Source organism: Aquabacterium sp., assembly GCF_016195855.1.
In the GTDB taxonomy this organism is placed as follows: domain Bacteria; phylum Pseudomonadota; class Gammaproteobacteria; order Burkholderiales; family Burkholderiaceae_C; genus Aquabacterium.
In genome coordinates this window covers 115018-171712 of record NZ_JACPYU010000025.1, presented here as the reverse complement: position 1 = coordinate 171712, position 56695 = coordinate 115018, and the positions used below count along the sequence as shown (strand labels likewise).

Below are 56695 nucleotides of genomic sequence, written 5' to 3'. Positions count from 1 at the left end.
GGCAAGCACACGATCCTGTTTGTGGATGAAATCCACCGCTTCAACAAGTCGCAGCAGGATGCGCTTTTGCCTTATGCCGAATCCGGCCTGGTGACCTTCATCGGCGCGACCACGGAGAACCCTTCGTTCGAGGTCAACTCGGCCTTGTTGTCTCGCGCGCAGGTCTACGTGCTCAAGTCGCTGACCGAGGATGAGCTCAAGCAGCTGCTGGCCCGTGCCCAGTCAAAAGCCTTGTCGCACCTGCAATTCGATGAACTCGCCGTGGACACGCTGGTGGGTTATGCCGACGGCGATGCGCGGCGCTTTTTGAATTTGCTGGAGCAGTGCAACACGGCGGCCGGTGCGGCGGGCATCACGCACATCGATGCCGAGTTCATCCAGAACGCCCTGACGCTCAATGCCCGTCGTTTTGACAAAGGGGGCGACAACTTCTACGACCAGATCTCGGCCCTGCACAAGTCCGTGCGCGGGTCGAGCCCTGACGGCGCGCTGTACTGGCTGTGCCGCATGCTGGACGGCGGTGCGGACCCGCGTTATCTGTCCCGGCGCATCGTGCGCATGGCCTGGGAAGACATTGGCCTGGCCGACCCGCGTGCCATGCAGATCGCCAACGATGCCGCAGCCACGTTCGAGCGCCTGGGCTCACCTGAAGGTGAGCTGGCCCTGGCGCAGGCTGTGATCTACCTGGCCGTGGCCGCCAAGAGCAATGCGGGCTACATGGCCTACAACCAGGCCAAGGCCTTTGTGAAGCAGGACAAGTCACGTGAGGTGCCGGTGCATCTGCGCAATGCGCCGACCAAGCTCATGAAGGAGTTGGGCTACGGCCATGAGTACCGCTATGCCCATGACGAGCCGCATGCGTATGCAGCTGGCGAAACCTATCTGCCTGATGGCATCAAGGCGCCGCAGTGGTACCAGCCTGTGCCGCGCGGCCTGGAGGCCAAGATTGCCGAGAAGATGGCCTTTTTGCGCAAGCTCGACGACGAGGCGAGCTGATGATGGTGCTCAGGGCAGCGTGATCGTGATGTTGGCCACCTGTGGGGCCAGCTGAACGATGTGGTGGTGCTCACCCAGCGCACGCTTGGTCTGCTCGGTCAGTTGCCAGCGCAGGCCCAGGAAACCCAGCAGCGCCATCAGCCCGAACACCGAACCCATGATCCACAGTGGGACTTCGTTCTTGAGCTGGTTCTGGATGCGATCCGGGGCCGACCAGTGCGGCGCAAAGCCCGCGCCATGGCCCTTCATGCGGGCGATCTCGTCGCCCAGGCGGGCGCTGAGGTAACCCAGCTTCTCGGAGCCCTCCAGCAGGTACTTGCCTTGAAAGCCCAGCAGCAGGCACATGTGGAAGACTTCCAGTGCCTGCACACGGGGCGCACCTTGGCGGCGCAGGTCTTCCAGCTTCTCAAAGAACTGTTCGCCAGCCAGTTGCTCGCCAAAGAACTGCAGTTGCAGCGGCAGGCGTTGCCAGGACTCGCGGGCCTTGAAGCCCGACATCAGCACCGCTTCGTCGATGGTGGCGCAGAAGGCGTACTTGCAGGCATAGACGTCTTCAGCTGGCGCTTGCAGCCGTGCCGCACCGCGCTCGAACGCCGTCAGGAACTGCTTGATGCGGTCACGAAAGACCTCGGCATCCATGGGCGCATGTTTGCCCTTGAGCAGAAAGAGCAGGTAGAAACCGTCGTACATCAGGTCCAGCAAGGATGAGGCTTCCTTGTTGGCTGTGATGGGGCGCGGCCCGCCAGCAGGGCGTGCCATGCTGCCTTGATCTGCAAACAGGCGGGGGGCGTTGGATGAGGTGCTCATGGTTGTGCTTGATCAGGCGTTCACGGCGATCAGCTCCAGGCGCAGGTCCTGGATGCCGGAGGGCACATAGATGGTCAAGGCCTGGGCCTGCATCATGCGTTCGTACAGCATGCCGCGTGCTTCCAGCGTGAAGTAATAGCTGCCAGGGCGAACCGGAACAGCCGCAGGCACCTGTGGCGCATGCATGAGCTTGATGCCCGGCATGGCCGACAGCACCAGCTTGTCGACATCATCAGGGGCGCCCACCTTGAAGCGCGCCGGCACCACGTCCACCAGTTCGGCGGGCGGCATGGCCGCCGAGACGCCCAGATAGAACTGCGTGTTCTGCGCGATCTGCTCGGAGTCCAGCCGGCCTTGATGGAAGGACGGCATGGTCTCTTGCAGGTTGATCGCAAAGTAGCGCGTGGAGATCACGGTTTCCAGCAGGTCACGCACGATCTGGTCCAGGCGCGTGAAAGCCGGGCCGGGGTTGAGGTGGTCGTAGGTGGGCAGGTCGGCCAGCGTGAAGGTCTTGGAGAAGGTCATCAAGGCGCCAGTCAGCTCCAGCAGGCGCTCGAACAGGCGCTCGGGGTGCAGGGCAGGATGACGCGCCAGATGCGACAGGCTGGCAAAGGCGGCACTGGCCGTGTGCAGCAGCCAGAACGAGGCCACATCGCCCGAGCGGAACTCGATGACGTTCTTGCTGGGCTCACGGTGCATGCCGTAGAGCGCATCGACCTTGGCCTGCAACACGTCGAGCAAGCGGCGCAAGTGCAGGAACATGGCAGGCGAAGCCTGGATGTTCAGGCAGGGTGGCATGAAGCGGCCATCCAGTTCGTAGCCACCGGTCGAGGTCTTCTTCAAGCGCAGCAAGGGCAGGCTCACCAGGTGGGCGCGAGGTTCGAAGTCGGCCAGCAGGCGTGCGGACTTGCGCAGCACGACCACCTCGGCAGCGACGGCATCGGTGTAGGCATCGGCCGCCTGAATGGGGGTGCGGTAATAGCGCGAGGCGGTATCGGCCTCTTCGCGCGTGGACGCCATGTTGGTGCCATTGGCGCGCAGGGGGGCCACGGCCAGATGGAAGACCATGTCCGTGCCGGCCTGGCCCGTGCTGTCGGCCAGCGCGCTCAGTGACACGGGTGGCGGCAGTTCATCTTCCATGGGCGCGTTGAACAATTCGCCATCAGGGAAGACGACCTGCAACTCCAGGATGCGCAGCAGGCCGGTCTGCAGGGCATCCGGGTCGACCTTGATGTGGCGCACGCCCCAGGCGTAGGGATGCAGCAGGCGGGCCATCTGGGCCAGGCGCCACTCGTGGTATGCGTCTTGTTGCTGGAAATGCTGGGGCCTGAGGAACAGGCCTTCTCCCCAGAGGATCTTGGGTGACTGGATCACGTGCTGGTCTTTCTTTGAATCATCAGGGGCAGGGCGCGGCCACAGAGCGCACGGCGCTGGCTGGCAGGCCGATGGCCTCGCCCACCTGCACGCTCATGGCGCAGGCATGGGCGCCAATGTGCAGGCCGGTCTTGTCTGCCTGGGCTGTGCTGAAGGCATAGCGCCACCGGCCCGGCAAGGGGTTGCGATAGAGGGCAACGATGCCGACATAACGGGCTTCGCGCGCAACCTTGTCTGTGGCTTCGTAATGCTGGCCGGGCACCAGTTGCACTTCTCGGGCCGCCATCAGGTCGTCACCGAGCACCGTCTTCTCTTTGGCGGCATCGCCAAAGGTGTCATAGGGCGCTTGCAGGAAGGCGTCCGGGCTCTTGAGCTTGTAGATGCGCAGCACCAGCGCCAGCGCGTGGCCTTGCTCATCGACATTGAGGGACTCGCTGGCATAGACACGCCAGTTGACCTTCAGATCAGGCAGGGCGCTGTCCGGCACATTGGGCACTTCTGGCACCTCCGGCTTTTTGAGGCCCACGGCGCTCAAGGCGGAGTCCGCCATGTCACCCAGAAAGCCCATCACACCGCCACTCTCCGTTGCGGGGGCTGCGGGCAGGGTTGGGACGGCGGGTGCCGAAGGCGCAGAGGCGCAGCCCGCTATCGTCAGCGATGCCGCGATCAGCACGCTAGCGAGCAGCGCGCTCCTGTCCCCTGTTTGTTTTGTCTTCATACATCCTGAGCGGGGCGCCCTACGCCCATCGCAGGCGCGTAGTTTAAGGACGTGAAACTGCATTGTTCGAAGGCGCTCCCCCACTGGAGGGGGCTGCATTTGCAACCAAGTGAAAGAGTCTGTAAACACCCCCCCTATGGGGGCAGGCACTCAAATCGAATTCGGCTTTAATCCGGCCTGTCGCGACTCAGCCAACAGTTGTTTCAGCGGCTTAAAAAGATCAAACAGGGAGTGTTAGATTGAGTCTTGTATACGTACGCCGCGGCATGTGCTGCGCGGTGATTGTCTCGATGTTGTCTGGCTTGATGGCGTGCGCTTCAGCGCCCAAGAAGGATGACGTGGCTGCCAGGCTGGCAGTGCAGGAGCAGGTCAACGAGAACCTGGCGGCTGCAGACAAGGCACAGAAGCTAGGCAAGACCGATCAAGCCATTGAGCAACTGGATCTGGCCATCAAGGCCGACCCGTCTGTCAAGGCGCCCTGGCTCAAGAAGGCACAGATTCACTTTGATGCACGCCAGTATGGCCAGGCCATCACCGAGGCTCAGGAAGTCCTGCAGCGCGATGTCAATGACCTGACGGCCAAGAGCATCCTGGCTGTCAGCGGGCTGCGTGTGAGCGCCTTGGCGCTGGAGCAATTGCGCAAGGCCAATGAGGTCAACGGCTCGACACGCAGTGAAGCCGAGAGCGTGGCCAAGCTGATCCGAGAGGCGCTGGGTGAGCCCATTCTGGTGCCACCGCTGCCCGTTGCGGCCGCATCCGAGCCGGTGAAGGCCAAGCCCGTATCGACCAGGTCGGTACCCCGCGTTGCGACGGTGGCCCCAGGCGTCGCCCGCCCCAATTCTGGAACAGCCCCCGCATCAGTGGCGGCGCCCCCGGTCAAATCCACAACGGCGAGTGCAGGCGGTGCCGGCGCGTCGTCCGGTGGTCGAAACAATCCCTTTGGTGCTTTGCAGTAAACAGTTCAAGGAAGGAGCCTGGTCATGGCAAAGAAAGACAGCGTTCAGAAACGTCTGGAGCGCGTGCGTCCCCCTCGCGTTCAGCTCACGTATGACGTCGAGATCGGCGACGCCATCGAGCAAAAGGAACTGCCCTTTGTCATGGGTGTGATGGGTGACTTCACGGGTCAACCTGACCCTGACAAGCCTGCGCCTCGCCTGAAGGACCGCAAGTTCGTCAATGTCGACTTGGACAACTTCGACGAGGTCCTGGCCGGCATGGCCCCGCGCGCCAGCTACCGCGTCAAGAACAAGCTCAGCCCTGAGGGCGGCGAGTTCGCCGTGAACCTCGAGTTCAAGAAGATGGACGATTTCCGCCCTGAGTCCGTGGTGGAGCAGGTCGAGCCGCTGCGCAAGCTGCTGGAAGCGCGCTCCAAACTGTCCGACCTGCGTAACAAGCTGGCCGGCAACGAGAAGCTGGAAGACCTGCTGGGCGAAGTGCTGAGCAATACCGAACACCTCAAGACCTTGGGCGCACAAGCCCAGCAAGACCAGGAGTGAGACCATGAGTGCACAACTCCAAGCTCAAACCGGCGCACTGGCTGAAAGTGTCAGCCTGCTGGACGACATCGTTGCCAAGAGCAAGGTTGCCAAGACCGATACCGAACACGCTCGGGCCAAGGACATCATTGGCGAACTCGTCAAGGAAGTGCTGGGCGGCACCGTGGTGGTGTCTGAGAACCTGTCGGCCAACATCGATGCGCGTATTGCCGAGATCGATCAGTTGATCTCCGACCAGCTCAGCGAAGTAATGCACGCTGGTGAGTTCCAGAAGCTTGAGTCTTCGTGGACTGGGTTGCACTATCTGTGCAAGCACACATCGACAGGTGAGCAGTTGAAGATCAAGGTCTTCAATGCGACGAAGAAGGAAATCGTCAAGGACTTCAAAACAGCCATTGATTTTGATCAATCGGTGTTGTTCAAGAAGGTCTACGAAGAGGAGTTTGGTACGTTCGGTGGTGCGCCTTTTGCATCACTGATTGGGGATTTCGAAATCGGACGCTCTGCTGAAGACATGTACTTCGTCGAGCAGATGTCCCATGTGGCTGCAGCGTCTCATGCGCCATTCATCTCTGCAGCCTCTGCAGATTTGTTCGGTCTGGAGAGCCTGACGGATCTGGGTAAGCCGCGTGACCTTGCAAAAGTGTTTGACACCGTTGAGTATGCGAAATGGAAATCATTCCGCGAATCCGATGACTCGCGCTATGTCGGCTTGACCGTACCGCATTTCTTGGGGCGTTTACCTTTTAATCCAAAGGATGGCGCCACCACGGAGGGTTTCAACTTTGTCGAGAACGTCAATGGCACCGAGCATGGTCGCTATCTGTGGGTCAACGCGGCCTACGCGCTAGCGGCACGGCTGACGGCAGCTTTTGAAAGCTATGGCTGGTGTGCAGCGATCCGTGGTGTGGAGGGCGGCGGTCTAGTTGAGGATCTGCCTACACACACGTTCAAGACTGACGATGGTGAGGTCGCGCTCAAATGTCCAACGGAGATTTCCGTCACCGATCGCCGTGAAAAAGAGTTGAGCGATCTGGGATTTATTCCGCTGGTGCACTGCAAGAACACCGACTACGCTGCGTTTTTTGGTGCGCAGTCGACGCAAAAGCCTAAGAAGTATGACTCCGACGCTGCCAACGCCAACGCGGCGCTGTCGGGACAGTTGCAATATATGTTTGCAGTGTGTCGGATTGCGCATTACATGAAGGCCATGCTGCGCGACAAAATCGGTAGCTTTGCGACAGCCAGCACCGTTGAGGAACATCTGAATCGCTGGATTTCCCAGTATGTGACTTCAGACGATTCCGCATCCCAAGAAGCGAAGGCTCAGTTCCCGCTTCGCGAGGCATCCGTACAGGTTGCGGAAGTGCCCGGAAGGCCCGGTGTTTATCGCGCGGTTTCATTTATACGGCCGCACTTCCAGCTTGACGAGCTGTCTGTGTCGCTTCGGCTCGTGGCCGAGCTGCCGCAAGGTGGCAAGGGTTAAGCGACAAACTTTAACTAATCAGAGGAAATTGCAATGGCAAAGGACATATACGTCGACTTCCACAGTAAGGGTGGCGACATCAAGGGCGACTCGCGGGATACCAAGCACAAGGACACCGTCGAGGTGTACTCTTGGAGCCATGTGGTTCGCCAGCCCAAGTCTGCGACATCTTCCACCTCAGGTGGCCACACTGCGGAGCGTTGCGAACATGGTGAAATGGTGTTCACCAAGGATATCGATGGCTCTACGCCCAAGCTGCTGCAGGCTTGTTCTGCCGGCACGATCGTCAACGACGTGAGCATCTACTTCTATCGTGCCCACGGGGGCAAGAATTCAGTGGGTGGTCAGAACAGCACGCAGACTCGTCATCAATACATGAAGATTGATTTGAAGAACGTCATCGTGGCCTCTGTTGCTCCGAGCGTGTCTGACGAGGGCATCCCGGCCGAAACGTTTACCTTGAAGTACTCTGCTGTGAAGTGGACCTACGACGAACTCAATATCGCAGGCGACAAGTCTGGAAAGGTCAACATCACCGGAGCGTGGGATCTGGCGAAGAACGTTCCTAATTTTAGCTAACTCTCATTTAGAGATTGATGAGGCGGCGTGTGACCGCCTCATTTTGTTTGAGCAATCGCATGGACCGCTTTGAACCGAGCTTGCTGGACCGGCTCATTGACGGTGGGGCGACCGAGGGTAGCGCTGCCAAGCGCTGGTATTCGCTTGAGGACATCAAGTCCACTGTGGCGCGAGATGTCGAAGTATTGCTGAACACAAGATGTTCGACCATGAAGCGCATTGCGCAAGGCTACCCAGAGTGCAGTCGCTCCGTTTACGCTTTTGGTATGCCGGACTTTTCGAGCATGGCCTTGGCCAGCGACAAGGACCGCGATCTGATCAGCGCGTCCATCGAATCAGCGATCAGATGTTTCGAGCCGCGTCTTCGAGACCCGGTGGTCACTTTGGCCACCAATGCGACTCATCAGCATCGACTTGAGTTTTCAATTAGCGCCGTGCTGGTGCTTCGGCCATTCCAGGAGTTGGTGTCGTTTGATGCAGCTCTGCACCCATTGACCCATCGATATGTGGTCCAGCGTAGTAATCTGTCTGGGCTGCGCGCGAGATAGTTGGTATGGACTCCTTGTTACCCCACTACGAACGAGAGCTCGCATTTCTTCGTGGTCAGTCTAGGCAATTTGCCAGTCGCTATCCAAAGCTGGCCGGACGTTTGGCCTTGTCGAGCGATGTGGTGGAGGATCCGCACGTCGAGCGCATGATCGAGTCATTCGCGCTTCTGGCAGCCCGGGTTCACAAGCGCCTTGATGACGACTTTCCCCTTTTCACGGAGTCGCTGCTTGAAGTGCTTTATCCGCACTATCTTCGGCCGTTTCCGTCTTGTTCGATTGCGCAGTTTGATCTAGGGGCCGCTGCCGGGCAGATGACGCAGCCTGCCGTCTTGAGCAGAGGCTCGGTTCTCCATTCTCGTGCGATCAAAGGGGTGGCGTGCAAGTTCAGGACGACGCAGGACATCACTTTGTTGCCCGTTCGGCTGGCGGCGCTTACTTACCGCAACGCGGTTCTTGCTCCAGAGGGGACCCGAGTTTCTGCTGGCGTGACCTCATCCATTTCTCTAACGTTGGAGTTGGTTTCTCCCCAAGCATCTTGGGCTGTCTTACACAGTCGCCCCTTGCGAGTGTTTCTGGATGGCGAGCCTTCTCAAGTCAGCGTGCTGCGCGAGGTGCTGTGCCACAAGGTCATAGGTGTCATGGTGCAGACCGCGCCGCATCAGCCTTGGCAATCAGCGGAGTCCCTTGGGATAGGCGCCGGCGTATTGCCCAAATTGGCGGGATTTGCCGATGAAGAGGCCTTGATTGATTTTGATGCTCGCTCGCATCCTGCATACAGACTGCTGACGGAGTATTTCGCTTATCCAGAGAAGTTCAACTTCATTGATTTGACCGTGCCCGTGCCATTTGAAGCCCGTCAGCCTGAACAGAATGATGGGGGCAACGGTAGCAGGCGTACCTTGACCGTGCATCTGCTGTTATCAGGTGTTCGGGCTGACTCCGATGAGTCCCGTTTGCTCGAGACCATACACGAGGGTAGTCTGGTTCTCGGTTGCACGCCTGTGATTAATCTGTTCAAGCAACCTGCGGATCCAATCCGTGTCTCACATGCATCGTCGTCGTATCCGGTGCTCGTTGATTCGCGTCGAGCCTTTGGTTACGAGGTCTACTCCATTGATCGGGTATTCCGCGTCAGGCAGACGCCTCAAGGCGAGACGGTCCAAGAGTTCCGCCCCTTTTTCTCCTTGCAGCACGATGACCTATTGAGGGATTCAGATCACCCGGATCTGGACAGCTTGCCATCTACCCTGGTACGCCGTCGAGCAGATGTCGACGACTCGATGGCCAAGCGCGTTGGCGGGCGGTACTGGTCCGCCCGCTGGGACGAGGATGTCGCCGAAACCAGCCCTGGATATGAGATGGAATTGTCGGTGGTTGATGTCGATTTTGACCCGGCTATGCCCCAGACAGATACCCTGTCTTTGACCGTGACCGCGACCAATCGCGATCTGCCGTCGTTGTTGCCATTCGGTGCAACTGGCGGAGACTTGTTCATGGAGGGGGGCAGCGTTGCAAGGGAAATTCGCTTGCTTCGCAAGGCGACACCTGCTCACCGCTTTGAACGTGGGCGAGGTGCGCTTTGGCGGTTGATCTCGCATTTATCGCTCAATCACTTGTCGCTGTCGGGTGGGGGCATTGATGCGCTCAAGGAAATGCTGCGGCTTTATGACTTGCCGCGTAGCGCCTCCAACCGCCGTCAGATCGATGGGTTGGTGGGTATCGCGTTCAAACCCACCACGGCCTGGTTGCCCGGTGAACCCTACGCGACTTTTGTTCGGGGAACTGAGGTACGCGTTACCGTCGATGAGGACAGCTTTGTCGGTACAGGTTTGGGCCTGTTCGCTGCTGTGCTTGATCAATTCTTTGGTATGTATGTGCACGCGAACAGCTTCACCAAGTTGACGCTGATTTCGGCACGTACGCAGGAAGAGGTGCTGTCATGTCCGCCACGCAACGGCGAAATGCCACTGGTGTGATTGAACAGTTGCTGCGTGAACCGCAGCAGTTCAACTTTTTCCAGGCCGTCCGCTTGTTGGACAGATGGATGGCGCCGTCTGCACCGGATGGACAAGGGCTATCGAAAATCAATTTTCGCAACTCTTTGTCGCTCTCTTTTCCTGCAAGTGAAATCGAGTCACTTAAAGTTCACAAGAAGCGATTCACTGAGCGCTGTGACGACGCAGGCAAGGAGCGTCAGATCGACGGGGGGACGGGAACGCGACTGGATCAGTTGCTGAACGAGGTTGCGCAGCAAAGCATACCTGCCCATCCTTCCGAGATAGACAGGATTGATATCACGCCTGCGTTCATGGGCCTGCTCGGCGTGAACGGTACATTGCCCCTCTCATATACCGAGGAGTTCGCTCACCGAGAACTCTATCAGAAGGACTATGCGGCACGGGCTTTCGTGGACGTGTTCAGTCACCGCGCGGTTTCCTTGTTTTATCAGGCCTGGCGCAAGCACCGTTTGTCCATTCAGTATGAATCTGACACACAAAATCGCTTCCTGCCTTTGGCGCTGTCTCTGGCTGGCCTGGGCCAGAAAGGCCTGCGGGACCGCTTGGGTGGCGAGCGCGGTGCTGTGGCCGACGAGGCCCTGGCGTATTACGCCGGCACCTTGCAGCAGCGTACTTTGTCTGCACGCCAGTTGCAGCAGATCCTTCAGGACTACCTGGCCGTGCCGGTGCGCATCGAGCAGTTTGTCGGGCGTTGGTACCAGGTGCCGGAGTCGGGGCGTGCCTATCTGGGTGTGTTGGGGCGCCAGGGGGGCATGTCGGGGCCGCTCAACGGTGTGCTGGGGCGCTCGGCCATGCTGGGTGAGCGCGTCTGGCAGCGGGATCTGCGCATGCGCGTGGTGCTCGGGCCTTTGCCTCATGCACGGTTTCGGCGCTTTCTGCCGGGGGGCGCGGGCGCCTCGGCGCTCAAAGAGTTGTTGACCATGCTCAGCGGCGTCAGCCTGGAGTACGAGATCAACCTGCAATTGCAGCGCGACGACGTGCAGGGCTGCGCGCTTGATTCAAGCCGCGCACCGACGGCCTTCAGGCTGGGTTGGGACACCTTCCTGCAGACCCAGTCGGCCAACGAAGACCGCGCGGATGTGCGCTATGACATCCACGCCGCGGCCTGATTGATCACCGGGCCCTTTCTCTTTCTCATTCCAACAATATTCAAGAAGCTGTCATCACCATGAGCCAGAACCTCAAGACCCTGATCTCCAAGCTCAACGACACCACGCGCCACGCCGCCGAGCGCGCTGCCAGCCTGTGCATGGCGCGCGGTCACTATGAGGTGGACCTGGAGCATCTGATGCTGGCCTTGCTGGAGCAGCCCCAGAGTGACCTGAGCGTGCTGTGTCAGCGCGCCGGGGTGTCGAGCACCGCGTTGCAGCGGGATCTGGAAGCCGAGCTGAGCCGCTTCAAGACGGGCAACAGCCGCACGCCGGTGTTTTCCAGCCACCTGCCGGTGCTGCTGGAGCATGCCTGGCTGATTGCGTCGCTGGAGTCGCACACGGCACGCATCCGTGGTGCCCACTTGCTGCTGGCCATGTTGACAGAGCCGAGCCTGAGCCAGCTGGCTCTGCGCTCGTCCAAGCTGTTTACGCGTTTCAACCTCGATGAGCTCAAGCACAAGATGGCCGAGGTGACGCGTGGGTCGCAGGAGGCCGCGCAAGCCTTGCGTGATGCTGATGCCCCGGTCGATGGCGAGGCCGGTCAGGCCGACGAGGCCGCCGCGAGCGAAGCCTTGAGCGGCAAGACGCCCGCGCTGGACCAGTTCACCACCAACCTCACCCAACGCGCCAGGGACGGCAAGGTGGACCCGGTGATCGGCCGTGACACCGAGATCCGCCAGGCCATCGACATCCTGATGCGCCGCCGCCAGAACAACCCGATCCTGACGGGCGAAGCCGGTGTGGGCAAGACAGCGGTGGTGGAAGGGCTGGCACTGCGTGTGGCCCTGGGCGATGTGCCCACGCCGCTGCAAGGTGTGGCCATCCACGTGCTGGACATGGGCCTGCTGCAGGCGGGCGCCTCGGTCAAGGGCGAGTTCGAGAACCGCCTCAAGAACGTGATTGACGAGGTCAAGAAGAGCCCGCACCCCATCATCCTGTTCATTGACGAGGCCCACACCATGATTGGTGCGGGTGGCCAGGCTGGCCAGAATGACGCGGCCAACCTGCTCAAGCCGGCGTTGGCGCGTGGTGAGCTGCGCACGATCGCGGCCACGACCTGGGGCGAGTACAAAAAGTACTTCGAGAAGGACGCGGCCCTGGCTCGCCGTTTCCAGGTCATCAAGGTGGAGGAGCCCTCCGAAGAGCTGGCCTGCGCGATGCTGCGCGGCATGGCGCCCTTGATGGAAAAGCACTTTGGCGTGCGCCTGTTTGACGAGGCCATTGCCGAGGCCGTGCGTTTGTCTGCGCGCTATATCAGCGGGCGCCAGTTGCCCGACAAGGCCATCAGCGTGCTGGACACGGCTTGCGCCAAGGTGGCGCTGGGCCAAAGCGCCACGCCGGCCCGCATCGAGGATGCCCGCAAGCGCCTGGAGCGGCTGGATGCCGAGGCGGCTGCGCTGCAGCGCGAAGCCGCCGCGGGTGCGCGCCACGGTGATCGCCTGGACGCCTTGAAGGCCGAGCGTGATGGCATTGTCACCAGCCTCAAGGCCGATGAAGAACGCTGGACCTTCGAGCAGCAACTGGTCAATGACATCCGTGAACTGCGCACGAAGCTGGAGCAGCAGGCGGGCGGCCTGTCCAGCGCAGAGGTGGGTGTGCCGGGAGACGGTGAGGCTCTTGAGCCGGCCAAGGCCAGCGCGGGTAGCAAGGCCAAGGGCAAGAAGGCCGCGGTCAGCCATGCCAGCCCCGATCACGAACTGCTGGCCATGAAACAGGCCGAACTGGCCGCCTTGCAAGGCGAGGCCCCGCTGGTGCCCATGCAGGTGGACGGCCACGTGGTGGCCGAGATCGTGGCGGCCTGGACGGGCATCCCGCTGGGCAAGATGGTCAAGGACGAGATCAAGACGGTGCGCAATCTGCAGGCCACCTTGCAGGAGCGCGTGATCGGCCAGGACCATGCCCTGGCCGCGATTGCCCAGCGCGTGCGCACGGCGCGCGCCGGCCTGGAGGACCCCAACAAGCCCAAGGGCGTGTTCCTGTTCGTGGGCCCATCGGGTGTCGGCAAGACCGAGACCGCGCTGGCGCTGGCCGACATCCTCTATGGCGGTGAGCGCAACCTGATCACCATCAACATGAGCGAGTACCAGGAGGCGCACAGCGTCAGCGGCCTCAAGGGCTCGCCCCCTGGTTATGTGGGCTACGGCGAAGGCGGTGTGCTGACCGAGGCCGTGCGCCGCAAGCCCTACAGCGTGGTGTTGCTCGATGAGGTCGAGAAGGCCCACCCCGATGTGCTGGAGATGTTCTTCCAGGTCTTCGACAAGGGCCTGATGGACGATGCCGAAGGCCGCGAAATCGACTTCCGCAACACGGTGATCATCCTGACCTCCAACGCGGGCTCGCAGGGCATCATGCAGGCCTGCTTCAAGCACGATGAAGCCGCGGGTGGCACGGTGATGAAGTCGCAAGACGAATTGCCTCAGGCCGATGAGTTGGCCGAGCTGCTGCGCCCGACCTTGTACAAGACCTTCAAGCCCGCCTTCATCGGGCGGACCAAGGTGGTGCCTTACTACCCGCTGAGCGACGATGTGCTGGTCAGTGTGATCAAGCTCAAGCTGGACCGTATTGCTGCGCGTGTGCAGGCGAACCACCAGGCGGTGCTGGACTACGACGACGCCCTGATCGAAACCGTGCTGGCCCGTTGCACAGAGGTGGACACCGGCGCGCGTGCCGTGGACCACATCCTCAACGGCAGCCTGCTGCCCGAGGTGGCCGACAGCGTGCTGGCCCGCATGGCCGAAGGTCAGGCCATCAGCAAGATCAAGGTCAGTGCCGGCAAGAACGGCGAGTTCAAGTTCAAGGTGAGCTGATGAACCAGGCAAACGAGCAGGATCTGTCACCGGACGCAGCGCATGCACTGATCATGGCTCGCGATCAGCGCCCCTATCCAGGCGACTTCCAATTGCGTGTGGCGGTGCTGGCGCGGCCATCTCCAGGCGATGTGGTTCGCTTGTTGGACAAAGCCGCGCACGTCGGGACCACGGGTTGCATGGGGCAGTCTGGCGCACGGCTTGCCCTGCAGCAGATGGCCCGCCAGAGCTGGTCGTTGGATGCGCCCGGTGGCGCCAAGGGGGGATGCTTTGAAATCCGTTTGCCGCTGGCGTCCGGGCTGAGAACGGTGACGGTGCGACGCTTGCCTGAGCCTGTGATCGTCGCGGTGCGTTGAGCTCTTCGGCCCCGCCGTGGGCACCCTGTCAATCCGACAGGATCAAGAGGGCTTCGTCGCGCCAGTACTGGGCCGCGGCGTAAAAGCCTTCCCAGACGCAGCCGTTGCAGCCGCGTCCACAGCAACTGGTGGGTTCGGGGGGCGGTTGTCGCAAGGTCACCCCTTGGTTGCTGGCGCGGGCTTGCAATGTGTCGAACATGGCGCGCACGGCGTTGAGGTCGGTCAAGGGGAAGTCCATCTGGGGCAGGGCGGGGCGTGCGAGGCTCGTGGCGTCTTGCAAACCCTAGATTTTAGCCAGGCCGGCCGTGGCATAGTGCCCGGGTGAACCAAGCCACCCCTGACTCTCTTGTTGACGCGCCCGCCTCCGGCCCCATGCTGGCTGTGTATGGCAGAACGGTGACGTGGAAGCACCTCATCGTTACCTCGGTGCTGCTGCTGATCCTGATGGGCATCGGCGCGGTGTTCGTGACCTGGTGGATCTGGCAGAACATGGCGGCCCAGGTGGTGCTCAAGGAGCAGCAGGCCGACATCGTCTTGCCCAAGGAGCTGGCGGTCAAGGCGTCGGTCAATCAGCAGGTGCGCATCCAGGTGGACCAGGTCTTGCCGGTGCGTGTGCCCATTCACCAGGACCTGTCCATCCCGCTCAAGGAGGCCATTCCCATCAATGTCAGCATCGACACGATGGTGCCGATCAGCATCGATGTGCCGATCAAGCATGTGGTCAAGGTGGACCAGATCGTGGAGCTGGACACCCAGGTCAAGACCCGCATCCTGGGCATCCCGCTGACCGTGCCCATCCAGGGGCGAATCCCCGTCAAGGTCGATGTGCCGGTGGACCTGGTCATCCCGGTACGCAAGAACCTGCCTGTGGCCATCGTGGCGCCGGCCACGGTGCGCCTCACCGAGCCTTTGCGCACCACCATTGACACCGTGATCGAGGCCAAGATCCCGGTACACGAGTCCTTGTCCTTGCCGTTGACCTCACCGGTCAGTGCCAACCTGACCTTCCCGCAGCAGCGGGTGCGTGCCGGCCTGGAGTTGCTGGACCTGACCGTGCCCTTTGAATCGGTGACCCTGGCGCCGCGCGCCCGGGCGGTCGCCGCGCATTGAGTACCAGCAGCATCCCATGGTGGCCGCTTCCGCAGATCCCTCCACATTGATCACCGCCCGGGGCTGGAATCGGCCCGTCAGGCCGGTGGCCCTGCTCGTGGTGGGCAGCACCGTCCTGCTTGTCTGGCTGATGCTGACGGCGCTGGCCGTCTGGTATTTCTATGCGTTCTGGGAAGCGCGGATGACCATGTACAACCAGTCGGTGCGGCTGCGCTTGCCGGCTGGCATGGTGTCGGTGGCCGAGGTGACGTCGCCCTTGCGCACGCGGCTGGACATGAGGCCCCTGGTGCGCATGCCCATCAAACAGGTCATTCCCGCGCAGATATCCGATCACCTGCAGGCGCACGTGCAGATGCAGACCATGCTACCAGTGGACACCAGCGTCGCGGTGGACCAGGTGGTGCCGGTCAAGACGACGCTGAGCATGAAGGTGTCCTTGTGGTCGTGGTTGCCGAGCATCCCGGTGACCTTGCCGATCACCCTGGACATGCCTTTGCACATGACGGTGCCGATCAAGGCCGACCTGCCAGTCAACCTCGACCTGGAGGTCAGCGGTGAGCTGCCCCCCGTGATCAACATCCCGATTGACGCGACCTTCGCGCTGAGGCCGCGCATCAAGGGTGCCATCGAGGCGCGGATGGTCAGCCAGACGGCGTTCAGCCTGGTGGCGCCTGTGGAACCCTTCCCCATGACCATCGAACGCACGGACCTGCGGGTGCCTTTCCAGCTGACCTTCCTCAAGCAGCGCAACCGCTGAGGCCAGGCTCAAGGCTTGCCGCTGCCTGAACCTGTGCTTGTGCCTGCGCTTGCGCCGCCACAGCATTGGGCCGGGGTCAAGGTAGGCCAGCCGTAGGGCGGGGCCACCTGGGTGTTGATGCGCACGGCGATGACCTGCGGGCGGCGGTGCTTGTCCGCATCCTCCAGCGCATGCTGGAGCGCATCGCGGAAGGCTTGTGTGCCTTGCTCGGGCGTCACCGTCACGGCGTGCGCGCCCAGGCCTTGCGCAAACAGCGCCAGGTCCGGGCGGCCGAGCTGGTAGTAGTCATCCCATTGAGCGGCCGGGGGCAGCAGTTGCGCCATGCCCTGGCTGACCATGGCCAGGTCGTTGTCGTCCAGCACGATCCAGATGGCGCCCACGCGGTGCTGGGCCGCTGTGGAGATCTCGGCACCGTGCATCATGAAAGCGCCATCACCGACCACGGCCAGGCAAGGTAGATCCGGGGCGGCCATCTTGCCACCCACCACCGCGCCCACCGCGAAGCCCATGGGGCCCATGGACAAGGCGCTGTGATAACGAACGGGCGGGTTGATGACCAGGTTGTTGAGTGACCAGCCCACGCAGTTGCCCGCGTCGATGAAGATGTGGCCCTTGTGCACCAGCTCGTCGATGACCCGCATCATGGCGGCCGGATGAACGGGCGCGGCCTCGCTGTCACGGCCGGCAGGGTCGGACCAGGGCGTGCGGCTCAGTTTGATCTGCTGGATCAGTGCCTTGCGCGCATCGACCTTGGCCTGATCAGGCTGCAGGTGGTGGGCCTTCTCGCACATCACATCGAGTGTGGTGCCGATCTCGGCCACGATGCCGCGGGTGATGGGGAAGTCCCGGCCGATCACGGCGGCGCTGAGGTCGACCTGGATGAAGTGCTCGGTGGGCTCCAGCGCAGGGCTGTAGAGCGCAGACGCCGTGACCGAGGTGGACAGCTCGCCCAGGCTGGAGCCCAGCACCAGCAGGGTGTCGAACTGGTCGGCCTTGTTGGCGGGGTGCATGTAGAGGCTGGGCCAGGCACTGCCGCAGATGCCGTAGTTGCGCAGCGAGAGCGCATGGCCTTCAGGGAAGATGCCCTTGGCGTCGGGCGTGGTCATCACGGCGATGCCGAAGCGGTCGACGAATGCGGTGAAGGCTTTCAGGCGCTCAGGGCAGGCCAGGGCGTCGCGGCTGCCGTTGCCCAGGAAGATCAGCGGGCGCTTGGCGTGCACGAGGTCATGCAGGGTGTCACCCACGGCTTGGGAATCGGTGCAGGCGGTGCCAGGGCGGTAGGTCGAGGGCCGGACCGAGGCGGGGTAGCTGGGCACGCATTCGCCGGCGATGTCGTTGGGCAGGCTGATGTGCACGGCCTGCTTGGGCAGCGACAGGGCATTGCGCAGCGCCTGCTGAAACAGGGTCTGGAAGTTGGCAGGGCTGGAGATGATGGCGCTGGAGGCCAGCGCGTTCTGGAAGATGTTGTGCACGTCCAGCTTGGCGTCCGTGCCTTCTTGCAGGTAGCCCTTGCCGTAATAGGCTTCGGGCACTTCGCCGGTGATGACGAGCACAGGCGAGTTGCTGGCCTGCGCGTTCATGGCGCCGGTCAGGGCATTGGTGGCACCGGGGCCCGATGTGGTCAGCACCACGCCCAGGCCGCCTTTGACGCGGGCATACCCGTCTGCAATATAGGCCGCACCAGTTTCGTGCCTACAAATCACATATTCGATTTGATGTGATTTCTTCTTTAGTTCATTCATCAACCAGACGGCCGCGCCGCCCGGAATACCAAATACCTTGTCGACCCCTTCTGCGCGCAGATAGTCCAGGAGCAATTGGGCGACGGTGCCGCAGGGGGCGGGCACAGGAGAGGGCACAGCGGCGGAGACGGGAGATGACATGGTCAATGGCTTCCTGAGTGAAGGTTTGGATGGCCGCTGGGATAGGGCCAATCAAATAGGGCCGATCAAATAACGTCGATCAAATAGGCCAGACATGGTCTGTACATCGTCAGATTGAGTCAGACCATGAGTGTCAAAAATGTGCCCTCCACAACCACAGGGTTAAATCGTGAAAACAGATACTTTGAGCCCCGTTCTTGATATCGCCATCGTTGGCGCAGGCGTGTCAGGTCTCTACAGCGGATGGCGGTGGTTGACCAGCCCACAAGGCAAGGGTGCGCGCGTCGAGGCGTTTGAACTCAGCCACCGCGTGGGTGGGCGCCTGATGTCGGCGCAGCCTCCGGGCATGCCCGAGGGCCGGGTTGAGCTGGGCGGCATGCGTTTCACGACGGGGCAGACCCAGGTCGCCGCGCTGGTGTCTTACCTGCAACTGGCCACCGAGCCCTTTGTGGTGGCGCAGGACCAGAACATGGCCTACCTGCGCGGGCGCCATCTGCGCACCAAGGACCTGTCCGACCCGGCCAAGGTGCCTTATGACATCCCGAAATCGGACTACGAGGGCTTCAAGAAGGGCTTCACGGCCCTGGCAGCCGAGCGCTACCTGCAAGAGGTGTTGCACAAAAAGCATGTGGACCTCAAGACGGTGGATTGGGACCAGGTGGCCCAGACCGGTCGTTATGAAGGCCACCGCGTGATCGACCTGACCATGCGCTACATCTACAGCCGCTCGGTCAGCCACGAGTCCTTCCAGTTTGCCGAAGACACCAGCGGCTACGACAGCATCTTCTTCACCTGGAATGCCGCCGATGGTTTCCCCTGGAACCTGGGCGACTATGGCGCGAGCATCGAATACAAGCGCCTGAAGGACGGCTACGAGATGCTGCCCAAGACCTTGCACCAGCGCTTCGAGTCGGTGGGGGGCAAGGTGCACTTCGAGCACCGCCTGGTGCGCTTCGACACGGTCAAGCTGGACGATGGCAGTGAAGGCGTCGAGCTGCACATCGAGCATGCAGGCCATCACAAGGTGGTGCGTGCGCGCAAGCTGATCCTGGCCATGCCGCGCCGCTCGCTGGAGCTGATCGAGCAAACGGGTTCGGTGTTGGGGCGCGAGCAGCACGAGGTGCACAAGCTGATCGAGTCGGTGGCGCCGATCCCGCTGTTCAAGCTGGCGCTGTGTTACCGCACGCGCTGGTGGGAGGCACTGGGCATCACGCAGGGGCAATCGGTGACCGACCTGCCGATCCGCCAGTGCTACTACTGGCCTGTGGGCGATGACACCAAGGCTGGCGCCATCCTGATCTACAACGATGGGCTGGACCTGGAGTACTGGGCGGGCTTGCGCAATGACCCCCATCACTTCCCCAATGAGGATGGCACGGACAGCAACAACCCGTCTGTGGAGTGGAAAGAGAACCCCGCACCCAGGCTGATGGTGCAAGAGGCGCATCGCCAGTTGCTGGAGATGCACGGCCTGGAAGACACGCCCGAGCGCCGGCCCTATGCCGCGGCTTACCGTGATTGGGGCGATGACCCGTTTGGTGGTGGCGCCAATTTCTGGCCGCAGTATGTGGACAGCCAGGATGTGGGCAAGCGCATCGTGCAGCCTAAAAAGGGCAAGCCGGTGTTCATCTGTGGCGAGGCCTATTCCCACGCCCAGGGCTGGGTGGAAGGCGCCCTTGCCACGGCCGAGGACATGCTGCAGAACCACCTGGGCCTGCAGCCGCCACCTTATTCAGCCACGCTCAAGCAGTAAGGCCGTCGCGTGCATTTCCATGCCGATGCCCAGCAGGACAAGGTGCCTGGTGTGGATCTCGGCATGGCACTTGGCCAGGTTGACGGGGACGGATGAAGACACCATGTCGCCGAACTCCTCCAGCGTGCTGATGTAGTGCCTGGGCTGGATGGCCTCGTTCCAGGCGTCCTGGACCATCTTGGAGGTCTGGTGGGTGATCAAGGTGATGTCCTGGCCGGTCAGGCCATGGCGTGACAGCAGACGATGAACCAGCGGGCCCGGGGCTTTGAGGCCAAATGCCTTGAACGCTTCCTGGCCCGTCTTGTCGTCCAGCTTCATCAAGGGCTTGGTGAAGGTGTCCGGCGTGACGGGGCGGGGCGCCATGCGGAAGGCGCCGTACCAGTGGCTTTGCGTGTCGTTGTCCCAGTCGATCAGGCGGAAGTGTTGGGTGTCGTGCGTGCGCCCTACCAGGGCCGCGCCTGCACCGTCAGATGCGGCCAGGGACACGGGCTCGTGGTAGTCCACGAAGTGGGTCCAGTTGTTGCCACAGGCCACCAGCACATGCCTGGCGGTGCCGCAGCGCACCAGGTCGGTGGCCAGGCGCAAGCCATCCTGGAAGGTGGAGTAGTCGCTGTTGATGGGCAGGATGCGGCATGAGGCCGGCAGGCCCAGCTTGTGGTGCACCACGGCCAGGTCATTGGGCGCCACATAGCTGCTGACCGAGCCAGCGCCGATGATCATGTCCACGTGCTCGGGCTTGAGGCGGGCCTGGTGCAGCGCGTGCTCGCATGCCGTGGTCATGATGTCGATGACGCCGTCGGCCGTGGGCAGCACGCGCCGGTACTTCAGGCCATTGAACAGGTCGGAGCCAGAGGGCGAGTGCTGCTTGAGCCAGTCGAAGATGGGCGCGTCGTTACCCCGGATGATGTCTGGCACGGCATAGCCTTGCCCCAGGATGGCGACGTGTTGATCTGAGCCCATGGGCCACCTCCAGTAAAATGAATTGCTCTGGAGGTGTTTGTCGGCCGTTTGGCTGCAGACTGAAGCGCCCGCCTGGCCTGGCCTTACTGCGGCGTGGCCACGCGGCGCCAGGCGGCCCGCCCGATCATGCGCAGCTTGTTGCCCAGGTCCATGCGCATCAGGTTGGTGCGCAGGATGCCTTTGGTGAAGCGGGTCTGCTTGCTGTAGTCGATCATGACGTCGACGATCACGGGCTGGCCCTGGGCGGACAAGGTCTGGGCCTGGCCGATGACGGCGGCGATGTCGCTGTCGCCGGCCATGCGCAGGTAGTGGGCCCCGACCGCATCGGCGATGCCCTTGAAGCGCACCTCGGGCAGCACGGTGCAGGCCTTGCGGTTGAAGGGCAGCTTCTGGGCTTGGGAGATCTGCGACAGCTCGCCATCGTTGAACACATAGCAGACCACGCCCAGCTTGTGCTCGGTGGCGGTGAGCAGCTCCAGCCCGGTCATCAGGAAGGCGCCATCACCGACGATGCCCACGACCTGCTGGTCCGGGTGGGTTAGCTTGATGCCCACGGCGGCGGGCACGCAGTAACCCATGCAGTTGAAGTCGGTGGGGGTGATGAGGTGGCGGCTGCCGCGGGTCTCGAACAGCTCGGCCACGAGGAAGGTGTGGTTGCCATCGTCGGTGACCAGGTAGGCATCGTCGGGCAGCTTGCTGCGCAGGGCCTGGAAAAAGCGTTGGGGGTTGACGCGGCCCTGGCTGTCATGGCGTTGCCATTCGGCGATGTAGGCCTGCTTGTCGCGGGCGATCTGCTGGCGCACGGCTTGACCGCGGGCCTGAGTTTGTGCGGCATCACCGGGCAGGGACTTGAGCTCGTCGATCAGGCCGCGGACCACGGCAGCGGCATCACCCTCGATGCACAGCCTGGCTTCGTAGTTGGCGTTGAACACGGCCGGGTTGATGTCGACATGGATCAGGTCCCAGGTGGGCTTGATGCCGTAGCTGCCGGTGGCGATCTCGCCAAAGCGCGTGCCGATGGCCAGCAGCACATCGCAGTCTGCAAAGGCGTTTTCGGCGGCTGGCACGGCCGCGGGGCCCATGCTCATGCCGGCATGCAGGGGGTGTTGGGCCGGGAAGGCGCTCAGGCCTTGCAAGGTGGTGCTGACGGGGGCTTGCAGCAGCTCGGCCAGCTCCTGGGTCAAGGCGCTGCCATGCACGCCGCCCCAGCCCAGGAACAGGCCGGGCTTGCGGGCTTGCTTCAACAGTTGCGCGGCTTGCTTCACGGTGGCGCGCGTGCCTTCGTCGAGCATGGGCTGCGGTGGGGCCGGGCGCACGAAGGTGGGCAACTCGTCCACCTCGCCGGGGAAGAGCTGTACGTTGACCGGGATCTCGATGAACACAGGGCCTGGCTCGCCCGCGTTGGCCAGCCGCCAGGCCTCGTAGAAGGTGGGCACGATCTGTTTGTGCTCGGTGATGCGCCAGGCGCCCTTGGTGAAGGGCTTGACCAGTTCCAGTTGGTCCAGCTCATGGAGCTGGTAGCTGTAGCCCGTGTCGGTGCGGGTGCCGCCCGAGATCACCAGCAGGGGGATGCCGTCCAGAAAGGCTTCGCCGATGCCGGCCATGGCCAGGGCGGTGCCGGCTGCGGGCACGATCAGCAAGGCGCCGTTGAAGTCGTTGGTGCGGCTGACCGCATCGGCCATGAAAGCGCCGCAACCCTCGTGGTTGACGCGGATGGGTGTGACCACCGAAGAGCTGGCGAGCTGGTCGTAGATCTCGGTGTTGTGTACACCGGGGATACCGAAGGTGTGGCGGATGCCCAGCTGCTCCAGGGCGTGGCGGACGAGTTCGGCGCCGGTTTTTTTCATGCTTGTCTCCATTGTGGTCAGGGCGTTCAGGCTTGGCCCAGGATGTGGCGTGTGGCGGCGTGGGCCGTGAGGATGCAGCCCGAGAGGAAGGTGCCTTCCAGCGACTTGCGGCCGTTGGAGCCCCCGCCACCAAAGCCGGCCGCTTCGCCCACCGCGTAGAGGCCGGCGATGGCGTGGCCTTGCGTGTCCAGCACGCGGCTTTGCAGATCGGTCTGGATGCCGCCGGTGGACTTGCGGGTCAGCAGCTGGCAGCGGATGGCGATCAGCGGGCCGGCCGATGGGTCGAGGATGGCCTGGTAGTCGCAGGTGCGGAAGCGATCACCTGGCCAGCGGCGCATGTGGTCGATGCGGCGCAGCTGGTCGTCGTTGTGCAGGCGGGGGCCGCGGCGGATCTGGTCGTCATAGGGGCGGATTTGCTGCAGCAGGGTGTCGGCGCTGATGCGGCCATCGCCCGTCACCTGGTTCATGCGGCGGGCCAGGTCGGTGAGGTTGCTGGCTTGCACGAAGTCCGGGCATTGCGCGAGCAGCTCGTCAACGAGTTCCGGGTTGCCCCGCCACATCTGCAGCAGCAAGGCCAGCGGGCGCCGGTCGCGGATGTGCTGGTTGTGTTCGGCGCCTGATGCGGCCAGTTCCTTTTCGGCAATGCGTCGGTTGAGCACTTGCCAGGTCCAGGGCCATTGTGAGCGCGCGATCTGGGCCACCATCTCGTGCGTGTCAAAGCCGGTCACAAAGGGCACGGGGCCGATGCGGCGCCCGTCCGGGTCCAGCCACAGGGCCGATTTGGCGGGGATCAGGCTCAGGCCATGGCCGGGGAAGTGCGGGCGCGGGTGGCGCACACCGGCGGCGTAGTTCCACATCTGGTCCAGGTGGGTGACGGCGCCGCCTAGGCCTGAGATGGCGTCGTGCATACGCCCGTCGGCATGCGGGTGCGAGCCGTTGAGCAGGGTGCTTGGGGCGCTGCCCCATGACGCAGGCCAATGTTGGCGCACACGCTCCAGATCACCTGTGATGCCGCCGGTGGCCACGACCACGGCGTTGGCATGCAACTCGAAGGGGCGCTCATCGGCCAGGCTCACGCCATGGCAACCTGTGACGCCGGTCGGGCCGCTGAGCAGGCCGTCCACACGGTGTTGCGCCCTGATCGTGAGCCGGTCATGGTGGGGGTGTTGCCGCAAGGCCTGTAGCAAGGTGAGCACCATGTGGCGTGAGGTGCCCCAGATCACGTGGTAGCGGGGCAGGGTATTGCCGCGCGTCATCCAGCCGCGTTCGACCCATTGCACCGCCGGGATGAAGCGGATGCCAAAGCCCTTGAGCCATTCATAGACCTCGGGCACGCAGCGCTGCACATAGTGCTCGGCCCAGCGGCGGGGCCAGTGGTCCTGCGGGCCGAACTCGGCGAAGGCCAGCCAGTCGGCCAGCGCGATCTCGGCGCTGTCCTGGATGCGGTTGAGGCGTTGCAGGGGTGTGTCGACCAGGGCCATCCCGCCAAAGGCATGCAGGCCCAGCCCGCCCAGGTGCGCGGCGTCATCACGGTCGATCAGGATCACGCGGTGGCCCTTGTCCAGCAGGTCGAGCGTGGTGGTCAGGCCGGCCAGTCCGGCGCCGATGACCAGGGTGTGCGCAGTGGTGGAAGAAGAAGTCACGAACGGGGCCAGGGTGTCTCAATGTGGCTTGAGTCTGATCCTGGCGTGAGGGCTTGTCTGTCTGCGAGCCGACACCTGAACCTAACCCGATTTGACGTAGCGCAAGTGAGCGAGATCGGCTTGACGCGAGGCGCTTTTGCGTCTGCGTGGAAACCCGGTGCGTCTGGAAACGTCCCCCCGTGGATGCGGTGGGTGCAGGCCGTGTATTTCGGTCATTTCCTTGAGCAAACCCACCGTGATGGCTCGTAAGCCCTGTGTCCGAAAGGGCGCGCAGGTCGGCAAAATTCGTTCAGGGCATAACCCGCTTTGGTTGCGGGAACGTGATTCGGTCGCGGGATGCTCGACAGGAGTTGCGGTTTGACAAGCGTTGACGTCCTTTCATCTGGTGGCACGGCGCAAAGCACGCCTGACCAGGCTGAACTGGTTGATCGCACGATCGCCAAAGGCTTTGCCTTGCTGATGTTTCCCAAGGAGCTGGAGGCACGCTTTCTGCGCGAAGGCGCGTCCAAGCGCTTCTTGCTGATGGTCATCGCGGGGCTGGCGTCCATCGTGCTGTTTGCAGGGGTCATCATTGCCGACTTCCTGCTGATGCGCAGTGTCGTGCCCTTGGCCTTGTTCATCCGCGGCGTGGTGTACGGGCCGGCCATCATCGTGGGCCTGCTTGTGGTGCGCAGGCTGAACAAGCCTGAACTCAATGAGTGGCTGGTTGCGGCGGCTGGCGTGTGGGCCACGCTGTTGCAGTCGGTGATCATCCTGCAGGGCACGGGGCCCTGGGCCGTGGCCCGCGTGGTCGAGCTCAACATCATCGTGGTCTACACCTGTGCCCTGGCCCGCTTCTGGCCTGCCGTGGCGCTGGCCGCGCTGGTGGCCATGATGCACACCTTCATCGTGATGACCATGCCTGACGGGACCGGGATACTGGCCTCCACGACCACCTTGCTGATGGTGACCAGCATCGCCTTTGTGCTGTATGGCAACTACAAGCTGGAGCACGATGAGCGCATGGCCTTTTTGCTGGATGCGCGCGAGCAGGCGCTGCATGCCGAGCTCACGGCCGCACACGAGCGGCTGACGCACATGGCCACCACCGATGCGCTGACCAATCTGGCCAACCGCCGCTATTTCGAGGGCTTCCTGAGCGAATGCTGGCAAAGGGCCCAGGCGCAGCGGCGTGTGCTCTCGGTGATGGTGCTGGATGTGGATTACTTCAAGCTCTACAACGACCTCTATGGCCACCAGGCCGGCGACCGTTGCCTGGTGGGGGTGGCGCAGGCCTTGACCAGCAGCATCCGCCGCCCGGGGGACCTGGTGGCCCGCTGGGGCGGTGAAGAGTTCGTGATCGTGATGATGGACACCGATGCGGAAGCGGCGGCCGCTGCGGGTGAGCGCATCCGCGAAGCGGTGGCGCAACTGGATCTGGTGCACGAGGGCTCGCGTTGCGCGCCGCGCGTGACGGTCAGTGGGGGCTGTGCCACCGCGCGGCCTGATGCCCACAGCCAGTGGGCGCAACTGGTGCAGATGGCCGACGATGCCCTGTATCGGGCCAAGGCGGGCGGGCGCAACCGCATTGTGGTGACCAGTGATGGCGCGATGCCCAACATGAAAGCCGAGGCCGTCTGATGAGCACGCAACCCTTGCCGCTGGTGTTCGATCTGCGTGCGCTGCTGACCTGGCGGCCTCCTACCTTGCGCTTCGACCCCATCTACGAGGCCCATTTCCAGCACGTGGGCGGGCCGGCGCGGCTGGCGCATTTCGCCAACAGCGGTGCGCTGGCCTTGTTCGTCTACAACCTGTTCCTGCTGGCCGATCGCGTCATGATCCCTGACGTGCTGGAGATGGCCTTTCAGTTGCGCCTGTGTGTGTTCACGCCCTTTGCCTTGTTGCTGCTGCTGCTGGGCTGGCGCTTCAAGCCCTTCTTGCTGCTCTTGCCGGTGAGCCTGGTGGAGGGCACCTTGGCCTTGACCGGGATGGCCGCCGCGCTGAGCCTGGGCTGGCTGTTGAGCCAGTCAACAAGCGACTTTGCCGGCATGTACACGGCGGGCCTGGTGCCCATCATCATCTACGGCAACCTGGTGCAGCGCTTTCGTTTTCGCTTTGCCCTGGCGTTTTCCTTGAGCGTCGTCGGGGTGGCCTTGATCTGCGTGTGGCTGCGTTTCGGCCATGGGCATCCTTATGAGGTGTTCGACATCCCCTTGGCCCTGCTGGTCAGCTTGATTGCCGCCTATACGCTGATCGTGAACTACCGCTTCGAGTTGGAGGAGCGCCGCCGGTTCCAATGGTCGGTGCGCGCGCAGACGCTGCACAAGAAGCTGGCCGATTCACAGTCGCAACTGGAGGCCTTGTCTCGCCTCGACCCCTTGACGGGTGTGCCCAATCGGCGCCATTTCGACGAGTACATCCGCCAGAGCTGGGACGCGGCCTCCAGCCAGGCTGGCAGCGTGGCCTTGTTGCTGATCGATGTGGACCACTTCAAGGCCTTCAATGACCGTTATGGCCACCCCGCCGGAGACCAGTGCCTCAAGCATGTGGCGCAGGTGCTGCAACAGCAGGTGCCGGCAGCGGCGGGCTGTGTGGCCCGTTGGGGCGGGGAAGAGTTCATCGTGGTCTTGCCTGATGCCGATGTGGCGCGGGCCATGAAGGTGGCACAAGGCCTGTGCGAGGCCGTGTCCGGCCTGGGCTTGCGGCATGAGGCGTCGACGACGGCGCCCAGTGTCACCATCAGCGTGGGCGTGGCAGTGACCCGTCCGGCGGCCACGCACGATTCGGTTGACAGCCTGGTGGCAGCCGCCGACGCGGCGCTCTACCGCGCCAAGGAAGGCGGGCGCAACCGGGCCACGGCGGCGCTCAGTCCAGTGTCTGGCTGACGAGCTGGTTGCGGCCGGCCTGCTTGGCCTGGTAGAGCAGGGTGTCGGCCTGGCTGTAGAGCTCGGCCGGGCTGCGTGTGGCGCTCAGGCCCTTCAAGATCACCAGCCCCATGCTGATGCTGACCACACCCACAGGGCTGCCCTCGTGGGTGATCGCCAGCGCATGGATGGCCTCGCGCATCTGCTCGATGAAGCGGCGCACCTTCTCTGGTGGCTCGTTGATGTCCAGCAAGATCGCGAACTCCTCGCCGCCCACGCGGTAGACGTGGTCGCTCGCGCGCTGCAGTTGCTGGCGCAGGATCTGTGCGATTTTTTGCAGCACCTCGTCGCCAGCCGGGTGGCCGTAGCGGTCGTTGTAGAGCTTGAAGTGGTCCACGTCCAGCAGGCACAAGGCCAGGGGCGTGTGATGGCGGCTGTGAAGGGCCACGGCCGCGGCCAGGTCCTTGTTGAACTGGCGGCGGTTGTGGGCCCCGGTGAGCTCGTCGGTGACCGACAGGCTGGCCAGGCGCAGGTTGGCGGCTTCCAGTTCCTGTGTGCGGCTGGACACGAGGGATTCGAGCCGGGTGGTCAAGGCGGTCTGGGCGACGAGGGCCTGGTGCTCGGCGTGCAGCTTCTCGGTCTTGAGCATGTTCATCTGATCGGCCAAGCCGAAGGCCAGGATCAGCGCCTCGGCCGCCGAGCCGATCTGCACCATGTTGTCCGTCAACGCGTTGGCGGGAACGAGACCGAGCACACGCAGGTAATAGATCAGGGCCGCCATGGCCAGCAGGGCAAAGGCGCTTGCGAAATAGCGTGCCGGCCGCGAGCCCTGGTACACCAGCACATGGCCGGCGACGATCAGGCTGATGATCATCCCCAGGGCGATGAGGGTGTTGAGTGCGAAGGTCAGGGCATACAGACCCATGAAGACAGGCAGGATGCCGATGCCGTTGGCGGCGGTGCAGGTGGCCACGATCCGGTGCAGGCGGGGCGACACGCCGTGGCGGGTGTCCATGTAGCGCATCAGGAACAGCCCCAGGGTCAGGTAGACCATGCTGACGATGAAGGGCAAGACCTGGTTGTTGAAGTCGGGCGCGTTGGGCCACCAGTACTGGAAGGCATAGCCTCTGAAGACCAGGCCCCAGGCCAGGAAGCTGCCGATGTAGGCCACGTAAAAGCCGAAGGTGCTCTGGCGCGTCGAGATGAAGAGAAAGACGTTGTAGAGCATCATCGTGCCCAGCACGCCGTAGTACAGGCCAAAGAACAGCGTCTCTGTTTGCGTGTGTTCGGCAAAAGCCTCGGTGGTCCACAAGGTCGGCGTGATGATCTCGTGCAGCCCGTCATGGGCGGCCAGGCGCATCAGCACGGTCAGGGTTTCGCCTGGCGGCAGGATCAGGCGGGTGGCGATGGTGCGCACCGGTTCGCCCCGGCTGGCGAAAGGGCGGCGATCGCCACTGGCCATGTGCAGGCGTTCATGGCCACCTTGGCCCAGCACGTACACGTCGGCCTCGTCCACCAGCGAGCTGCCCAGGTCCAGCACGCGCTCGACCTGCTGCGGGCCGGTGTTGCGCAGGGTGACACGCGTCCACCAGACGGACTTGGAAAAGCCGAAATTGAGCGAGGGCGTGGCGCGAGGCTGCCATGCCCCGCTGGTTTGCGGCAGCGTGGCCGGCGTCCACTGCCCTTGGGGATCTTCAAGGACCTGGGTGTGCGGGCCCAGTTGCGATTCGCTCTGGCTGGCCGATACGGTCACGAGCATGGAAGCGGGCTCGGCGGCCATCAGGCGCCAGGGCAGCATCAACAGCAGGAGCAATGCCGCGGCCCGCGCCAGCAAGGGCCGCAGGCTGAACAGGCATGAACAGGCGCGCAATGGGTGCATGGGGCCAGAGACTGGTCGGGCCCCCCGTTGCACGAGGATCAGCCCGGTGGGTGATCGGCAGGCGCCGTGTCTCTCAGCACCTGCAAGGCTTCCTGGGACCAGTTCAGCCAGCCTTGCTCGTACATGATCCCGGTTTTCAGGATCAGGTGCTGGATGCGTGCTTCACGGGTCAATGTCTTATCGGCAGGAAAATCGCGGGCTTCAATCTGGCGGTAGGCCGCCAGCATGGTGGCATGTTGTGCCATGCGCCGCTCGACTTCCTGCTCCAGCCCCAGCGGGCCGATCACGGCGTCCGCGCGCATGCGCACCATCATCTCGTCGCGCTGGTCCGGCGCGGGGGAGGGCTCGCGCACCCAGCGCTCCAGCTCCTGCCGGCCGGCGTCCAGCACGCGGTAGTTGCGCTTGCGGGTGCGGCCACCATCGGGCGCGGCCTCGGAGGCGATCCAGCCGGCCTTTTCCATGCGGGCCAGCTCGCGGTAGATCTGCTGGTGGGTGGCGCGCCAGAAGAAGCCAATGGACTTGTCGAAGCGGCGGGCGAGGTCATAGCCCGAGGACGACTTTTCCAGCAGGGACGTCATCAGGGCGTGGGATAAAGACATGCGCCGAGTCTAAGGGGTGGCATTCAACTATGCAACCAGTTGCATAAACGGCAAACTTCTCCTAATATCCGATCCGTTCATGCAACTGGTTGCATAGTTGGTTGGGCCGCGCCCGCCAGGCAACCTTTGCCGATCCCATCGACTTCAACGAGAGACATCCCCCATGAGCGCTTATCCCCACCTGCTGCAACCGCTTGACCTGGGTTTCACCACATTGCGAAATCGCGTCCTGATGGGCTCGATGCACGTGGGGCTGGAAGAAGCCAAGGACGGCTTCGAGCGCATGGCCGCTTTCTATGCCGAGCGCGCACGCGGTGGCGTGGCCCTGATGGTGACCGGCGGCATCGCCCCCAACGACGCGGGCCGCCCCTATCCCGGTGGCGCGCGCCTGGCCACCGAAGAAGAAGCCGCGCAGCACAAGGTGGTGACCGATGCCGTGCACGCTGCGGGCGGCAAGATCGCCATGCAGATCCTGCACTTTGGCCGTTATGCCTACCACCCCGGCCTGGTCGGCCCCAGCCCCATCAAGGCCCCGATCTCGCCCATGCCCCCGCGCGAGCTGACGACCGCCGAGGTCGAGCAGACGGTTGAAGACTTCGCCAACTGCGCCGCCATGGCCCAGAAGGCCGGCTACGACGGCGTGGAAGTGATGGGCTCCGAGGGCTACCTGATCAACGAGTTCATCGCCGCGCGCACCAACCAGCGCAGCGATGAATGGGGCGGCTCGTATGCCAACCGCATGCGTTTCCCCGTGGAGATCGTGCGCCGCGTGCGCGAGCGCGTGGGTGCCAACTTCATCATCATCTACCGGCTGTCCATGCTGGACCTGGTGGAGGGGGGCTCCAACTTCGACGAAGTGGTGCAACTGGCCCAGGCCGTGGAAGCCGCCGGTGCCACCATCATCAACACCGGCATCGGCTGGCACGAAGCGCGCATCCCCACGATCGCCACCAGCGTGCCGCGTGGCGCCTTTGCCTGGGTCACCCAGAAGATGAAGGGCAAGGTCAAGATCCCGCTGATCACGACCAACCGCATCAACACGCCGGAAGTGGGCGAGAAGATCCTGGCCGATGGCTGCGCCGACATGGTCTCGATGGCTCGCCCGCTGCTGGCCGACCCTGACTTCGTCAACAAGGCTGCCGCCGGCAAGGCCGACCAGATCAACACCTGCATCGGCTGCAACCAGGCCTGCCTGGACCACACCTTCAGCGGCAAGATCACCTCCTGCCTGGTGAACCCGCGTGCCTGCCACGAGACCATCCTGACCATCGCGCCGACGACGTCCAAGAAGCGTGTGGCCGTGGTGGGTGCCGGCCCCGCTGGCCTGGCAGCTGCCACTACAGCGGCCCAACGTGGCCACGACGTGACCCTGTTCGAAGCCGCGCCCGACGTGGGCGGCTAGTTCAACATCGCCAAGCAGATCCCCGGCAAGGAAGAGTTCTACGAGACCCTGCGCTACTACCGCAACCAGATCCAGCTGACCGGCGTGAAGGCCCAGTTCAACACGCGTGTGAGCGCCGATGACCTGGTCAAGGGCAACTTCGATGAAGTGATCCTGGCCACGGGCGTGGTGCCGCGCACCCCAGCCATCGAAGGCGTGGACCACCCCAAGGTGCTGAGCTACCTGGACGTGCTGCGTGACAAGAAGCCCGTGGGCAAGACGGTGGCCGTGATCGGTGCCGGCGGCATCGGCTTTGACGTGTCCGAGTACCTCACGCACGAAGGCGAGAGCCCCGCGCTGAACCTGGCCAAGTTCAATGCCGAATGGGGCATTGACTCGGAGTACAAGGACCGTGGCGGCATCAAGCAGCCGCACCTGGACAAGGCCCCGCGCCAGATCTACCTGCTGCAGCGCAAGACCAGCAAGGTGGGCGACGGCCTGGGCAAGACCACGGGCTGGATCCACCGCACTTCGCTGAAGAACCGCAATGTCGAGATGATCGCGGGCGCCAGCTACAACAAGATCGACGACGCCGGCCTGCACATCACCGTGGGCGGCAAGGACGTGGTCCTGCCCGTGGACAATGTGGTGCTGTGCGCCGGCCAGGAGCCCTTCCGCGAGTTGCAGGCTGGCCTGCAAGCCGCTGGCAAGAAGGTGACCCTGATCGGTGGTGCCGACGTGGCCGCCGAGCTGGACGCCAAGCGCGCCATCAAGCAAGGCACCGAAGTGGCCGCGGCCCTGTGATCGTTCGTTGATCAACCCTGGAGTGACACCATGAGCCTGCCCTCGACACTCAAGCCCGCTGCGGCGGCCTCACTGGCTTTGTGGCACGAGATGGTGTCGCTGCAGGACATGGGCAAGCTGCCCACCATCCTGCATGACAACGCCGTGTTCCGCTCGCCCATGGCCTTCAAGCCTTATGTGAGCGCCGCGGCCGTCAACCTCATCCTCAACACGGTGATGAAGGTGTTCACGCAGTTTGAATACCACCGCACCCTGGTGTCGGAAGACGGCCTGAACGTGGTGCTGGAGTTCAGCGCCAATGTGGGCGACAAGTCACTCAAGGGCATTGACATGATCCGCTTTGATGAAGAGGGCAAGATCATCGATTTCGAAGTCATGGTCCGCCCCTTCAACGGGCTGCAGGCGCTGGGCGCCGAAATGGGCGCGCGCCTGGCCGCCTACCTGCCGGCCTACAAGGCGCAGCACAATCAATAAATAGAGAAGCTCACCCATCTGCCGAGGAGAAGACATGCAACTGGAAACCGTCACCGTCAGCCTGGACAACCATGTCGCCGTGGTGCGCCTGAACCGTCCTGAAAAAGCCAATGCGATGAACGCCGCCATGTGGCAGGACATCCGCAAGGCCTTCACCTGGATCGACGAGAACGTCGAAGCCCGCGTGGCCATCATCGAAGGGGAAGGCAAGCACTTCACCTCGGGCATCGACCTGCAGATGATGATGGGCCTGCTGCCCCAGATCAAGAACGACTGCGATGCGCGCACCCGTGAAAACCTGCGCCGCGTCATCCTGGACATGCAGGACACGCTGACCAGCATGGAGCGTTGCCGCAAGCCCGTGCTGGCCGCCATCCACGGCGGTTGCGTGGGCGGTGGGGTGGACCTGATCTGCTGCGCCGACATGCGCTATGCCTCGGCCGACGCCTACTTCACGATCAAGGAAATCGACATCGGCATGACGGCCGATGTGGGCACCTTGCAGCGCCTGCCCAAGCTGATCGGCAACCAGGGCATCGTGCGCGAGCTGGCCTACACCGGCCGCAAGGTGGATGCCACCGAAGCCTTGTCGCTGGGTCTGATCAACAAGGTGTACGAATCGCGCGAGGCCCTGCAGGCCGGCGTGCGTGAGATGGCTGCACAGATCGCGGCCAAGTCGCCGCTGTCCATCCGTGGTGTCAAGGAAATGCTGAACTACAGCCGTGACCACTCGGTGGCCGATGGCCTGAACTACATCGCCACCTGGAACGCCGCCATGCTCATGTCCAATGACCTGACGGCCGCGATGATGGCCGGCATGAGCAAGCAGACGCCCACCTTCAAGGACTGAGCGCGTCGCCCTGAGCGGCTTGACCCTGCCGCACGGCGAGTGGGGTCAGGCCGGTCCAGCGCCGCACCGCGCGGTGCATGGAGCTGACCTCCGCATAGGCCGCGCGGCGCGCGATCTCGGCCATGGGCAATTGGGTGTCACGCAACTCATGCAGCACCTGTTCGCGCCGCACCTGCTCCACCAGGTCCTTGAACGACAGGCCCTGCTCGGCCAGGCGCCGCTGCAGCTGCCGTGATGACAACCCCAGCGTGGCCTCGACCTCCGGCGCGAGTTGGTCCAGCAACGGCAGCACGCCTTGCTGGAGGCCTTGGGTGATCTTCTGCCGCAGCAGCGCCAGCAACTGGTCTGATGTTTGTGCGAGCTGCGCCCACTGTTGTTGCGTCAAGGCGTTCATGACCCGATGCAGGCCGGCGTCTGCATTGGGGTTGGGCAGTGACAGCCAGGCCGCAGGCAGCCGCTCCCGTGCGAACGGGGCATTGAACACGATGGGTGCCCCGACAAAGTGCTGCAAGGGGGCCGGGTCAGCCGGCGCCGGGCAGGGCATCCACAGTTCCAGGGGGACCAGGTGGCGCCCCAGCACCCAGCGTGCAAAGGCCAGCCGGGACACCATGGCAAAGCTCCACAGGTGGGTGTCGGCGGGCACACCACCCAGGGTGAGCAGTGTGCTCTCCAGGCAATCGCCCTTGAGCCGGTGCTCAGCGCGAACCTGGGTGCAGACCATGGACTGCAGCCGCTCGAACATGGCCAGGCCGTCTTCCAGCTCGGCGCAGCTGATCAGGGCATAACCGAGGGCACCCATGGTGGCCGGGCGCACCTGCTGGCCGATGGTCAGCCCGATGTGCGGGTCCTGGCACAGGCGTGCAGCCAGGTGCAGGGCGTCGGTGATCTGCTGCGCGGTGACCCAGGCGGGGCCCTGGCTGTCGTCCTCCGGCAGGCCCAGCAAGGCCAGCACGGCCCGATGGTCGTGTTCGCACGCGCGCACATGGTCGGCGATCAGCCGGGCAAAGCTGGCGATGAAACCCAGTGGGGCGGGGGCGCGGTCGTTCATGGCACACGGATGTTAGGGCATCGGCTTGCGCCGGGTGCCTGGGGTCAATCCGGTGGCATCCACCGTCAATGACAAATGGGGGCCATGTGCGCACAGTACAGGGCATGAAAATGTCCTTTCTGCCGCCATCCGACCGCCCGGCCAGCCAGCCGCCTGGCGCCATGCCCCACCAGCCCGGTATGCCGCTTCCTGTGCGCCGCCTGCGGGATCTGCCTGGCCCACGCCAGTGGCCCATTGTGGGCAATGCCTTGCAGGTCCAGCTGGACAAGGTGCACCAGAACGTGGAGGGCTGGGTCAAGCACTACGGGCCGATGCTGCATGTGCGCCTGGGCGGTTTTCCCTTGCTGGTCATCTCGGACCACGAGTTGATCGCCACCTTGTTGCGAGACCGGCCCGAGGGCTTTCGGCGCCCGTCGCGCATGCAGGAAATCATGTCCGAGATGGGCATCCAGGATGGGGTGTTCGTGGCAGAAGGCGAGCACTGGGCCAGGCAGCGCCGCATGGTCATGGCCAGCTTTGCGCCCGGGCAGGTGCGCGCCTATCTGCCGGCCTTGCTGGGTGTGGCCGCGCGGCTGCGCACCCGTTGGGCGCGGGCGGCCGGCCTGGGCCAATCCATCGAGCTGCAACCTGAGTTGATGCGCTTCACGGTGGATGCGATCGCCGGCCTGGCCTTTGGCACGGAAGTCAATACCATCGAGTCTGACGAGGATGTGATCCAGCGGCATCTGGACCAGATCTTCCCGACCATCTGGCGCCGCTCGCATGCCATCGTGCGCTACTGGAAGTGGTTCAAGCTGCCACGCGACCGCGCGCTGGACCGCAGCGTCAAGGCCGTGAACGTGGCGATCCGAGGCTTCATGGGTGATGCCCGTTTGCGCTTGCAGGATCCGGCCCGTCGCGCTGCCCCGCCGAATTTGCTGGAGGCCATGATCGTGGCGGCCGATGAGCCCGGCAGCGGCATGAGCGACGACGACGTGGTGGGCAATGTGTTCACCATGCTGCTGGCCGGTGAGGACACCACGGCCACCAGCTTGTCGTGGATGATCTACCTGATGAGCCGCAACCCGCACACGCTGCAACGTGCGCGTCAGGAGGTGGACAGCACCTTGGGGGACTTGCAGAACTGGACGGCCGACGACCTGGGCAAGCTCGACTACCTGGAGGCCTGCATCCACGAGAGCATGCGCATCAAACCCGTGGGGCCCTTCAATGTGGTGCAGGCGCTCAAGGACACGGTGGTGGGCGATGTGCGGATACGCGCCGGGACATCCGTGGTCATGGTGATGCGCCACGACACCTTGCGCGATGACACCTTCCCGCAGGCCGATTGCTTCATGCCCGAGCGCTGGCTGGACGAGGCCACGCAACTGGCGCCCCACCACGCCAAACGCGTGTCCATGCCCTTTGGTGCGGGCCCTCGCATTTGCCCGGGGCGCTATCTGGCGCTGCTGGAGATCAAGCTGGTGGCCGCCATGCTGCTGCAGCACTTCGACATCACCAGCGTGGACACCCCGGACGGGGGCGAGGCCGACGAGCACATGGCGCTGACCATGGTGCCCGTGGGCCTGAAGATGCGCCTCAAGCTCAGAGCATGACCTGGGTGCCCAGCTCCACCACCTGGTTGGCGGGCAGGCTGTAGTAGCTGGCCGCACCTTCGGCTTGCCGGGTCATCCAGCTGTAGAGCGCGCAACGCCAGGCGGGCAGGGCGCCCGGGCCATCTGCAATGGTCGAGCGGGCCACGAAGAAGGTGGTGCTCATGGGTTCGAGCGACAAGGTCGGGTGCCGGATCAGGCTCAGCGCTTTGGGGATGTCCGGCTCTTCGCGGAAGCCGAAGCGCACCGTGACGCGGAAGGCGCTTGGCGTCAGCTCGACCACGGTGACGCGCTCGTCGTCATGCACATAGGGCGCGTTGTCGTTGACCACGTGCAGGAACACCGTCTGCTGGTGCATGACCTTGTAGTGCTTGAGGTTGTGGAACAAGGCGCTGGGCACGATGGTCGGGTCGGAGGTCAGGTACACGGCGGTGCCGAACACCAGCGGCACGTCGGGGCGCGGGCTGTGGATGAAGTCATCCATGGGGATGTCGATCTTGCGGCGTTGGTCGGCCACCAGGCCCGTGCCTTCCTTCCAGGTGGTGAGCATCAGGAAGATGCCGGCGCCCAGCGTCAGGGGGAACCAGCCGCCTTCACCCAGCTTGCTCAGGTTGGAGGTGAAGAAGCCCAGCTCCAGCAGCGTGAAGGCGCCCAGCGCGATCAAGGTCGGGCGGCGCAGGGTACGGGCCTGGATGCGGGTCACGAAGGCGGTCAACAAGGTCGTGATGATCATGGTGCCCGATACCGCGATGCCGTAGGCCGCAGCCAAGGCACCCGACGACTTGAAGGCCATCACCAGGGCGATCACGGCCAGCAGCATCAGCCAGTTGACCGTGGGCACGTAGATCTGGCCACGCTCCTTGTCCGAGGTGTGCAGGATGCGCACGCGGGGCAGGTAGCCCAGGCGGCTGGCCTGCAAGGTCATGGAGTAGGCGCCAGAGATCGTGGCTTGCGAGGCGATCACGGTGGCGGCCGTGGCCAGCACCACCAGCGGGATCAGCAAGGCCTGCGGTGCCATCAGGAAGAAGGGGTTGGCGGCCATGTGCGCGTCACGCAGCACCAGGGCACCTTGCCCGAAGTAGTTGAGGATCAGGCAGGGAAAGACCAGGGCGTACCAGCCCAGGCGCACCGCCTTGCGGCCGAAGTGACCCATGTCGGCATACAGCGCCTCGCCCCCGGTCAGGGCCAGGAACACGGCCGACAGCAGGATGAAGGCGCTGCCCGGGTGGTCCAGCGTGAACTGCAAGGCGTGGTGTGGGCTGATGGCCTGCAGCACCATGGGCGTTTGCACGATGCTGTGGATGCCCATGCCGCCCAGGGTCAGGAACCACACCACCGTGATCGGGCCGAACAGCGTGCCCACGCTGCCGGTGCCGTGCTTCTGGATGAAGAACAGCCCGATCAGGATGCCGATGGTGATGGGGATGATGAAGTGCTCGAAGCGCGGCGTGGCCACGCTGATGCCTTCTACCGCAGACAGCACCGAGATGGCGGGCGTGATGATCGCATCACCATAGAAGAGGGCGGCCGCGAACACGCCAGCGCTGACCACCAGCAGCGAGCGTCTGGGCGCATCGTGCGTGAGGCGATGGGCCAGGGCCGTCAGGGCCAGCACGCCACCTTCGCCATCGTTGTCATACTTGAGCACGATCCACACATACTTGATGGACACGATGACCAGCACCGCCCACAGCAGCGCAGACAGCGTGGCCAGCACGTTCTCCGGTGAGATGGCCAGCGCGTGCGGGCCATTGAAGGCTTCCTTGAAGGCATACAAAGGGCTGGTGCCGATGTCGCCAAAGACGATGCCCAGCGCAGCCAGGGTCAGTGCGCCCAGGCGTGAAGCACCTTGATGGTCGGATGACATGATGTCGAAGTCCCTTCAGTTTTCCAGTTGGAAGCGGTAGCCAACGCCGACCTCGGTCAGGAAGTGGCGGGGCTGTGCAGGGTCGTCTTCCAGCTTCTGGCGCAGGTGCCCTACATAGATGCGTGTGTAGTGGTTGCTGTCGGCATAGGCCGGCCCCCAGACCTCGCGCAGCAATTGGCGGTGCGTCATGACCTTGCCGGCGTGCGCCAGCAGAACGCACAAGAGACGGTATTCGATGGGCGTGAGGTGCACGGCCTGGCCATCACGCGTGACCAGGCGGCGGATGAGGTCCACCTCGATGCGGCCAAACTTGAAAACGGGCTGCTCGATGTCGGTGCCACGGCGGGCGCGGCGCAGCATGGCGCGCACACGGGCCAGCAACTCACCGACGGAGAAGGGCTTGGTCAGGTAATCGTCGGCACCGGCATCCAGCACATCGATCTTGTCGACCTCGGCAGCGCGTGCTGACAGCACCAGCACCGGCATGCTCGACCAGGTGCGCAGATCGGTCACGAACTGGCGGCCATCGCCATCGGGCAGGCCCAGGTCCAGGATGACCATGTCAGGCTTGCGCGTGCCGGCCTCGATCAGGCCATGCTGCATGGTGTCGCTCTCCACCACGCGGCAGCCATCGGCTTCCAGGGCGGCATGCACAAAGCGGCGGATGTGCGGGTCATCTTCGACCAGCAGGATGGTGTAGGGGTTGAGGCTCATCGGCGTGCCTCCAGGTCGGTGTCCAGGGTGGCGTCGGGCCCGCCATCAGCTTCGAGGTCTTGCTCGGGCTCGATGGTGGGGGGCGTGCCCAGCGGCAGGGTGAAACACACCTTGGCGCCACCTTCGGGCGGGTTGAGGGCTTCGATGTGCCCACCATGGGCTTCGACGATGACCCGGCAGATCGACAGGCCCAGGCCAACGCCGGGGATGGTGGATTCAGGTTGGCCGCGCTCGAACACCTCAAACACATGGCCCAGCTTGTCGGGCGGGAAACCGGCGCCCGCATTGCGCACGCTGATCTGCATCTGGCCGGGGCTGGTCTGCGCTTGCACATGGATGTCGGTGCCGGGTGGGGCGTACTTGCTGGCGTTCTCCAGCAGGTTGCCGAACACGCGCTCCATCAACACGGCGTCAATGGCGATCAAAGGCAGCTTGTCGGGCAGTTGCACGGTGATGCGGTGCCCGTGGAGGCTGTGCCCCAGCAACTGGATGCTGGCACCAATGACCTCTTCGATGGGTTGCCATTCCAGCCGCAAGGGGAGCTGCCCGGCTTGCTGGCCGCTTTGCAGCCGTGCCATGTCCAGCAGGTTGCTGACCATGCTGTGCAGGCGCATGGCCTGGTCGCGGATGGCGCTGGCCATGTCTTGCGCGGGTGCCGGCAGCGGTGGCTGCATCAGCGTGAGCGTGTCGGCCAGGCCAAACAGCGAGGTCAGCGGCGTGCGGATGTCGTGGGACAGGGCCGAGAGGATCGAGCCGCGCAGCCGCTCGTCGTTCATCTCGAGCTGGGTCTGGTGGGCCACGTTCACGAAGTGCAGGCGCTCCAGCGAGGTGGCCACCAGCGAGGCCAGGGCGTCCAGCAGCGTGCGCTGGGTGGCCAGCTTCTGGGCCTTGGCGTGCGAGGTGGAGATGATCAGCACGCCTCGGGCGCGGGTCGATCCGGCCAAAGGCAGCAGCACGTGTAGCTGCTCGTCGTCACCAACGTGCTGGGCGCCATGGCCTTTGTAATCGCGGTAGACGGCCAGGGCCATCAGGGCCATGGTGGTGGACAAGGGGGCTTGTGTGGGCAAGGCGGGGACGAGTTCGTCGCCATGCCCCGGCAGCATCAATCGCATGCTGCCGTGCAACTGGTTCTGCGTGAAATGCTGGGTGGCGTCGCACACCTGCTCGATCTCCAGCGCGCCCGCCAGGTGGCTGGCCAGCGAGTACAAGGCATCGGACCGTTGGGCGGCCTGTTGGGCCTCATGGGCGCGCAAACGCAGGCTGATGGTGAGTTGGCTGATGACCAGTGCCACGACCAGCATCACGGCAAAGGTCAACAGATACTGGGCGTCGCTGACGGCAAAGGACCAGCGTGGTGGCACATAGAAGAAGTCGAACAGGCCCACGCTCAGGAAGGAGGCCAGCACCGCCGGGCCGCGCCCCAGGCGCGTGGCGACCAGCACCACCGTCAGCAGGAACAGCATGACGGTGTTGACCGGCTCCAGCCAGTCATGCAGGGGGATGGTGATGGCCGTGGTCAGCCCGCATGCGGCAATGGCCAGCAGGTATTCGGGCCAGGTGGCGTGCCGTGCAGGGCTGGTAAGCGGGCTGATCGGGTCGGACATGGGGGGCTGAATCGGTGTCGGGATGATTCAGCTTATTCAACTGCGCATCTCGCTGTTGAAAATTCTGGCACGGCGGGTATAAAAAAGCCGTAAAGATCAGGCGGGGATGCCCTCGATGCTGCGCAATCTGAAATCCTGCCCGGCCAGCCAGGTTTTGCGGAAGGAGCCACAGGCCGGACAGGGGTCGATGCGGGTGGGCGGGCTGAAGTGGTGCTGGCAGTCCAGGCATTGCGCCTGGGCCTGGATGGTGTGGATGTGCACTTGCGCGTCTTGCGCCAGCGTACCCCGCAAGGCGCTGCCCAGGGCGGTGCGCAAGGCGCTCTCGTCCACGCAGCTGAGCGTGCCGACGTCCAGCGTCAGGCTGGTGATGCGGGCCATCTCGTGCACATGGGCCTCCAGCAGTTGCACGATCTCCATGGCCAGGGAGAGTTCATGCATGGCCGGCTCGCTCCGTGTTGGTGGCGGCGGCAAGGGCGTGAGCCAGTGCCTGGTCCAACCAGCCTTGCAGCAGCTTCCAGGCCTGGGGCAGCAGGGCCTGGGCCGTGTCTGACAAGGGGGCGCCCAGTTCGAAACCATGACCGGTCAGGGTCAGCAGGTCGGCCTGGGGTGGAGGCTGGCTCAGCAGCGATTGGTACAGGGCCAGCAAGTCGTCGGGTGTGCTGCGGTGGCTGTTGACGCGGGCTGGCGCATGGTTGCTTGGTGAGGGTGTCACGGCCCGCAGGGCCACGGGGGCATCGTGCTGGGCGGCAGCGTCGATGAACAGGACTTGCTCACGCCCTTGCAGATCCAGCGCATGCTCCACCACCAGTTGCTGATCGGTGATCAGCTCGATGGCCTGTTGCACTTCGGTGGTTTGTGTGGCCAGCCAGCTTTGCAGTTGCTGCGCGAGCAGCGGCCCAAAGGCATCGTCACCCCGGCTGGGGTTGCCCACCGCCAGCACGAGGATGGGCGCTTGGCCGATGCAATCGTCCATCAGGCTCATGATGGCCAGTTGCCGGACTGTGCACCCACGGGCAGGGGTGGGTGCTCAATGCGGCCATCCTCATGCTTGAGCAGCAGGTCGATGGCCTGGCCATTTGCATCCAGCAGCTCCACACGCAAAGGCATCTTGCCCACGGCATGCGTGGCACACGACAGGCAGGGGTCGTAAGCGCGGATGGCCACCTCGATGTGGTTGAGCAGGCCTTCGGTCAACGCGCGCCCATCGAAGTACTTTGCCGCCACACTGCGCACGGCCTCGTTCAAGGCGGTGTTGTTGTGCGTGGTCGAGACGATGAGGTTGGCGTAGTTGATCAGGTCGTCGTCGCCGATGCGGAAGTGGTGGATCAAGGTGCCGCGCGGTGCTTCGATCACGCCGATGCCTTCACGCAAGGGCGTACCCTTGGCCATCAGGTCGGTGCCGATGATGTCCGGGTCATGCAGCAGGCGCTCGATGCTCTCGGCGCAATGCAGCATGTCGATCATGCGTGCCCAATGCTGCGCCAGCGAGGCCGTGACGGGCTTGCCGTGGTTCCAGGCCTTGAACTCCTCGCGTGCGGCTTCGGCGCGAGGGGTGTCCAGGTAGCTGGCGTTGTTGATGCGCGCCAGTGGCCCCACGCGGTACCAGCCATGCTCCGGCCCCATGGCCCGCAGATGCGGGAACTTCATATAGGTCCAGGGCTTGACCTCTTCCTGCAGCAATTGGCCGTAGTCGTGCACGTCCACCTGATCAACCACGTGCAGGCCGTGTGCATCGTTGACGCGCAAGGCGCCGTCGTACAGGTCGCTCGCGCCATCGGGGCGCACCAGGGACATGAACATCGAGGGGAAGTTGGCAAACGCACCTTGCTCGGGTTGCCCGGCCAGGAACAGATCGCGGGCCAGGCCCAGGGCATGGGCGCACCAGTCGGTGATCTGCCCGATGTCGTCCAGCATCAGGTTGCGGTCTTCGATCGACAGGGCCTTGTTGAAGCCACCGGGCACCGAGCCCGTGCCATGTACGCGCTTGCCCGTGAGCAGGCGGATCACCTCCTGCCCGTATTTGCGGATGCGGATGCCTTGCAGGCCCAGCTCACGGTGGTCCTGCAGCACACCAACGACGTTGCGGTGCGCCACGGCATCGTCAAAGCCGAACAGCAGATCGGGCGAGGCCAGGTGGAAGAAGTGCAGCGCGTTGGACTGCAGCACCTGTGCGAAGTGCAGCAGGCGGCGCAGCTTCTCTGCGGTGGGCGTGATGCGCGCGTTGCCTATGACAAAGGCATCGCAGGCCTTGCTGGCCGCCAGCAGGTGGCTGACCGGGCAGATACCGCACAGGCGTTGCACCAGGGTGGGCACCTCCCAATAGGGGCGGCCCTGGATGAAGCGCTCGAAGCCGCGGAACTCGACGATGTGCAGGCGTGCCTGTTTGACATGCCGGTGTTCGTCCAGCAGCAGGGTGACCTTGCCATGGCCCTCGACGCGGCTCACGGGCTCGATCACCACGCGGCTCAGGCCGGATGGGTCTTGGGCGGTTTCGAGTGGGCTGGGCATGGGAATGGTGTCGGGTCAATCAAAGCGGCGGAGGTCTTCGGGCAGCACGGGCTCGCGCTGCTCCAGCATGGCCATGATCAGTTCGCGAAAGGCCTCGGCTGGCGGTGGGCAGCCCGCCAGGGTGTAGTCGATGGGCACCACCTCGTGCAGCGGCAGCACCTTCTTGAGTAAGGGCGGCAGCTCGGGGTCTTGCGGCACCTGGGGGTTGAGCAGGTCGGCTCCCAAGTAAGCCTCGGCCACCAGCTCCGACACGGGGATGCCATTGCGCAAGGCCGGCACGCCACCATACATGGCGCAGGCTCCCACGGCCACCAGCACCTTGCAGCGCTGCCGGAACTCGTGCAGCACCTCGACGTTTTCGCGGTTGCACAGGCCGCCTTCGATCAGGCCGATGTCCACGCCGTGTTCGCTCACCTGCTTGATGTCGGTCAGCGGGCTGCGGTCGAACTCGATGTGCTCGATCAGGTCGGCCAGGGCCTCGTCCACATCCAGAAAAGACATGTGGCAGCCAAAGCAGCCGGCCAGTGAGCAGGTGGCAATGCGCAGCTTGCGGCTCATGTGTCCTCCGGGTGCTGGGCGATGTCGGCGTGGTCGTAGTGCCGCTGGCCAATGGGGATGACGAAGCCTTGTCGCTTGGGCATGAGGGCGCCGGTGGGGCAGATGGACAAGGCTCGGTCTGTGGCGGCCACGGCGCTGTCGCGCAAGGTGCCGCTGGGGCTGTTGATCAGCAATTCGGTTTTCAGGCCGCGGCCACCGATGGCGAACACGTTCTTGCCATCCACCTCGCGGCTGGCGCGCACGCACAGCTCGCACAGCACGCAGCGGCTGCGGTCCAGCATCACGTCGGGGTGCGAGGCGTCGACCGCATGCTGCGGGTAGGCGTGCACGAAGTGGGTGTCTTGCATGCCCAGGTGGTAGCCCAGGGCCTGCAGGTGGCAGTTGCCGCTCTTTTCACAGAAAGGGCAATGGTGGTTGCCTTCCACGAACAGCATCTGGATCAGGCGCTTGCGGTCGCGGTTGATGTCGGGTGCTTCGGATTCAACTTCCATGCCGGCGCTGGCCGGCATGGTGCAGGAGGTGACCGTGCGGCCCTTGATGCGCACACTGCAGACCTTGCAGCTGCCAATGGGCTCGAAGTCGGCGTGGTGGCACAGGTGCGGGATGTAGGCGCCGGCTGCCTGCACCGCTTGCATGATGGTCTGGCCGGGCTCGAAGGGGATGTCGCGCCCGTCCAGCTTGAAGGTGGCGGGCTGGCTCATGCGGGCCTCCCGGCTGGCGTGGGGGTGTTGGCGTGCATGTCGGCCGTCGCGGCGTCCAGGTCGAAGGCCTGCTCATCGGGCACCAGGCGGCGCTCGACCTGATCAGGGAAGTGCTGGATCACGTCCAGCAGCGGGTGGGCCGCGGTCTGGCCCAGGCCGCAATGGCTGTGGTGCTGCATCAGGCTGGCGGTTTCTTTCAGGCGGGTGATGTCCCATGGGCTGGCGTGGCCCGTGATCAGGCGCTCGGCGGTTTCCAGCAGCTGGCCACAACCCACGCGGCAGGGCGTGCAGAAGCCGCATGACTCGTGCGCGAAAAAGCGCGTGTACTGCGTGGCCACGTCCACCATGTCGCGGCTGCGGTTGAACACGGTGAAGGCGCCACCGGTGGGCAGGTCCTCGAAGCTGATCTGGCGCTGCAACTGGCTGGCGTCGATCAGCTTGCCGGAGGGGCCACCGACCAGCACGGCCTGCACGTCGGTGGCGCCACTGTCGGCCAACACCTCTGCCACGGTGACGCCCCAGGGCACTTCATACAGGCCGGGGCGGGCCACGTCGCCGGCCACGCTCAGGATGCGGGTGCCGCGTGAGGCGGCCGTGCCCTGTGCGGCAAACCAGGCACCGCCATGCACGGCAATCTGCGCCACCTGCACAAAGGTCTCCACATTGTTGTTGACGGTGGGCAGGCCGAGGTAGCCCCGGTCTACCGGGAAGGGCGGGCGCGTGCGGGGGATGCCGCGCTTGCCTTCCACCGATTCGATCAGCGCGGTCTCTTCGCCGCACACATAGGCGCCGGCGCCCAGGTGCAGCGCCACATCAAAAGCCTGGCCTGATCCTGAGATCGAGTTGCCCAGCAGACTACGGTCACGGCGCACTTGCAGCACCTCGCGCAGATGCGGCTCAATGAACTCGTACTCACCGCGCACATACAGGAAGCCTTGCGTGGCCCCGACCGTGAGCGCCGCCAGGGTCATGCCCTCGATGAGTTCGTGCGCCCACTGCATCAGCAGCATGCGGTCCTTGAAGGTGCCGGGCTCGCCCTCGTCGGCATTGCAGGTGATGGCGCGCAGCCCGGTGGCCTGGCGGCAGGCTTGCCACTTCTGCCAGGTGGCAAAGCCTGCGCCGCCACGCCCGCGCAGGCCGGAGGCCTGCAGTTCATCGAGCATGGCCTGTGGCCCCATCGCCAACATGCGGGTGATGGCCTGCCCGGGCGCAATGGGGTGACGCAAGGTCAGGTTGTGGCGCCACACCGGGTTGCTGACTTCAAAGAAATCGGCGGGCCATGCGTCCAGCGGCGTGTCGCTCAGGATCAGGTCGGCAACCTCATCGGCCCGGCGTGCGGTCAGGCGTGTCAGCGGGTGGCCATTGACCAGACCGGCCGGGCCCTGGTCGCACAGGCCTGTGCACGAGGTGCGGTGCAGGGAGACCAGGCCGTCGCCACGCACTTGTTCCAGCGTCACGCCCAGCCGCTCGGCCAGACGCCGTGTGATGGCTTCGCTGCCCAGCATGCGGTCGGTCACGCTGTCGCTCAGGTACAGCGTGTAGCGGCCGCGGGGCTCGAAGCTGAGGAAATGGTAGAAGCCCACGACGCTGCGCACGGCTGCATAACTGAGCCCCCAGGCTTGCACCAGAGCCTCAATGGCGAAGGCCGGGACGTGATGGAAGTGCGCCTGTACTTGCCGCAGCACCTGCAGCAAGTCAGCCGGCCCCGCCTGGTAGCGTTGCAGGATGTCCTTGATGTCGCTGATCTCGGTTTTAAGGGGCATGCTTCAAAGTATCCAGTGGGCGTGACGGCTTTTTGTCAGGGCATCAACAAATGCGAGGCAAGGGCTCGCCCATCAACCAGTCCAGCATGCGCTGCCCGCCAAAGCTGGTGCGCATCTGGACCAGGCCGCTGGGGCTTGGGGTGACGGTGCCGATGCGGCAGGCCTGCTGGCCCAAGGGGTGGGCGCGCATGGCGTTCAGCAGGCGCTCGGCATCACTGGCGGCACAGATGGCGATCAGCTTGCCTTCATTGGCCATGTAGAGCGGGTCCAGCCCCATGAACTCGCAGGCGGCGGCCACCGTGGGGTTCACCACGATCGCGCGCTCATCGAGCTGCATGCCCACGCCGGAGGCCACGGCGATCTCGTTGAGCGTGGTGGCCAGGCCGCCGCGGGTCGGGTCGCGCAGCACGCGCAAGGCCGCGCCCGTGTCCAGCATGTGCGCGACCAGGCCATGCAAGGCGGCGCTGTCAGATTCGATCGGGGCGTCAAAGCGCAGCCCCTCGCGCTGACTGAGGATGGCCACGCCGTGGTCGCCCACGCTGCCCGACAGCAGCACCGCGTCGCCTGCTTGTGCCAACTTGCCGGACAGTTGCACGCCCGGCCTGCACTGGCCCAGGCCGGTGGTGCTGATGTAGAGCCCATCGGCCTTGCCGCGCTCCACCACCTTGGTGTCGCCCGCCACGATGGCCACCTCGGCCTCGCGCGCAGCAAGCGCCATCGATTGCACCACCCGCACCAGATCGCTCAGGGGCAGGCCTTCTTCCAGGATGAAGCTCACGCTCAGGTGCAGCGGCCTGGCACCCATCATGGCCAGGTCGTTGACCGTGCCGTGTACCGCCAGGCTGCCAATGTTGCCGCCAGGAAAGAACAATGGCGACACCACGTGCGCGTCGGTGGCCATGACCAGCCTGCCGCCCGCAGGGATCTCCGGCAGCACGGCGCCATCGTCGCCCGCGTCTTGCCAGCCGCCAGGCCAGGTTTGCGTGAAAGCAGGCCGGAACACCGTCTCGATCAACTGGTGGCTGGCACGACCGCCTGCACCATGGGTCAGGTCAACACGGCCTTGTTTGAGGTCCAGAGGGCGCACATAGGCGGGCTTGATGGGGCTCACGCGGTGACCTCGCTGGTTTGGTGGCGGCCATAACGGTAATGCGCTGCACAAGCGCCTTCGGAGCTGACCATGCAGGCGCCCGTTGGTTGATCGGGCGTGCAGATGGTGCCAAACAGCACGCAGTCTTGCGGGCGCTTGTGCCCGCGCAGGATCGGGCCGCATTCGCAGCGCGGGTGATCGGGCACCGCACGCGCAGCCAGCCCAAAGCGCAACTCGGCGTCCATGCCGGCATGGGCATCGCTCAGGCGCAAGGCGCTGTGCGGGATGCGGCCCAGGCCGCGCCACTCGAAGCCGTCGCGCAAGCTGAAGACTTCATCGGTCAAGGCAATCGCCTTGGCATTGCCCTCGCGGTTGACCGCACGCGTGAACTCGTTTTCAACCTCGGCGCGGCCGTCGTTGACCTGGCGGATCAGCATCAGGATGGCCTGCATCACGTCCAGCGGCTCGAAGCCGGCGATCACCACGGGCAAGCGGTAGTCGGCGGCAAAGGCCTCGTAAGGGCGTGAGCCGATGATGGTCGAGACATGCGCCGGCCCCACCAGCCCGTCCAGCGCCACAGGCTCGGGTTGATCCAGGATGGCGTGCATGGCCGCTGGCGTGAGCACGTGGTTGCACAGCACGCTGAAGTTGCGCAGGCCTTCGCGCTGCGCGGTCTGGATGGCCACGGCCGTTGGCGGGGTGGTGGTCTCGAAGCCGATGGCCAGGAACACGACTTCACGGTCAGGCAAAGTGCGCGCCAGTTGCAAGGCGTCGTCCACCGAATAGACCACGCGCACATCAGCACCCTGAGCGCGCGCGCCCATCAGGCTCAGGCCTTTGGAGACCGGGATGCGCAAGGTATCGCCATAGCTGGCCAGCACGACGTCAGGGCGGCGCGCCACCTCGATGGCCATGTCGATGCGGCCAATCGGCAGCACGCACACCGGGCAACCGGGGCCATGGATCATCTGCACTTGCGGGGGCAAGAGATCCAGCACGCCGTAGCGCGCCAGCGCATGTGTGTGGCCACCACAGAACTCCATGAAGCGGTAGGGCCGATCAAGGCGCACCTCGCGTGCCATGGCCTGCGCCAGTTGCTGCGCCAGTTGCGGGTCACGGAATTCGCTGACGTACTTCATGGCGCGTTTGCCGGCGTGTTTGCTGGCGTGCTTGGCTCTGTATCGGCAGCCATCTGGGCAAACAGGGTCAGGGTGTGCTCGGCCTCCTCCTGGTCCAGCCGGGTGAGGGCGTAGCCCACGTGCACGATCACGTAGTCGCCAAGCTGCACCTCATCGAGCAGCGCCAGCGAGACCTGCTTGCGCACGCCTCCCATGTCCACCGTGCCGTGCTGGCAGGCGGCGTCGATCTCGATCACGCGGGCTGGTAGGGCGAGGCACATGGGTCTTGTTTGATCAGTCTCTGGCGGGCAACCCAGGCTTGCCCAAGGCTCAGGCCGCCGTCACCACAGGGGTATTGTGCCGGGCGCCAGACCCTCAGGCCCTGGGCGATCAGGCTGCTGTACAAGGCGTCGTCGAGCAGGCGGTTGGCCAGGCAACCGCCGGACAGCACCACGGTGTTCAGGCCCCGGCGCGCGCAGGCCTGGGCGGCCCAGTCGGCCAGGGCCGCGGCCACCGTGGCGTGGAACACCGCCGCCGCTTGCGCCGTGTCGCCCTGATCGGCCAGCCAGTTCATGAGCGGCCGCCAGTCGAGCACCAGTTCGTCGGTGATCTGCCAACCGCCGTTCAGCGGTTCGGCGGGCCAGCAGGTGCTGGCCAGGCTTTCCAGGCGCATCGCGGCTTCGGCCTCAAAGCGTGATTGGGTGTAGGGTGCCAGCACGTTGAGCAGGCCGGCCGCGGCATCGAACAGGCGCCCCAGGCTGGTGGTCTGGGCGTGCCCATGGGTGACGGGTGACTTGCCGGAGGCCGCACCCGGCGTCGTGCTTTGCGACAACCACTGCTGCAACAGGCCCGATTGCTGGATCGACGCGAAGCGCACGCCGATCTCTTTGGTGCGCCCCAGGGTATGCAGCAGCGAGGCGGCCATGCGCCAGGGCTCGCGCACGGCGGCGTCCCCGCCGGGCATGACCAGCGGCCACAAATGGCCCAGGCGCTCGCACTGGTCTTCTTGCACCGCGAGCAGTTCGCCACCCCAGACCATGCCGTCGCTGCCCAGGCCATGGCCGTCCAGCGCCAGGCCGATCACGGGGCCGTGCACGCCTTTTTCGTCGGCATGCTCGGCCAGCACGGCGGCCACATGGGCGTGGTGGTGCTGGACCTGGATCAGCGGCAAGGCCTGCACGCCCGACGCGGTGGAGGCGCGGCTGTGGGCCATGTGCGCGGCCAGGATGGTGCTGAAGAAGTCGGGGTGCAGGTCGCAGGCCAGGGCGTCGGGCTGGGTGCGCAGCCAGCCGGGCCAGATGTCGGCCATGCGGGTGAAGACCACGCGCGTGTCGACCGAGTCCAGGTCACCCACATGGGGCGACACCATGGCGCGGTCGCCCTGGGTGATGCACAAGGTACTTTTGAGCAATGCGCCCATGGCCAGCACGGAGGGTGGCAGATGCTGCTCGTCCTGGCTTTTGCCGGGCTGCGTGGGCAGGGCCACCGGCATGGGGGCATAACCCCGGCTGCGCCGGATGAAACAGGCCGAGCCATCGGGCCGCACCCGCAGCACCGAGTCGTCGTTGCGCGCCAGGATGTCGCGGTCGTGCAGCAGCCAGCCGTCGGCGATCTCGGCCAGCTCCAGCTGCGCGGTTTCGTTGTCGATCACCAGGGGCGATCCGCTGGCATTGCCACTGGTGACCACCATCACCATCTCCTGCGGGCGTGTCAGCCAGTCGGTGCCGGCAGGGCGGCCCGCTGCCTCGTGAAAGAGCAGGAAGTGGATGGGGGTGTAGGGCAGCATCACACCCAGCCAGGCCAGGTCGGGGGCCACCCGAGGCATCTCGCGTTTGGCGCGGTCGGATTGCGTCAGCAACACGATGGGGCGCTCGGCCGATTGCAGCCAGCGCTGCTCGTGCGGGGTCATCGGGGCCCAGGGCGGGATGGACGCCGGGTTGGCCATCATCACGGCCAGGGGTTTGGCGTCGCGCCGCTTGCGCTGGCGCAAGCGGGCCACGGCATCGGGCTGGCGGGCATCGCAGACGAGGTGAAAGCCACCCAGGCCCTTGACCGCCAGGATGCCGCCTTCGCGCAGCAGCTTCAGGCCGGCGGCAATCGGGTCGTGCTCATCGAGGCTGCCGTCGGTCTGCTTGAGCCACAGGCGCGGGCCGCATTCGGGGCAGGTGTTGGTCTGGTGGTGAAAGCGCCGGTCTGCGCCGTTCTTGTATTCGGCGTCGCATGTCGGGCAGGGCAGGAAGCGCGCCAGGCTGGTGTGGCCGCGGTCAAACGGCAGGCTGCGGGTGACGGTGTAGCGAGGCCCGCATTGCGGGCAGTTGATGAAGGCATGCCGCCAGCGCCGGTTGTCCGGGTTGAACAGCTCCGACAGGCAGCGGGCGCACACGCCCAGGTCGGCGCCAATCGTGGCCATGTGGGGATGGGGGCTGCTGACGCTGGGCTGGATCTCGAAAGGCTTGGTGGGCGCCGAGGTGTCGGTGGTGGACGTGGCCGTCAGCACGTCCACTTGCTCGACCTTGGCGGGCGCCGGGGCTTGCCACAGTCGCTCTTGCAGGGTGTCCAGCAAGGCCGCATCACCGTGCAGGTCGATTTCCACGCCGAAGCTGGTGTTGCGCACCCAGCCGATCAGGCCCAGCGCGGTGGCCTGTTGCCAGACCCAGGGGCGGAAACCCACGCCCTGGACCTGCCCACGCACGGCTAGGCGGCGGTGCATTGCTGCTCCAGCCAGCCCATCCAGTCATCAAAACCCTGGCCGGTGGTGGCCGAGAGCGCGATGACGGCGGCATCGGGGTTGACCTGACGGATGAAGCCCATGGCCTTGTCCATGTCGAAGCGCAGGTGCGGCAGCAGATCGCACTTGTTGAGCAGGATCAGGCCGGCGGCCTGGAACATATCGGGGTATTTGAGGGGCTTGTCTTCACCCTCTGTGACGGAGAACACCAGCACCTTGGTGCGTTCACCCAGGTCAAAGGCGGCGGGGCAGACCAGGTTGCCGACGTTTTCGATCATCAGCACGCCGTGATCCAGATCGGGCAGGTGGTGCAGGGCATCGTGCACCATGCGGGCGTCGAGGTGGCAGCCCTTGCCGGTGTTGATCTGGATGGCGCGCACGCCGGTGGCCCGGATGCGTTCGGCGTCGAAACTGGTTTGCTGGTCGCCCTCGATCACGGCCACGGGGCGGCTGGCCTGCAGGCGTTGCACGGTTTCAACCAGCAAGGTGGTTTTGCCCGAGCCCGGGCTGGAGACCAGGTTGAGTGCCAGGGTGTGGTGGGCGGCCAGGTGTTCGCGGATGTGGGCGGCGACATGGTCGTTGCCGGCCAGGATGTCCTGCTCCAGCTGCAGGACGCGGGTGTGCATGTCGCCACCATGCGCTTGAGGATGGGGGTGCTCATGCACATCGTCATGCACGTGGCCATGCTCGTGCGCATGGCTTTGGGCAGACTCACAGCCACAGATGGTGCACATGGGTGTTCCTGATCCTTGCCGGTGATGTCGCCAAGGGTAGCGCAATTCAAGCCCAGGTCAATGGCAGTGGGGCGGGCGACACAGCTCGATTTGACGCTAAATTGACGTCAGTGAAACCTTGTCAGCCAGGAGTGGGCATGAGTGATTTTCCGAAGGACATCTATACCGAGCCGTCCAATGTGGATGTGGACACCCTGAAAAACCTGGGGCCCCTGCGCGGCATGGCCGGTATCTGGCAGGGCACGCGCGGCCTGGACGTCAAACCCAAGGCGGAAGGCGCCAAGAAGCAGGCCTATGTCGAGCGCATCGAGTTGCAGCCCATTGACCCGCAAACCAACGGCCCGCAGCTGTTCTACGGCCTGCGCTATCACACGCACGTGACCAAGCCGGATCAGGTCAAGACCTACCATGACCAGGTTGGCTACTGGTTGTGGGAGCCCACCACCGGGACCGTCATCCACACCCTGACCATCCCGCGTGCGCAGACCGTGATGGCGGCGGGCAAGGCCACGGCCGATGCCACCAGCTTCGAGCTGGTCGCCACGCGGGGGCAGCTGGACTACGGCATCTGCTCGACGCCGTTTCTGGAACATGCCTTCCGCACGGTGGAATTCCGCATCCAGGTGACGATCAACCCGGATGGCACCTGGTCTTATGACGAGGACACCGTGATGGAGATCAAGGGCCAGGCCGAACCCTTCCACCACCGTGACCGCAACACGCTGAGCAAGATCGCCGAGCCCACGCCCAACCCGCTGGCCCAGGCGCTTTACCAGCAGGCCTGATCAGGCGCAGGCGGCTCAGGGGTGGCGCCAGGCTGGCAGCGCCTCAAAGCCGAACAGGTAGGGCACCACGCGGTAGCCCTTCACCAGCCCACCCTGGGCAGGGCGCTGGCTCAAGCGGCGCATGTCCTCGGCGCTCAGGGGCTGGATCTTGTCGGCGTCACGCGAGCGGCTGAACACCCCGTTGCGCCATTGGTAGACCTCATCGACCTTTTCTTCGTAGCTGTACGAATGGTTGTGGTCGTTGAAGTAATCGTCAAAACGGTTGCGCCCCATGTACAGCGCGTTGGAGCCCTCATAGCCGGTCTTGTGGCGGGTCTTGGGGTCGGTATTGAGGATGTAGATCCAGTCGCCGGGCACGAAGTTGGTCGGCGCGACGTTGTAGTGCATCTTCATCAGCTTGCCGGGCCTGTCCTTCTCGCGCGGGTCGAAGTCATCTTCAAAGAACCACATGTCGCCCGGTTCGATGTTGACCAGCGGGTCGCCGTTGACCTGAACGCGCTGCTCGACCAGCGCGGTGTGCGCCGGGTCAGCCTTGACGCGGCGGTAGTAGTCCGTGATGCCTTGCAGCACGACCAGCTTGGTGGCGGTGTAGCAACCAATCGCATAACGGTGCTCGTTGGTGAACGCATCCAGCAAGGCCGTGTGCAGAGGGCGGCCACGCACCGGGGTGCCGTCGCGCCAGTAGCGGGCGTTCCAGCGGGCCGGGCCACCATCGGGCCAGACCCAGTGCAGGTGCTCTGACCAGGCCACGATGTTCTGCCGCAAGCCGACCTGATCCTTGAGGGCTTGCAGATCACAGGCTGCGCCGCTGAACACGGTTTGGCGGCCATGCTGCATGAGGGCCAGCACGATTTCCTTGCGCGATACCGTCTGCACGGACATGGGTGCCTTGCCGGCTTGAGGCAGGGTTACGGTGTCCTGGCCCACATTGAACTCGGGGCGTTTGAACAGGTCCAGCGTGTTGTGGTCGTCAGCGGGCGTGCGCAGGGTGTAGGTCAGCGAGCCGGTCTGCGTGTCAGCCGTGAGTTGGTAGAGCGCAGGGCCAATGTCCAGCTCGGCCAGGTAGCGCCCCATGCCAATCTGGATGGCCGGTGCCAGGCTGGCGCCGCATGCGAACTGGATGCCATCCGTGCTGGCTTGCGCCAGGGGTGTCAAGGCGCTGGCGGCAGCAAACACCAGGTGTGCCAGCCATGTCGTGCGGAGGTGCATTTGTCGCGTCAATCGCTTGTTGTTCTTGTTCTTCATTCTTTCAGACTGCACGCAGGGCCGGCTGAGACAAAGTACACACGGAAATGACAAAAGCCGGGGTAACCCGGCTTTTTGGCGCAAAACCGCAAGCGGCTTACTTGCTGGCGCCCGAAGCGGCCGTGGCAGCCTTGTGGTGACGCATGTGCTTGTGCACAGCCTTGTGGTGCTTCTTGTGCTTGGCAGGTGCAGATGCCGTGGCAGCCGGCTCGCCCATCGGGGCGGTCTGGGCTTGAGCAAAGGACATGCTGGCAAACAAAGCGAGAACCGATGCGACGAGGAGAGACTTTTTCATGGTGAATGTCCTTCTGTAATAAGCAAGCTCTGGTTGGAGCAGAAAGAGCCCCCAAACACCTCGGATAGGCTGGGGTACTGCACGATAACGCAGCTGTTTGACGAGTGGTTGACACCGTTGGCTACAACAGACACAGGGTTTCAATGCAGCGCCAGAGGCTTGGCACAGTCACCCACTTTCACGTATACAGGCCGGTCACGGCCTGTTTGTCGCGACACCGCTTGAACTGATCCGGATGAGAACCATGACACTTCGCAAGCTGCTGATGATCTGCGTGTTGACAGGCATGGGCGTGGCCCACGCACAAAGTGACGACGCAGACAAACACCCCTTCAAGCTCACGATGGGCTACTACCAATATGCCGACGACGAGGGCAAGGACATCAATCTGCGCTGGCAGCACGAGGGCAGCCACGTCTGGGTCGGGCACTATGAAGACCACGGCTTTGGCGGGCAGGACCGCGTGGGCGCCGACACCAGCGTGGATTTGTCCGACCTGGTGTCGGTGCAGCCCTCCTTGCAGGCGGCCACAGGTGGCTACGTGGGGGGCAGCCTCAATGCGCAGATCGGGCACGAGTGGTATGGCCTGCTGGGCTGGGGCCGCACCAACCTCAAGCCCTACTTCAACCTCAACTTCGATCCCAATGACGCGCTCACCTTGGGGGGCGGGCACCAGTTCGCCAATGGACAGAACTGGTCGCTGTTCGTGATCCATGACGACCGGCTGCACACCGGGCAAACTGACTGGCACCTCACCGCACGCATCCCTGTCGAGGAGGACCGCCTGTCGCTGGACCTGATGCGCAAGTCGGGTGACAGCGACGTGGGCTACATCAAGGCCTGGGCCTTGAGCGTGACCTGGGACTTCCCGAGCTGGTTCGTGCGGCTGGCACGCGATCCGAAGCAGAATTTCTCAGGTGACGATGCCTGGCGTGTGTCTGGCGGCGTGCGTTTTTGATGATCAGGACAGCAGCTTGATCAAGGCGTCCGGGTGGATGGGCAGGGCAGCCAGGCCCGCCACCCCCATCAGCACGCCAAAGCCCGTGGGCACCAGCGCCGTCCAGTACAAGGCCCACATGCCGGTGAGCGCGGTGACCGCCAGCATGGCGATGGCGATCGCCAGCAAGGCATCAGACAAGTCGAACTGGTCGTCGCGGTAGTTCAGCGCGTCGTAGTTCTTTTGATCCTGCTCCGCGGCGGCCTTCATGGCGTCCTTTTTCTGGGCCTGTTCCTTGGCAAGGGCCTGGTATTTGACGATGGCCCGCTCATAGTCTGGGGCCTTCGGATCGGTCGATGCAGGGCGCGTCAACGCGATCTGGGTCAACGTGGCTTCAGCGATCTCCTGGCGCAGGTTCCGGGCCTGGTAGTAGGCCCAGTGGTCCAGCTTGTCGGACTGTGCCTGCTGCATGGCCTGCGTGATGTTGTCGTCCTTGACCTTGCAGATGCCCATGAACGTGGCGAGCGCGGCCACCGTGATGGCCACCGTGGCGTTGAGCCGCGCTGTGCTGGCCTCTTTCAGCTCCGTGGCGGAGCGGGCTTGCTCGATGAGGTCCTTGGGGTCGATGTCCATGGTGTTTTTGGGGGTCAAAGCTGGAAGCCAACGATGCGCACCAGGCCTTCAAACAGCTCGCGGGCTGCTGATGGCGCTTGCGCTGGTGCAGGTTCGCTCTCATCGGCCAGTTGCCGGGCCCATTGGGAGAGCCAGGCAATGGCGTCGGCATCATAAAACGCCGTGTTCAGCTCGAAGTTGAGAAACAGGCTGCGGCTGTCCAGGTTGGCTGAGCCGCACCAGGCCACGTCGTCATCCACGATGATCGCTTTGGCGTGCAGCATGCGTGGGTACAGCATGACCTGGGCGCCCGCGGCCATCAGCGCACGCAATGAAGGTGAACGGGCCACATCGGCCAGGCGATGGTTGGAGCGCGCGGGGATCACGAGCGTGAGCTTCACCCCGCGTCGGCAGGCCATGCACCAGGCGGTCAACAGGGCATCGTCGGGCACGAAGTAGGGCGACACCAGCATGATGCGTTGCTCGGCGCGGTAGGCAGCGGCCAGCAGCAGGGCATAGAGTGTGTCGTCTGCATGGTCGGGGCCGCTGGGTATCCATTGCAGCAAGGCGCCGCTGGTGGGGGCGGCGGGCGTGGCGATGGCGGCATCGACAAAGCCTCTCTCGCCACTGGCCACCTGCCAGTCCTGCTGGTAGAGATCTTGTGCCTGCCGGGCCAGCGGGCCACTGACCACGAAGCTGATGTCGGTCCAGACGGGGGCCGAGCCCTGGCCGACGAAGTACTCTGCGGCCAGGTTGCGCCCACCGCTCCAGACGTGCTGGCCGTCGACCACCACCAGCTTGCGGTGATTGCGCAGGTTGACGCGGCCCCGGCGGATATTGGGCAGCACCGGCATGAAGAGCTGCAACTCGATCCCGTGGCCACGCAGCGTGCGCAGCGTCGAACGGGGGGTGGACCAGCTGCCCAGCTCATCGAGCAGCAGGCGTACCTTCACGCCCCGGCGCGCGGCGCGGCCCAGTGCGGCTGACAGGTTCGCGGCGACCGCGTCATGCCCCAGCACGAAGGTGCAGATGTCGATGCGGTGCGTGGCTTGCTCCACCAGTTGCATGAGGCGGTCCAGTGCGGCCTGGCCATCGGCCTGGAAGGCCACGGCGCTGTTGCGCGTGGGTGCGGGCAGGGCCAGGGCTTCGCCCAAGCCCAGCGCCCAATGCGTGGCGTCGCCGGGCTGCGACGCTGGCGCAGGGCGTGAACGGCCTTGTGCGCGTGGCACCTTGCGCACGCCGATCAACAGGTACAGCGGGATGCCCAGGTAGGGCAGCAAGGTGATCATGAGCACCCAGGCCAGCGCCGCAGACGGGTGGCGGTGCTGGCGTGTGAGGCGCGTCGAGGTCAGGTAGACAAGCAGGCCTGCCAGCACCAGCATGCTGTGCTCTACGGCGATCAAGGACCAATGCAGGTGCGAGAGCAGGTTGGACATGTCGTCGCGCCTGGCGGGCTCAGGCCGCGCGCAACTGCACGGCCGGCAACAGGCGCGCAATGTCGGCGGGCTGGCTGAGTGCCGTACCCGATGACAGCAGCGCAGCGGCCCCCGCCGCCATGGCCTGGCGCAAGGCCTGAGCCAGATCGTGGGACTGGCTCAGCGCCCAGACCAGCGCGGCCAGGAAGCTGTCGCCTGCGCCAATCGTGCTGGCCACTTCAACCTGCAGGGCCTGTGCACG

At 64.3% G+C, this 56695-nt stretch carries 50 protein-coding genes and 1 pseudogene (2 of these 51 running past the window's edge); 21 read left to right on the top strand and 30 right to left on the bottom strand.

What is annotated here, in order from left to right; genetic code table 11:
- Positions 1–996 carry the 3' portion of a replication-associated recombination protein A gene (locus HY019_RS20310; RefSeq protein WP_290695692.1) on the top strand. 303 nt of this gene lie to the left of the window's left edge, so only the last 996 of its 1299 coding nucleotides appear in the window; the start codon falls outside the window, past its left edge; the stop codon is at positions 994–996.
- A 9-nt stretch (positions 997–1005) separates the two neighbouring features.
- On the opposite strand, the gene icmH is transcribed toward HY019_RS20310, so the two are convergent.
- The 3 genes from icmH to tssJ are packed head-to-tail and all read right to left on the bottom strand — an operon-like array spanning position 1006 to position 3895.
- A complete protein-coding gene (gene icmH / locus HY019_RS20305) occupies positions 1006–1755 on the bottom strand; it encodes a type IVB secretion system protein IcmH/DotU (RefSeq protein WP_290695712.1) in 750 nt (249 codons plus the stop codon).
- A gap of 60 nt (positions 1756–1815) precedes the next feature.
- On the bottom strand, positions 1816–3177 hold the full coding sequence (gene tssK / locus HY019_RS20300; RefSeq protein ID WP_290695690.1) for a type VI secretion system baseplate subunit TssK: 1362 nt from the start codon (positions 3175–3177) through the stop codon (positions 1816–1818).
- Positions 3178–3199: 22 nt separating this feature from the next.
- Positions 3200–3895 (bottom strand): type VI secretion system lipoprotein TssJ, encoded by a 696-nt coding sequence (gene tssJ / locus HY019_RS20295; protein ID WP_290695688.1) that lies wholly within the window; start codon positions 3893–3895, stop codon positions 3200–3202.
- A 338-nt stretch (positions 3896–4233) separates the two neighbouring features.
- On the opposite strand from tssJ, the gene HY019_RS20290 reads away from it, so the two are divergent.
- From HY019_RS20290 to HY019_RS20250, 9 genes are read left to right on the top strand one after another with little or no spacing between them, the layout of a single operon-like run.
- A complete protein-coding gene (locus tag HY019_RS20290) occupies positions 4234–4851 on the top strand; it encodes a hypothetical protein (RefSeq protein ID WP_290695686.1) in 618 nt (205 codons plus the stop codon).
- A gap of 24 nt (positions 4852–4875) precedes the next feature.
- Positions 4876–5391: a type VI secretion system contractile sheath small subunit gene (gene tssB, locus HY019_RS20285; protein WP_290695684.1), complete on the top strand. Its 516-nt coding sequence runs from the start codon at positions 4876–4878 to the stop codon at positions 5389–5391.
- Positions 5392–5395: 4 nt separating this feature from the next.
- Complete coding sequence (tssC, locus tag HY019_RS20280; protein ID WP_290695682.1) at positions 5396–6877, top strand: type VI secretion system contractile sheath large subunit; 1482 nt, start codon at positions 5396–5398, stop codon at positions 6875–6877.
- A gap of 33 nt (positions 6878–6910) precedes the next feature.
- Entirely contained in the window at positions 6911–7456 is a 546-nt protein-coding gene (locus HY019_RS20275; RefSeq protein WP_290695680.1) for a type VI secretion system tube protein Hcp, read from the top strand.
- Between the two features lie 59 nt (positions 7457–7515).
- A complete protein-coding gene (gene tssE / locus HY019_RS20270) occupies positions 7516–8004 on the top strand; it encodes a type VI secretion system baseplate subunit TssE (RefSeq protein ID WP_290695678.1) in 489 nt (162 codons plus the stop codon).
- 5 nt (positions 8005–8009) lie between these two features.
- The gene (gene tssF / locus HY019_RS20265; protein WP_290695676.1) at positions 8010–9980 is read left to right on the top strand and encodes a type VI secretion system baseplate subunit TssF; all 1971 of its coding nucleotides are present in this window, start codon (positions 8010–8012) and stop codon (positions 9978–9980) included.
- Positions 9944–11131, top strand: a complete 1188-nt coding sequence (gene tssG, locus HY019_RS20260) for a type VI secretion system baseplate subunit TssG (RefSeq protein ID WP_290695674.1) — start codon at positions 9944–9946, stop codon at positions 11129–11131. The genes tssF and tssG overlap by 37 nt, the downstream gene beginning before the upstream one ends.
- A 59-nt stretch (positions 11132–11190) precedes the next feature.
- Positions 11191–13980, top strand: coding sequence for a type VI secretion system ATPase TssH (gene tssH / locus HY019_RS20255; RefSeq protein ID WP_290695672.1), 2790 nt, complete (start codon positions 11191–11193; stop codon positions 13978–13980).
- Positions 13980–14336, top strand: coding sequence for a hypothetical protein (locus HY019_RS20250; RefSeq protein ID WP_290695671.1), 357 nt, complete (start codon positions 13980–13982; stop codon positions 14334–14336). The genes tssH and HY019_RS20250 overlap by 1 nt, the downstream gene beginning before the upstream one ends.
- Before the next feature lie 28 nt (positions 14337–14364).
- Here the strand turns inward: HY019_RS20250 and HY019_RS20245 are convergent, their stop codons facing one another.
- Positions 14365–14535, bottom strand: coding sequence for an oxidoreductase-like domain-containing protein (locus HY019_RS20245; protein ID WP_290695711.1), 171 nt, complete (start codon positions 14533–14535; stop codon positions 14365–14367).
- 122 nt (positions 14536–14657) lie between these two features.
- Here HY019_RS20245 and HY019_RS20240 point away from each other — a divergent pair, with 122 nt between their 5' ends.
- Together HY019_RS20240 and HY019_RS20235 are read left to right on the top strand one after the other, a co-directional pair.
- Entirely contained in the window at positions 14658–15446 is a 789-nt protein-coding gene (locus HY019_RS20240; RefSeq protein WP_290695670.1) for a hypothetical protein, read from the top strand.
- 16 nt (positions 15447–15462) lie between these two features.
- The gene (locus tag HY019_RS20235) at positions 15463–16203 is read left to right on the top strand and encodes a hypothetical protein (RefSeq protein ID WP_290695669.1); all 741 of its coding nucleotides are present in this window, start codon (positions 15463–15465) and stop codon (positions 16201–16203) included.
- An 8-nt stretch (positions 16204–16211) separates the two neighbouring features.
- Here the strand turns inward: HY019_RS20235 and HY019_RS20230 are convergent, their stop codons facing one another.
- The gene (locus tag HY019_RS20230) at positions 16212–18086 is read right to left on the bottom strand and encodes a thiamine pyrophosphate-binding protein (RefSeq protein ID WP_290695667.1); all 1875 of its coding nucleotides are present in this window, start codon (positions 18084–18086) and stop codon (positions 16212–16214) included.
- Positions 18087–18255: 169 nt separating this feature from the next.
- On the opposite strand from HY019_RS20230, the gene HY019_RS20225 reads away from it, so the two are divergent.
- Entirely contained in the window at positions 18256–19839 is a 1584-nt protein-coding gene (locus HY019_RS20225) for an FAD-dependent oxidoreductase (protein ID WP_290695665.1), read from the top strand.
- Here the strand turns inward: HY019_RS20225 and HY019_RS20220 are convergent.
- The 3 genes from HY019_RS20220 to HY019_RS20210 all read right to left on the bottom strand — a co-directional run bounded on the left by HY019_RS20220 (position 19819) and on the right by HY019_RS20210 (position 24289).
- Positions 19819–20799 carry a hypothetical protein gene (locus tag HY019_RS20220; protein WP_290695664.1) on the bottom strand — a complete coding sequence of 327 codons (981 nt, stop codon included), beginning with the start codon at positions 20797–20799 and terminating at the stop codon, positions 19819–19821. The genes HY019_RS20225 and HY019_RS20220 overlap by 21 nt on opposite strands.
- Before the next feature lie 83 nt (positions 20800–20882).
- Entirely contained in the window at positions 20883–22646 is a 1764-nt protein-coding gene (locus tag HY019_RS20215) for a thiamine pyrophosphate-binding protein (RefSeq protein WP_290695663.1), read from the bottom strand.
- Positions 22647–22672: 26 nt separating this feature from the next.
- Positions 22673–24289 carry an FAD-binding dehydrogenase gene (locus tag HY019_RS20210; RefSeq protein ID WP_290695661.1) on the bottom strand — a complete coding sequence of 539 codons (1617 nt, stop codon included), beginning with the start codon at positions 24287–24289 and terminating at the stop codon, positions 22673–22675.
- A gap of 357 nt (positions 24290–24646) precedes the next feature.
- On the opposite strand from HY019_RS20210, the gene HY019_RS20205 reads away from it, so the two are divergent.
- Together HY019_RS20205 and HY019_RS20200 are read left to right on the top strand one after the other, a co-directional pair.
- Positions 24647–25909, top strand: a complete 1263-nt coding sequence (locus HY019_RS20205) for a diguanylate cyclase (RefSeq protein ID WP_290695659.1) — start codon at positions 24647–24649, stop codon at positions 25907–25909.
- Positions 25909–27153 carry a GGDEF domain-containing protein gene (locus HY019_RS20200; RefSeq protein WP_290695657.1) on the top strand — a complete coding sequence of 415 codons (1245 nt, stop codon included), beginning with the start codon at positions 25909–25911 and terminating at the stop codon, positions 27151–27153. Before HY019_RS20205 ends, HY019_RS20200 begins: the two co-directional genes overlap by 1 nt.
- On the opposite strand, the gene HY019_RS20195 is transcribed toward HY019_RS20200, so the two are convergent.
- Together HY019_RS20195 and HY019_RS20190 are read right to left on the bottom strand one after the other, a co-directional pair.
- Positions 27134–29011, bottom strand: a complete 1878-nt coding sequence (locus HY019_RS20195) for a diguanylate cyclase (RefSeq protein ID WP_290695655.1) — start codon at positions 29009–29011, stop codon at positions 27134–27136. The genes HY019_RS20200 and HY019_RS20195 overlap by 20 nt on opposite strands.
- A gap of 38 nt (positions 29012–29049) precedes the next feature.
- A complete protein-coding gene (locus HY019_RS20190) occupies positions 29050–29610 on the bottom strand; it encodes a PadR family transcriptional regulator (protein ID WP_290695653.1) in 561 nt (186 codons plus the stop codon).
- Between the two features lie 163 nt (positions 29611–29773).
- Here HY019_RS20190 and HY019_RS20185 point away from each other — a divergent pair.
- From HY019_RS20185 to HY019_RS20175, 3 genes and pseudogenes are all read left to right on the top strand, one after another.
- A pseudogene (locus tag HY019_RS20185) lies at positions 29774–31795 on the top strand (NADPH-dependent 2,4-dienoyl-CoA reductase).
- 30 nt (positions 31796–31825) lie between these two features.
- Entirely contained in the window at positions 31826–32269 is a 444-nt protein-coding gene (locus HY019_RS20180) for a nuclear transport factor 2 family protein (RefSeq protein ID WP_290695651.1), read from the top strand.
- A 34-nt stretch (positions 32270–32303) separates the two neighbouring features.
- Positions 32304–33119 (top strand): crotonase/enoyl-CoA hydratase family protein, encoded by an 816-nt coding sequence (locus tag HY019_RS20175; RefSeq protein ID WP_290695649.1) that lies wholly within the window; start codon positions 32304–32306, stop codon positions 33117–33119.
- Here the strand turns inward: HY019_RS20175 and HY019_RS20170 are convergent.
- Entirely contained in the window at positions 33109–34167 is a 1059-nt protein-coding gene (locus HY019_RS20170; protein ID WP_290695647.1) for an AraC family transcriptional regulator, read from the bottom strand. The genes HY019_RS20175 and HY019_RS20170 overlap by 11 nt on opposite strands.
- A gap of 104 nt (positions 34168–34271) precedes the next feature.
- Between HY019_RS20170 and HY019_RS20165 the strand changes: the two genes are divergently transcribed.
- Positions 34272–35762 carry a cytochrome P450 gene (locus HY019_RS20165; protein ID WP_290695645.1) on the top strand — a complete coding sequence of 497 codons (1491 nt, stop codon included), beginning with the start codon at positions 34272–34274 and terminating at the stop codon, positions 35760–35762.
- Here the strand turns inward: HY019_RS20165 and HY019_RS20160 are convergent.
- The 14 genes from HY019_RS20160 to hypB form a co-directional block, all read right to left on the bottom strand.
- On the bottom strand, positions 35752–37626 hold the full coding sequence (locus tag HY019_RS20160; protein WP_290695643.1) for a potassium transporter Kup: 1875 nt from the start codon (positions 37624–37626) through the stop codon (positions 35752–35754). The two genes, HY019_RS20165 and HY019_RS20160, sit on opposite strands and share 11 nt — an antisense overlap.
- Before the next feature lie 15 nt (positions 37627–37641).
- Positions 37642–38340 (bottom strand): two-component system response regulator KdpE, encoded by a 699-nt coding sequence (gene kdpE, locus HY019_RS20155; protein ID WP_290695641.1) that lies wholly within the window; start codon positions 38338–38340, stop codon positions 37642–37644.
- The gene (locus HY019_RS20150) at positions 38337–39944 is read right to left on the bottom strand and encodes a DUF4118 domain-containing protein (RefSeq protein ID WP_290695638.1); all 1608 of its coding nucleotides are present in this window, start codon (positions 39942–39944) and stop codon (positions 38337–38339) included. Before HY019_RS20150 ends, kdpE begins: the two co-directional genes overlap by 4 nt.
- A gap of 96 nt (positions 39945–40040) precedes the next feature.
- On the bottom strand, positions 40041–40382 hold the full coding sequence (hypA, locus tag HY019_RS20145; RefSeq protein ID WP_290695636.1) for a hydrogenase maturation nickel metallochaperone HypA: 342 nt from the start codon (positions 40380–40382) through the stop codon (positions 40041–40043).
- Entirely contained in the window at positions 40375–40926 is a 552-nt protein-coding gene (locus HY019_RS20140; RefSeq protein ID WP_290695634.1) for a hydrogenase maturation protease, read from the bottom strand. Before HY019_RS20140 ends, hypA begins: the two co-directional genes overlap by 8 nt.
- On the bottom strand, positions 40923–42452 hold the full coding sequence (locus tag HY019_RS20135) for a Ni/Fe hydrogenase subunit alpha (protein ID WP_290695632.1): 1530 nt from the start codon (positions 42450–42452) through the stop codon (positions 40923–40925). The genes HY019_RS20140 and HY019_RS20135 overlap by 4 nt, the downstream gene beginning before the upstream one ends.
- Positions 42453–42467: 15 nt before the next feature.
- On the bottom strand, positions 42468–43010 hold the full coding sequence (locus HY019_RS20130; RefSeq protein ID WP_290695630.1) for an NADP oxidoreductase: 543 nt from the start codon (positions 43008–43010) through the stop codon (positions 42468–42470).
- A complete protein-coding gene (locus HY019_RS20125; protein ID WP_290695628.1) occupies positions 43007–43711 on the bottom strand; it encodes a 2Fe-2S iron-sulfur cluster-binding protein in 705 nt (234 codons plus the stop codon). The genes HY019_RS20130 and HY019_RS20125 overlap by 4 nt, the downstream gene beginning before the upstream one ends.
- Positions 43708–45474, bottom strand: coding sequence for an NAD(P)H-dependent oxidoreductase subunit E (locus HY019_RS20120; RefSeq protein ID WP_290695626.1), 1767 nt, complete (start codon positions 45472–45474; stop codon positions 43708–43710). Before HY019_RS20120 ends, HY019_RS20125 begins: the two co-directional genes overlap by 4 nt.
- Before the next feature lie 43 nt (positions 45475–45517).
- Positions 45518–46585: a hydrogenase expression/formation protein HypE gene (gene hypE / locus HY019_RS20115; RefSeq protein WP_290695624.1), complete on the bottom strand. Its 1068-nt coding sequence runs from the start codon at positions 46583–46585 to the stop codon at positions 45518–45520.
- Positions 46582–47703, bottom strand: a complete 1122-nt coding sequence (gene hypD, locus HY019_RS20110; RefSeq protein ID WP_290695622.1) for a hydrogenase formation protein HypD — start codon at positions 47701–47703, stop codon at positions 46582–46584. The genes hypE and hypD overlap by 4 nt, the downstream gene beginning before the upstream one ends.
- Entirely contained in the window at positions 47700–47963 is a 264-nt protein-coding gene (locus HY019_RS20105) for a HypC/HybG/HupF family hydrogenase formation chaperone (RefSeq protein ID WP_290695620.1), read from the bottom strand. Before HY019_RS20105 ends, hypD begins: the two co-directional genes overlap by 4 nt.
- On the bottom strand, positions 47936–50392 hold the full coding sequence (gene hypF / locus HY019_RS20100; RefSeq protein ID WP_290695619.1) for a carbamoyltransferase HypF: 2457 nt from the start codon (positions 50390–50392) through the stop codon (positions 47936–47938). Before hypF ends, HY019_RS20105 begins: the two co-directional genes overlap by 28 nt.
- Positions 50377–51144: a hydrogenase nickel incorporation protein HypB gene (gene hypB / locus HY019_RS20095; protein WP_290695617.1), complete on the bottom strand. Its 768-nt coding sequence runs from the start codon at positions 51142–51144 to the stop codon at positions 50377–50379. Before hypB ends, hypF begins: the two co-directional genes overlap by 16 nt.
- Before the next feature lie 137 nt (positions 51145–51281).
- Between hypB and HY019_RS20090 the strand changes: the two genes are divergently transcribed.
- On the top strand, positions 51282–51929 hold the full coding sequence (locus tag HY019_RS20090) for a heme-binding beta-barrel domain-containing protein (RefSeq protein WP_290695615.1): 648 nt from the start codon (positions 51282–51284) through the stop codon (positions 51927–51929).
- Between the two features lie 15 nt (positions 51930–51944).
- Here the strand turns inward: HY019_RS20090 and HY019_RS20085 are convergent, their stop codons facing one another.
- Positions 51945–53138, bottom strand: a complete 1194-nt coding sequence (locus HY019_RS20085) for a hypothetical protein (protein WP_290695613.1) — start codon at positions 53136–53138, stop codon at positions 51945–51947.
- Positions 53139–53271: 133 nt separating this feature from the next.
- The gene (locus HY019_RS20080) at positions 53272–53469 is read right to left on the bottom strand and encodes a hypothetical protein (RefSeq protein WP_290695611.1); all 198 of its coding nucleotides are present in this window, start codon (positions 53467–53469) and stop codon (positions 53272–53274) included.
- A gap of 244 nt (positions 53470–53713) precedes the next feature.
- On the opposite strand from HY019_RS20080, the gene HY019_RS20075 reads away from it, so the two are divergent.
- Positions 53714–54427, top strand: coding sequence for a hypothetical protein (locus HY019_RS20075; protein WP_290695609.1), 714 nt, complete (start codon positions 53714–53716; stop codon positions 54425–54427).
- Positions 54428–54430: 3 nt separating this feature from the next.
- On the opposite strand, the gene HY019_RS20070 is transcribed toward HY019_RS20075, so the two are convergent.
- The 3 genes in view from HY019_RS20070 to HY019_RS20060 are tightly spaced (at most 19 nt apart) and all read right to left on the bottom strand, a layout consistent with a single transcriptional unit that may run on beyond the window.
- Positions 54431–55039, bottom strand: coding sequence for a DUF4337 domain-containing protein (locus HY019_RS20070; protein ID WP_290695607.1), 609 nt, complete (start codon positions 55037–55039; stop codon positions 54431–54433).
- Positions 55040–55053: 14 nt separating this feature from the next.
- Positions 55054–56454: a phospholipase D-like domain-containing protein gene (locus HY019_RS20065; protein WP_290695605.1), complete on the bottom strand. Its 1401-nt coding sequence runs from the start codon at positions 56452–56454 to the stop codon at positions 55054–55056.
- Between the two features lie 19 nt (positions 56455–56473).
- Positions 56474–56695, bottom strand: the end of a protein-coding gene (locus HY019_RS20060) for a 1-phosphofructokinase family hexose kinase (RefSeq protein WP_290695603.1). It continues 720 nt past the right edge of the window; only the last 222 of its 942 coding nucleotides appear in the window; its start codon lies off the right edge, out of view; its stop codon occupies positions 56474–56476.

What these genes read in the sequence shown, in the direction of transcription:
- tssJ (WP_290695688.1), bottom strand. Translation starts at nt 3,895, where the DNA reads ATGAAGACAAAACAAACAGGGGACAGGAGCGCGCTGCTCGCTAGCGTG.
- HY019_RS20215 (WP_290695663.1), bottom strand. Translation starts at nt 22,646, where the DNA reads ATGAAAAAAACCGGCGCCGAACTCGTCCGCCACGCCCTGGAGCAGCTG.
- HY019_RS20170 (WP_290695647.1), bottom strand. Translation starts at nt 34,167, where the DNA reads ATGAACGACCGCGCCCCCGCCCCACTGGGTTTCATCGCCAGCTTTGCC.
- HY019_RS20135 (WP_290695632.1), bottom strand. Translation starts at nt 42,452, where the DNA reads ATGCCCAGCCCACTCGAAACCGCCCAAGACCCATCCGGCCTGAGCCGC.
- kdpE (WP_290695641.1), bottom strand. Translation starts at nt 38,340, where the DNA reads ATGAGCCTCAACCCCTACACCATCCTGCTGGTCGAAGATGACCCGCAC.
- HY019_RS20120 (WP_290695626.1), bottom strand. Translation starts at nt 45,474, where the DNA reads ATGCCCCTTAAAACCGAGATCAGCGACATCAAGGACATCCTGCAACGC.
- HY019_RS20245 (WP_290695711.1), bottom strand. Translation starts at nt 14,535, where the DNA reads ATGTTCGACACATTGCAAGCCCGCGCCAGCAACCAAGGGGTGACCTTG.
- tssG (WP_290695674.1), top strand. Translation starts at nt 9,944, where the DNA reads ATGTCCGCCACGCAACGGCGAAATGCCACTGGTGTGATTGAACAGTTG.
- HY019_RS20080 (WP_290695611.1), bottom strand. Translation starts at nt 53,469, where the DNA reads ATGAAAAAGTCTCTCCTCGTCGCATCGGTTCTCGCTTTGTTTGCCAGC.
- HY019_RS20075 (WP_290695609.1), top strand. Translation starts at nt 53,714, where the DNA reads ATGACACTTCGCAAGCTGCTGATGATCTGCGTGTTGACAGGCATGGGC.
- hypA (WP_290695636.1), bottom strand. Translation starts at nt 40,382, where the DNA reads ATGCATGAACTCTCCCTGGCCATGGAGATCGTGCAACTGCTGGAGGCC.
- HY019_RS20105 (WP_290695620.1), bottom strand. Translation starts at nt 47,963, where the DNA reads ATGTGCCTCGCCCTACCAGCCCGCGTGATCGAGATCGACGCCGCCTGC.
- HY019_RS20070 (WP_290695607.1), bottom strand. Translation starts at nt 55,039, where the DNA reads ATGGACATCGACCCCAAGGACCTCATCGAGCAAGCCCGCTCCGCCACG.
- tssF (WP_290695676.1), top strand. Translation starts at nt 8,010, where the DNA reads ATGGACTCCTTGTTACCCCACTACGAACGAGAGCTCGCATTTCTTCGT.
- HY019_RS20250 (WP_290695671.1), top strand. Translation starts at nt 13,980, where the DNA reads ATGAACCAGGCAAACGAGCAGGATCTGTCACCGGACGCAGCGCATGCA.
- HY019_RS20175 (WP_290695649.1), top strand. Translation starts at nt 32,304, where the DNA reads ATGCAACTGGAAACCGTCACCGTCAGCCTGGACAACCATGTCGCCGTG.
- HY019_RS20125 (WP_290695628.1), bottom strand. Translation starts at nt 43,711, where the DNA reads ATGAGCCAGCCCGCCACCTTCAAGCTGGACGGGCGCGACATCCCCTTC.
- HY019_RS20220 (WP_290695664.1), bottom strand. Translation starts at nt 20,799, where the DNA reads ATGGGCTCAGATCAACACGTCGCCATCCTGGGGCAAGGCTATGCCGTG.
- icmH (WP_290695712.1), bottom strand. Translation starts at nt 1,755, where the DNA reads ATGGCACGCCCTGCTGGCGGGCCGCGCCCCATCACAGCCAACAAGGAA.
- tssE (WP_290695678.1), top strand. Translation starts at nt 7,516, where the DNA reads ATGGACCGCTTTGAACCGAGCTTGCTGGACCGGCTCATTGACGGTGGG.
- HY019_RS20190 (WP_290695653.1), bottom strand. Translation starts at nt 29,610, where the DNA reads ATGTCTTTATCCCACGCCCTGATGACGTCCCTGCTGGAAAAGTCGTCC.
- HY019_RS20165 (WP_290695645.1), top strand. Translation starts at nt 34,272, where the DNA reads ATGAAAATGTCCTTTCTGCCGCCATCCGACCGCCCGGCCAGCCAGCCG.
- HY019_RS20090 (WP_290695615.1), top strand. Translation starts at nt 51,282, where the DNA reads ATGAGTGATTTTCCGAAGGACATCTATACCGAGCCGTCCAATGTGGAT.
- HY019_RS20180 (WP_290695651.1), top strand. Translation starts at nt 31,826, where the DNA reads ATGAGCCTGCCCTCGACACTCAAGCCCGCTGCGGCGGCCTCACTGGCT.
- HY019_RS20140 (WP_290695634.1), bottom strand. Translation starts at nt 40,926, where the DNA reads ATGAGCCTGATGGACGATTGCATCGGCCAAGCGCCCATCCTCGTGCTG.
- tssC (WP_290695682.1), top strand. Translation starts at nt 5,396, where the DNA reads ATGAGTGCACAACTCCAAGCTCAAACCGGCGCACTGGCTGAAAGTGTC.
- HY019_RS20150 (WP_290695638.1), bottom strand. Translation starts at nt 39,944, where the DNA reads ATGTCCGACCCGATCAGCCCGCTTACCAGCCCTGCACGGCACGCCACC.
- hypD (WP_290695622.1), bottom strand. Translation starts at nt 47,703, where the DNA reads ATGAAGTACGTCAGCGAATTCCGTGACCCGCAACTGGCGCAGCAACTG.
- HY019_RS20130 (WP_290695630.1), bottom strand. Translation starts at nt 43,010, where the DNA reads ATGAGCCGCAAGCTGCGCATTGCCACCTGCTCACTGGCCGGCTGCTTT.
- HY019_RS20160 (WP_290695643.1), bottom strand. Translation starts at nt 37,626, where the DNA reads ATGTCATCCGACCATCAAGGTGCTTCACGCCTGGGCGCACTGACCCTG.
- HY019_RS20195 (WP_290695655.1), bottom strand. Translation starts at nt 29,011, where the DNA reads ATGCACCCATTGCGCGCCTGTTCATGCCTGTTCAGCCTGCGGCCCTTG.
- HY019_RS20200 (WP_290695657.1), top strand. Translation starts at nt 25,909, where the DNA reads ATGAGCACGCAACCCTTGCCGCTGGTGTTCGATCTGCGTGCGCTGCTG.
- hypB (WP_290695617.1), bottom strand. Translation starts at nt 51,144, where the DNA reads ATGTGCACCATCTGTGGCTGTGAGTCTGCCCAAAGCCATGCGCACGAG.
- HY019_RS20065 (WP_290695605.1), bottom strand. Translation starts at nt 56,454, where the DNA reads ATGTCCAACCTGCTCTCGCACCTGCATTGGTCCTTGATCGCCGTAGAG.
- tssH (WP_290695672.1), top strand. Translation starts at nt 11,191, where the DNA reads ATGAGCCAGAACCTCAAGACCCTGATCTCCAAGCTCAACGACACCACG.
- HY019_RS20275 (WP_290695680.1), top strand. Translation starts at nt 6,911, where the DNA reads ATGGCAAAGGACATATACGTCGACTTCCACAGTAAGGGTGGCGACATC.
- hypF (WP_290695619.1), bottom strand. Translation starts at nt 50,392, where the DNA reads ATGCACCGCCGCCTAGCCGTGCGTGGGCAGGTCCAGGGCGTGGGTTTC.
- HY019_RS20085 (WP_290695613.1), bottom strand. Translation starts at nt 53,138, where the DNA reads ATGCACCTCCGCACGACATGGCTGGCACACCTGGTGTTTGCTGCCGCC.
- HY019_RS20235 (WP_290695669.1), top strand. Translation starts at nt 15,463, where the DNA reads ATGGTGGCCGCTTCCGCAGATCCCTCCACATTGATCACCGCCCGGGGC.
- HY019_RS20230 (WP_290695667.1), bottom strand. Translation starts at nt 18,086, where the DNA reads ATGTCATCTCCCGTCTCCGCCGCTGTGCCCTCTCCTGTGCCCGCCCCC.
- tssB (WP_290695684.1), top strand. Translation starts at nt 4,876, where the DNA reads ATGGCAAAGAAAGACAGCGTTCAGAAACGTCTGGAGCGCGTGCGTCCC.